Source organism: Rhodococcus sp. 05-2256-B1 (genome assembly GCF_002258465.1).
Lineage (GTDB): Bacteria > Actinomycetota > Actinomycetes > Mycobacteriales > Mycobacteriaceae > Rhodococcoides > Rhodococcoides fascians.
Genome location: NZ_NOZA01000011.1, coordinates 171062 through 227977 on the forward strand (window position 1 = coordinate 171062; position 56916 = coordinate 227977).

Sequence of the window (56916 nt, forward strand, 5' to 3'; positions counted from 1 at the left end):
GGGCGACGACAGTGCGATCAGGACCGCGGTTCCCAGCGGAAGTGGGTGCGGGCGATCAGCAGGCTGCCGAGAATCCAGGCCAGCATCACCGCCGCCGGCATGGCGGCCTCGCCGAAGGTGGCGGCGAACCCGACCGACGCGTCGCCGGGGGTGGTGGTACCGAACCAGCCCAGATTCAACAGGTCCGACACCGCGGCCATGGGAGTCAGCTCGACGACTCGGCTCAGTGAATCCGGGAGAACGTCGCGCAGCATGGCCGAGCCGGCCATGGCGATCAGAATGACCGGCAGGCTGGTGATCTGCGCTGCTTCCGCATTACGGGTGAAGGCAGACGTGATCAACGCCAGTGCGGCGAACAGTGCCGCGCCGCCGAGGAGGGCAACAGCGACGAGCAGGACGTTGGTGGGAATGGGCCCACCGAAGGCCAGCACTACAGCTCCGACGATCAAGCCCAGTACGACGGTGAGGACGAACGAGGGGACCGCCGGCCCCAGCAGAATCTGAATGTCCGAGCTTTCGCCGGTGCGAAGTCGCTTGAGTACCAACTCGTCTCGACGTGTGGCGTAGATCGAGAGCATGTTGTAGTAGACCATGAACACCAGCAGGAACAGCGCGAAGAACTCGAGTGCCGCTCCCACGCCCACGTCGGTCAATCCGTCGTCGCCCCGACTGCTGATGATCAGCATGACCACCGGTAGCACGAGAGGTATGACGGTCGCGTTGAACAGTAGTACTCGGTTGCGTCCGAGCAGTGTGAATTCTGCTCGCGACAGGGCGGTCATCGTGCTCATGCGCTCATCACCTCGGTCTTGTCATCGGCTGGTTCGTCGATTGGGGAATTCTCGAATTCGTCTGCGATGGAGAGGAACACGGTTTCGAGCGATGCCGCGCGGGCGTCCAGTCCGTGCAGGGTCACCCCGTTGTTCCGAGCCCACAGCAGCAGATCGGTCAACGTCTCCTGAACCGAGGACGTCTGGATCGAGACCGTCTCTCCCGAGACGTCCATGGATGTGCCCGGCAGCGACGGCAGTGCCGTTCCAGGGGCCTTCAGTTCGATCTTCGCCGGATGGTCGGCGACCACCTCGTCCACCGTGCCGCTCCGAACGACTCTGCCGCGGTGCATGATCGCGAGTCGATCGCACAGTGACTCGGCCTCGTCGAGGTAGTGCGTCGTCAACATGATCGTGACGCCGGAGTTCTTCAGTTCCTGGATCAACCGCCATGTGTTGCGGCGACTTTCGGGATCGAGACCGGTGGTCGGCTCGTCCAGGAACAAGACGCGCGGACGGCTGATGATCGCGCATGCCAGGTCCAGCCTGCGCTGCTCGCCGCCGGACAGGAATTTGACCCGCGTATCGGCACGGTCGGCCAGGTCCACGCGACCGAGCACCTCCGCCACCGGCAGTGGATGGCTGCAGGTGCCCGCCCACATCCGAAGACTCTCGGCGGTGGTCAGATCCTGAGGCAGTCCGCCCTTCTGCAGCATGATTCCCAGAGCAGGCCGAACCTTGCGGCGATCGGCCACCGGATCCATACCCATGATCCGCACCGTGCCCTTGCTGGGTCGCGAAAGGCCCTGAATCACTTCGAGAGTGGATGTCTTGCCCGCACCGTTGGTGCCCAGTAGGCCGAACAGCTCACCCTCCGCGACATGGAGATCGAGAGCCTGGACGGCCTCGTACGCGTTCTTGCCCGATCCGTAGCGGCGAGTCATCCCGTCGACGTCGATGATGGTCATGATTGCGTCCCCCAATGGCGCAGTCCGATGACGAACCGGACACCCATGAAGGCGACGATGACGCCCAGTGCGACGAACGCCGGAAGGGACGGGCCGACAATCGCGAACAGCACGGCGATGATCGCGATGCTGATGACGATGACGACGATCTCACGCGCCATCGTCGGAGCCGGCCCGAGCTCCATCAGATCGGTGAACAGATTTCCTTCGTCTGGTTGCTTCATGACTACGATCCTGCTGCGCGTCGAGCACCGAAAACAGTGCAGCGCATCATGACCTGAGGTGACACCGTCACGGTCCAGCCATGACAAACGTCATGCGCGCGTGTCTCCACCCGATCTCCACCCGTGGGTCGATGTGCCCCCACCGCGATCTTCGTAGCGTTGCTGCCATGAACATTGCAACGATTGCTCTCGTAGTCCTTCTGGTCGGATACCTGCTGGTGCGGCGCATGACCGGCCAGCTCATGGAAGCTCGGCGCATGCTGGTGCTCCCGGCGATCCTCGCCGTCGCCGGACTGGCGTCACTGAATTCGACGGCGCTCTCGGCCACGGCGATCGGGTTCTTGCTCCTCGGCTGTGTCGTCGGAGCCGTGTTCGGGGTGGTCCGCGGCTACACCGTCCGGATCGCCGAGCGGGACGGAGCGGCATGGATGCGTTACTCGTTGGCGTCGGTCGGCCTATGGGTGGCCGCGATCGCGGTGCGCCTCCTCCTCGTGCCGGTGGAGAATGTCGTGGATCCGGCAGCAGCGTCGGTCGCCGGGCAGGCCACCATGTTGGCCGTGGGGGTCGGATTCCTCGCCGAGTCGGTCGTGGTGCTCTACCGAGCCATGCATTCCGAGGCCACCATCGTGTGGCGAGCCGACAAGTCCGGCAACCACACGTTGTCGCCTACGCTGGCCGACATGCACAGTCGGGTTCGCGAAGGACGGGCGAAGATTCGGTGACGTCGGCACCCACGCCGGACGTACGGTTACCCGCACTCGACAGCTTCCGGCTGTCGAGTCGGCCGTATGTCACGGCCGTCGTCGTCGTGGCGGCGTTCGCGACGTCGGATCTGCACGATCCGCTCGTGCTCACGCTGCTCGTCGTCAACAGTCTCGTACTGGCGGCCTCGACGGTGTCGCGACGGTCGACCGGTCTCCGGCTCTCGCTCGCCGGGGCCGGCATCGCACTGGTCGCCTCCGCCGCGATTCTTCCTCTGGGCGGAACCGGGGTCGCAGCAGCGTTTCCGTTCCTGTTCGCCGGACATGCCGGGTGGCGGTTCAAGCCGTCGATTGCGTTTCCGTATGCGGTGTCGCTCAGCGTGGCGTGCGCGTGCGCGCTGTGGATCGCCGATCACCATGGTGTCGACGGGTGGCCATGGGCCGCCGGTCTTTTCGCCGGGTGGCCGGTACTGATCGGGTATTCACGACGCAGTCGCCTGGACGCACTGCGCAATGCCCGGCGCGCCACCGACGCCGAATTGCGCGAGCATGCCCTGGCCGAGCGGGCCCGTATCGCACGCGACATCCACGACGTTCTCGCGCATTCGCTGTCCGGGGTCAACATGCAGCTCGAAGTCGCCGACGCGTTGCTCGACGCCGGTCGCGCCGACGAGGCCAGAGCCGCGGTGAGCAAGGCGCAGAGCCTTGTTCGCGAGGGCCTCACCGAAACCCGCAGGGCCGTGCAGACTTTGCGTCAGGACGTGCTGCCCCTGGTGCCGACGATGGCCGCTCTGGTGGACGCGGACGGGAACTTCCGGGTCGAGGGCGAGGCTGTCGATCTCGATACGCCGCAGTCGCAGTTCCTTGTTCGGTGCGCGCAGGAGGCGCTGACCAATGCCCGTACTCATGCTCCCGGAGCGGCAGTCGACGTAGTGCTTCGCTTCGCGGCAGAACAGGTGGAGCTCTCCGTGACCAACGGCCCGGCTCCGTCGCCGCCGAAACCGGTCGACAGTACCGGAATGGGTTTGGTCGGCATGCGCGAGCGCGCCGCACTGGTCGGCGGGTCGATCGCGGCGGGTCCGGACGGGCGGGGTTGGACGGTCCGTGCCACAGTTGCTGTGCCGCAACCACACTGAAGACGACACGAAGGTGAGGGTATGAGCATTCGGATAGTGATCGCCGACGATCAGGCGTCGGTGCGCGAGGCGCTGGCGACGATGCTCGATCTGATCGACGACATCACCGTCGTCTCGACCGCGACGGACGGCGATGGCGCGGTCGCCGCAGTGCAGGCCGCGATGAGTACCGAATGCCTCGATGTCGTGCTGATGGACCTGCGGATGCCGGACACCGACGGGATAGAGGCGACCCGAATACTGAAGGGGCTCTTCCCCGATCTACCCGTGGTGGTGTTGACGACCTTCTCCGACGAACGCTCGATACTCGATGCACTCGGTGCGGGCGCACGCGGATATCTCACCAAGGACGCCGGACGGATCGAGATAGCGGCGGCATTGCGGGCAGCGGCTGCCGGGCAGGCGGTGCTGAATCCGGAGGTACAGGCGCGCCTGCTCAGAGCCGTCGAGCACTCCCGTCCGCCCGAGATCCCAGCTGGTTTGACCCCGCGTGAGGTCGAGGTCCTACGCGCGATCGCGGCCGGTTTGTCGAACCGCGAGATCGCTCAGCAGATGTTCGTCAGCGAGGCAACCGTCAAGACACACATCAACCATCTGTTCGCCAAAGCCCGACTGCGAGATCGAGCGCAGGCCGTGCACTTCGCCTTCACGCACGGGCTGGCAGGGTAGTCGCTCAGAAACCCCAACCCATGACGGCGGGACGCGCTGTTCCGAACGTCAGGTCGAGTGCGTGCAGTGATTCCTCGTTGCGGGCGGTGAGGCGATTGGCCGCGGCGAACAATCGGGCTCGGTGGGTACCGAAGTAGATGCTGGCGAGTACGTCGATGTCGAGTTCGATGTCCGGCTCGGATTCCACCCGCGTGCAGGTGGCTCTGCCGTCCGTGACGGTCAGCGAATAGGTACCGCCTGCGTCGAGGAAGGGATCCCGGACGGCGATGATCAGTGATGTGTCGAGGGCATAGGTGCGCGCCTCGAGGGCAGCCTCGACATGCATGATCCGGGCCCACAGAGCGTCGTGGTGAGCGGTGACCTTCGGCAGCCGGTTGTTGGTCAGCAGGAACGGCAGTGCCTCGTCGCGTGCCTGCCGTACCTCGATGGTGTCTACCAGGTCCACGCCGACGAGGATCTGCCACAGCGCGGCGTAGGCGTCGTCGGTCACCGCGATGAATTCCTCCACCACGACCCGGCTCGGGTTGCGTCCGCGTCGGTAAGCGACGTATCCGTCGGGATGTACGACGAAGAACAGTGCGGTCAGTCCGCCGCGTCGGTTCTCGCGATCGGCGAAGAAGCGCTCCCAGCGGATCGGCGGCTTGGGCTGCGCGCCTGCGGTCTGCTGCTGCCAGCGGTGGTAGATGTCGGGAAGCAGTTCGGTGGCCTCGGCCGATTCGATCAGTCGCACCCCGGTAGCCGGGGGAGCGTCCTGACGGAACTGAGCGAACCGACGGTCGATCGAGACGCTGATCTCCTCGGTCACCGGCCCGTACCCGAAGCGTCCGTAGATCGTCGCCTCGCTGGCCGTCAGCAGGGACAACGGTGCACCCGCGTCGTTCAGAGCGCGGTGCTGCTGGGTGAACATCGATCGCAGGATGCCGCGTCGGCGATGTGTCGGCGCGACGGACACCCAGGACACTCCCGATGCCTCGACCTGAGCTCCGCCGGGAACGGTCACCGACATCGGGAAGTGCATGGCCACACCGACCGGGGTCTCGCCGTCCCACGCCAGGTAGACGTGCTCGGACTTCGTCAGGATCTGCGTCTCGGCCAGGTCCTCGGCGTTCTGGTGCTCGCCGAACGCATGGGCGTCGAGCAGCGCGACGGCATCCCAGTCGTCGTCGGTGGCGGTACGGATGGTGATCGATTCGTCGGTAGTCATCGCTCACAACTTTTCCATACCGGGGTGGTGGTTCGCCGAGGGACTGCCAGAAATGCCGGGTGAGAAGATGAGCAGGTGGTGCATGTAATCGACATCGACGATCCCCTCGACCCGCGGCTCGACGACTTCCGCGACCTCAATTCCTCGGACAGGCGCCCCGATCTGCCCGAGGGCAAAGGATTGGTGATCGCGGAGGGCGTGCTCGTCGCGCAGCGCCTGCTGAGCTCGCGTTTTCCGATGATCAGCCTGCTCGGCGTGGATCGACGGCTCGACGCGTTGCGCGAGGACCTCGCCGATTCGGACGTTCCGTTCTATCGGACGTCGGCCGAGGTGATGGCCGAGGTCGTCGGCTTCCACCTCAACCGTGGTGTGTTGGCGGCGGCGAACAGGCCGCCGGCCCTCGATCTGGACGACGTGCTGGCGGGCGCGAGCACGGTGGCGATTCTGGAAGGCGTCAACGATCACGAGAATCTCGGGTCCATGTTCCGCAATGCGGCCGGTCTCGGGGTGGACGCGGTGTTGTTCGGTGCCGCCTGCGCCGATCCCCTGTACCGACGGTCTGTCCGGGTGTCGATGGGGCATGTGCTCCGAGTGCCGTTCGCGAAGGTGCCCGAGTGGCCTCGTGGCCTCGATCGGGTGCGGCGGCACGGTTTTCAGCTGATCTCGCTGACGCCGAACCCGGAGGCGGTGTCTCTGGCGACGGCGATGACGGGGGAGAAGGTCGCGTTGCTGCTCGGTGCCGAGGGGCCCGGCCTGACCGAACATGCCATGCGCGCCACCGACATTCGCGCTCGGATTCCGATGGCTCCCGGTACCGATTCGCTCAATGTCGCGACGGCCGCGGCGATGGGCTTCTACGAACGGGTGCGTCTGACGTGAGGGACCCGGACGTCCGCTGGACCGGTGTCCCGGTTGCCGTGATCTCGGCGATCCTCGTCGCGGTGGCACTGACGGCGTTCGGCGTGGAACTGGCCAGAGTTCATCCGCTGCTCGCGATCGGCCTCAACCTCGTCGTCGTGGCGGGTGCAGCCCCGACGGTAATGCGATGGTTCGGCGTTCCGGTATGGCGTTGGGCCGTGTACGGAGCGAGCGCCGGCGCGCTTCTGAGTTTCGTGGCCCTGGCGGCTCTGGCGTTCTGACCGCCCGGCCCGGGCATGGGTGCGCACTACCGGCGACGATCGGCGGAATCCCGTCCATTGTCGGTCGTTGTGTGCAACGGTGCCCACCCGAGCCACTATTTGCGGGAGAACCAGCGCTTCTTCGGTCGCGGTGCGGGCTGGGCCGATTCCGCTGCGGGTGCATTCTGGACCGGAACGTTCTGGGGCTGCGGCTCTTGGCCCGGTACGTACATGGTGAAACCGCAGACTGGCAGCGCATTGGGGTCGAGCTCGCCGGGCTTCGGGGCACCGGTGTAGCGGAAGCCGAGCCATTCGGCGTTGGCGGCTTCGGCGAATTCCTGGGGGTGGAACGGTAGTGACTGCGGATCCGGCATCACTCCGGGCGGATAGATCAGCGGGTGGTCACCGGCCCAGAACGGACGCTCCCACACCAGAGGTAGCCCCACGTCCTCGTAGATGTAGACGGGGGTGGCGCTGAACGAGCGTCGGAATTCACCGCGCTCCCAGTAGGCGAACGCACCCCAGGCATGCTCGGGGTCCGAGGCGACGAGGTAGGTGTGCTCGGAGGCCAGTGGGCGGGTGACGGATTCGGGAAGGGTCGACGGCGTGGGCACCGACAAGTTGGATCCGCAGACGACAGTGACGCCGGGGTAGCACCCGATGAACACGTGATCGTCGTCCACACCCGCCGAAGTCGAGATGGGTCCCTGCTCGAGGGGGACGGCCGTGAGATGGGGGTAGAGCCGTCCGACGAGCGCACTGGCGGCGTTCCAGTCGGAGGTGGTGGCTTCTCGCAGTACCGATATGGGATCCGGTGCGTCCACGTACCAGATCGTTGATGCTTTGGCCCCCACTACCGGCACCTCTCTCTCCGTGACTTCCATCGAAGCCTACGGTGTGGGTGTCGACACTCCGACATCGCGCGGCACATCGGTCACACGAAGAACTCAGTTGTGACCGCTGCTGCGCACACCGAGCAGGACGTCTTCCCACGATGGCATGGCCGGCTTGCCACGCTTGTCCTTGCCGCTGGTGTGACCGGCGGCAGGCTTGGGTGCGGGCCTGGGCTCCCTCGCCACCGGTTCGCGCGGCTGCTCGGGCTCGGGAGTCGGCGCATCGTCCACCTCGACGTCGATGGTCTCGGCGTCGATCTCGCTGTCGGCGGTGGTGCCGTAGTACTCGTCGAAACTCTGCTGCGAGGTCTCGTCGGAGTCCTCGGCGGAGGCGAGTGCACGTACCGGGGCCAGGCCGCGGAGTTGACGTCCGAAGTCCGGGTCGATCAGTTCGCGTGCGGTGTCGTCGAGTGGTGCGATGGTGCCGCCGTGACCGTCGGGCAAGAACTGCCAGTGCGCTTTGTTCGTGGTGCGCCCTGCCTGCCACTTCAGCTGGGCGACCCACTTGTTGTCCTCGTCGCGCCAGGCGTCCCACGCCGCGTCGTCGAGGTTGTGTCCGCGAGCGCGGAAGGCGAGGGTGACGATGTCGAGCAGGGTCTGCACAGCCGGGCCGTCGTGCCGCAGCGGATGTCCGGCCTGGGCCATCGACGCTGCCTGCGAACGCTCGAGCAGTACAGGGTGCGCGAACACCTCGACTCGGCTGATGGCCATTCCGGAATCGGCGGCGACCTGTTCGATGGTCGCGCCGCTGCGGATACGGGCCTGAATTTCCTTCGGCCGAAGCAAGCTGTCCATTTCGATCTCAATCTGTCCTAGTCGAGCGATGTCTCCGCGTGAGGCTGCGCGGAGTTTGTCGTCGGCTGGAAGCCGGAATCTGTCGCCGGTTTTGGGATCTGCGCACACGACGAACTTTCCGTCGGCCTCGAGACCCACCACACGTAAGTCTCGCACCTTGACCTCCTCATCGCGCCGGCTCGCGATACCGTCGAATTCGAGCCTAGTTCACCTACCGTATTCGGCGGGTGTCCGACACGCCTCGCGGCGGCGGCGTCGGTTTCTTTCTCAGAGAGTAGACAGCTGCGCGCTCGGTTGCACCCGATCGGCCGAAGTCGAATCGATTCGATTGCGCGACAACGGCATTGAATCTCGACGAAGAAAGAACACGCCGAGTCCGAGTCCGATGGTCAGCGCCAGGGCGTGGCCGGCAGCGGTGAACGAGGGATCCGTGATGGCTCCGGCGGCGACAACGGCGATCCACAATGCGCCCCACACTGCGCGCCACGGCATCGTCAGGTATCGAATCAAGGACCCCGCCACTGCAGCTGCGGCATAACTGACCCCGACGTCGACGGCTACGGCCAACGAGTCGGCAACCCAGTCGACGTGGATGCCGACGAACAGCCCGACAGCCACCAGTGCCGTCGCGCCGATGTGCCCGGCGCAGAACGTGATCAGAAACCGGCGCCACCCCGAGACCCACTCGGCGACGGCGAACAGGATGGCGACCGAGGCGAGCCACCACCAATCGGGCCGGCCTTCGGTGAGGAAGGCGCTGGTGACGAGCGTGGCGAGATGACCGTCCGTGAGATTGTGCAGGTTGGTGCTCGCGGCGTGCAGCACATGCCAACGATCGTGCGGCCCGATCTGCCCGAGAGTGACGGTTCCTGCGGCGGTGAGCAGGCAGAACACGAGCGTCACCCGCAGTCGTAGAACAACGGAGAGGAGCCTGGACATACGAATGCTCCCTCCGAGGTCGTTACGCTTGCGTAATTGATAGCAAGTGTAGGCCTCGGAGGGAGCGCTGTAGCTGTGAGTTGGCTGCCGACTAGCTCAGCGTGGACACGACCCAGTCGATGCTCTTCGTCAGTGCGGTGATGTCGTCCGGCTCGATGGCCGGGAACATACCGACACGCAGCTGGTTGCGGCCGAGCTTGCGGTACGGCTCGGTGTCGACGACGCCGTTGGCGCGCAGGATCTTCGCAACCTGGGCTGCGTCGACCTTCTCGTCGAAGTCGATCGTGCCGACGACCTGGCTGCGATGTTCCGGGTTGGTCACGAACGGCGTTGCGAATTCACTGTTCTCGGCCCAGTCGTACAGGCGTGAGGACGAGTCCGCGGTCCGCTTCGTGGCCCAGTCCAGGCCACCCTGCGAATTGAGCCATTCGATCTGGTCTGCGAAGAGCAGAAGCGTCGCCACTGCGGGGGTGTTGTACGTCTGGTTCTTGCTGCTGTTGTCGACGGCGATCGGCAACGACAGGAAGTCCGGAACCCACCGGCCACTGGAGGCGATCTCGTCGACGCGGGCGAGCGCGGCCGGGCTCATCAGCGCGACCCACAGGCCACCGTCGGCGGCGAAGCACTTCTGCGGAGCGAAGTAGTAGACGTCGGAATCGGCGACGTTCACCGGCAGACCGCCGGCACCGGAGGTGGCGTCGATCGCGATGAGGGCGTTCTCCGAGCCGGCCGGACGGCTGACCGGGATGGCCACGCCCGTCGAGGTCTCGTTGTGGGCCCAACCGATGAGGTCCACGGACGGATCCGACGTGGGCTCGGGCGCGCTGCCGGGCTCTGCCTTGACGACGATCGGATCGCCGATGAACGGGTTGTTCTTGGCCACCGAGGCGAACTTCGAGCTGAACTCACCGTTGGTCAGGTGCAGCGACTTCTCCCGGATGAGACCGAACGCAGCGGCATCCCAGAACGCGGTGGTGCCACCGTTGCCGAGCACGACCTCGTAGCCCTCGGGGAGCGAGAACAGATCCTTCAGACCACTGCGCACGCGTCCGACGACGTCCTTGACGGGCTTCTGGCGGTGGCTGGTGCCGAACACGGACGCACCGACGTCGACCAGGGACTGCAGCTGCTCGGGGCGAACCTTGGACGGGCCGCAACCGAAGCGTCCGTCGGAGGGAAGAAGATCGGCGGGAATGATCGGCAAATCGGCCATGGAGTAGCGCGTCCTAGCGTCGATGGAATATGGCCTCCACAGGCTAGTCGGGTGTCCTGACACCGTCGACTACCGGATCAGGTCCCAGCCGTCGACGGAGTCGGGGGTGCGCGGTTCGGGGCCGGTGTAGAGGGCAGCCGGGCGCACCAACTTGCCCAGGCGCTTCTGCTCGAGAATGTGAGCACACCAGCCGGCGGTACGCCCGCAGGTGAACATTGCGGGCATCATGTGTGCCGGGACCTCGGCGAAGTCGAGGATCACGGCGGCCCAGAACTCGACGTTGGTCTCGATGGCTCGATCGGGGCGGCGTTCGCGCAGTTCCGTCAACGCGGCTTGTTCGAGCGCGGCGGCAACCTCGTAGCGCGGAGCGTTCAGGCGCTTGGCGGTGGCGCGCAGCACGCGGGCTCGGGGGTCCTCGGCGCGGTAGACGCGGTGCCCGAAGCCCATGAGCTTTTCCTTGCGGTCGAGGATCCCGGTGATCAGCGCGCGGGCGTCGCCGGTCTTCTCGACTTCTTCGATCATGGGCAGTACGCGGGCCGGCGCGCCGCCGTGCAGCGGGCCGGACATCGCGCCGATGGCTCCGGAGAGACATGCTGCGACGTCGGCTCCGGTGGAGGCGATGACTCGGGCGGTGAACGTCGATGCATTCATGCCGTGTTCGGCGGCGGAGACCCAGTAGGCGTCGATGGCGGCGACGTGGGCGGGGTCGGGCTCGCCCTTCCAGCGGACCATGAAGCGCTCGGTCACGGTGGCCGCCTGATCGATGCGGCTCTGGGGCACAGCGGGCTGGTAGATGCCGCGAGCGGACTGCGCGACGTAGGACAGTGCCATCACCGAGGCGCGGGCCAGGTTGTCGCGGGCGGTGCTGTCGTCGATGTCGAGTACCGGCTGATACCCCCAGATGGGAGCGAGCATCGCCAGGCCTGCTTGGACGTCGACGCGGACGTCGCCGGTGTGGATGGGCAGGGGGAACGGCTCGGCCGGTGGCAGGCCGCGGCCGAATTCCCCGTCGACCAACAGCGCCCACACATCGCCGAAGGTGACGCCCTGTGCAACCAGTTCCTCGATGTCGACTCCGCGGTAACGCAGTGCGCCGCCGTCCTTGTCGGGCTCGGCGATGTCGGAGGTGAAGGCGACCACACCTTCGAGACCGGGAACGAAATCTTCGGGAACGTGTTGAACAGCCATGGTCTGTGGACTCCCTCGTCGCGACTGCGCCCGGCTCTGCGCCGCATCCGGGCGTGCTTGCGGAAACCATAGCGAGCTTTTACGCGGGAGTAGCGTCTGGGTTCGTGTCTGCAGACGAACAGCGCCTGGCCACCATGCGAGTGGACTACGGCGAGCCCAAGGATCTCGACGTCGACGCCCTGAGCGACGGCTGGTTGCCACTGGCCCGGCAGTGGCTCTCGGACGCCGTTGCTGCGAATCTGCCCGAGCCCAACGCGATCGTGCTCGGGACGGTCGACGCTGCCGGTAGGCCCGCGACCCGCACCGTCCTGTGCAAGGACCTCGACGCCGAGGGCGTGGTGTTCTACACCAACTACGACTCGGACAAGGGCCGCGCATTGGCGTCGACGCCGTACGCGTCCATCACCTTTCCGTGGATCGGCATCGCCCGTCAGCTCACGGTGCGTGGGCCGGTCACCAGAGTCGATCGAGACACCACCGAGGCGTACTGGCGGACGCGACCGCGCGACTCCCAGCTGGGCGCATGGGCGTCGGAGCAATCGCGAACCGTCGTGTCTCGCGACGCTCTCGCCGCGCAACTGGCCGAGGTCACCGCGACGTTCGACGAACGCGAGGTGCCGGTACCGCCGAACTGGGGCGGCATCCGCGTCGAACCGGAGATCGTCGAATTCTGGCAGGGTCGAACCAGCCGGATGCACAACAGAATTCGAGTGATGCCGGCGAGCGGTGTGATGGAGCGACTGCAACCGTGAGCGGGCTGCGCGGCATCCTGGCCGACACGACCCCGCTGAAGACTCCCGCATATCGCCGCCTGTGGCTGGCGAACATCGTCACCGTCATCGGCGCGCAGCTCTCGATCGTCGCTGTGCCGCAACAGGTTTACCAGATCACCCTGAGCTCGGCCTACGTCGGCTTGACGGGCGTGTTTGCTCTGGTGCCCCTCATCGTGTTCGGGCTGTGGGGCGGGGCCCTGGCCGACGTGATGGACCGCCGAACCTTGTTGATGATCACCACGTTCGGCCTGATCGGAACGTCGGCACTGTTCTGGTTGCAGGCGTTCCTGCAACTGAACAACGTGTGGATCGTGTTGGTGCTGTTGGCAGTTCAGCAGGCCTTCTTCGCCGTCAATCAGCCGACCCGCAGTGCGGTACTGCCGCGAATCCTGCCCGCGGCGCAGCTGCCCGCCGCGAACTCTCTGAACATGACGGTGATGAACTTCGGTGCCATCGCCGGTCCGCTCAGTGCAGGCATCCTCATCTACTACATCGGACTGGAGACGCTCTACCTGATCGACACCATCGCACTGTTCGCCACGCTGTGGGCGGTGATCAGGCTGCCGGGCATTCCGCCGGCCAAGTCCGGTCAACGCGCCGGATTGCGTTCGGTGTTCGAGGGTTTCGCGTACCTCGCGACCCAGAAGGTGCTGCTGGCGTCGTTCGTCGTCGACATCATCGCCATGGTGTTCGGGATGCCTCGGGCGCTGTTCCCGCAGATCGCCCACGACAGTTTCGGGGACCCGGCCTCGGGTGGGCCGGTGCTGGGCATGCTGTTCGCGGCGATGTCCGCGGGAGCGGTGCTCGGTGGAGTGTTCTCCGGTTGGCTACCGCGCGTGCGGCGTCAAGGCCTTGCGGTGTTGATCTGCATCGTCGTCTGGGGCGTGGCGATGATCGGATTCGGGCTCGCCGTCGGTGCGGCGACCGACGGAGCGACGACGGTTGCCCTGTGGTTCGCACTGGCGTTTCTGGCGCTCGGTGGCGGTGCCGACATGATCTCGGCGGCGTTCCGCAGCACGATGCTGCAGACGGTGGCGACCGACGAGATGCGCGGCCGACTGCAAGGCGTCTTCATCGTCGTCGTCGCGGGAGGGCCCCGGATCGGCGATGTTCTGCACGGCGCGGCAGCGGCCTCGGTGGGGACGGCCGCGGCCGCCGCAGGAGGCGGTGTGCTGGTGGTCATTGGTGTCTCGATCGCAGCCCTCGCGCTACCGGCATTCATTCGCTACCGAGTCGGCGCAATCGTCGGTAGCAAGACGGTGGACGACACCGTCGTGGACAATGGCTCGCATGGCTCCCACAGCTGAGGCGCAGACGTATTCGTTGACGAGCGGCAAGTATCGCGCCGACGTCGCTGCTGTCGGAGCGGGCCTGCGGGTCCTCGAGTACGACGGCTCACCGCTCACCGAAACGTGTGAGGCGGGCACCAAGCCGCCGCTGTCGGCGGGACTGGTGTTGGCCCCGTGGCCCAATCGAACGGCCGACGGAACGTTCACGTTCGAAGGCGTCGAACATCGGTTGGAGATCACCGAACCGGCCCGCAACAACGCGAGCCACGGTTTCGTCCGACGGGTGGAGTGGACTCTCGACGAGCACACCGAGTCTCGCGTCGAGCAGAGCGTGGACATCGGTACGCACGAGGGTTGGCCGTTCTCGTTGCGATTGACGGTGGCACACGAGCTGTCCGACGACGGTCTGACGGTGACCGCGTCGGCGACGAACACGGGCGAATCGGCTGCGCCGTACGGAATGGGATTCCATACCTACGTGCGTGTCGGGGACGTACCCCTCGACGAATGCACGCTCGAACTGTCCGCGGGTACGCGGCTGCCGCTCGATCCGGTACGCAATCTGCCCGTAGGGCTTTCGGTGCCGACGGCCGATACCGAGTACGACTTTCGGCAGCCTCGGAACCTCGAGGGCGTGCAGCTCGACACTCCGTTCAGTGCCTCGGTGCCGGACGTAGACGGACGCGCGAAGCACACACTGCGTGGCCCCGACGGCACCGCGACGGTGCTGTGGACCGACAGCAACTTCGGGTGGGTGCAGGTGTTCACCGCCGATCCCGCCAACGATCAGGCGTACCCGGATCGGGGACGTGCGTTGGCGATCGAACCGATGACCTGCCCGCCCGACGCGTTGAATTCCGAGATCGATCTGATCGTGCTCGACCCGGGGCAGACCTGGTCCGGCAGCTGGGGAATGGAGTACGAGAAGTGACGATTCTGGTGTGCGGCGAAGCATTGGTGGATCTGGTGCCGGTGCACGAGGGGCCGCTGCTCTCACCGAAACTCGGCGGCGGGCCGTTCAACGTCGCCATCTCGATCGGTCGGTTGGGGTCGCCGGTTGCCTATCTCTCCCGCATCTCCCGCGACTCGTTCGGCGAGCAGATCCTGGCGAGTCTGCGCGATGCCGGGGTCGACATCTCGTGGGTGCAGCGCGGTGACGAGCCGACGACGTTGGCGATGACGACCCTCGCCGAGGACGGCAGCGCCGAGTACTCGTTCTACGCCGATGGCACGGCCGATCGACTCGTCGCCGATCCCGGTGATCTGCCCGACGAGATCAGCGTTCTGTCCTTCGGCACGTTGTCGTTGCTGTACGAGCCCGGCGCGTCGGTGTACGCCGAACTGCTGCATCGAGCTCGGGCCGCGGGCAAGCTGACGATGCTCGACCCCAACATTCGCCCGGCCGCCATCGACAGCACCAGCGGCGACATCACCGCCGACGGATTCCGCGATCGCTTTCGCTCGTGGTTGCCGAGCATCGACATTCTCAAGGTGTCCGAGGACGACTCGCACTGGCTGGGACTGGGCACCCAGGGCACCACCGTCGACGACTGGCTCGCCGCCGGGGTGACCGCGGTGGTGATGACCCGCGGCGGAGACGGAATCTCGGTGTTCACCGCGTCCGGGGAGACGACGGCCACGGGAGTGACAGCAGCCGAGGAGGTGTCGGTACCGGGCGTTGCCGTCGACGTCGTCGACACGATCGGCGCTGGTGACACCGTGCACGGCGCACTGTTGAGCTACCTGGAAAAAGAGACCATTATCACATCGAAAGCGGTACAGGAGATGACCGGGGAGGATTGGCGGCAAGCTCTTTCGTTCGCTGCCACGGCAGCCGCGATCACGGTTTCACGACCCGGTGCCGACCCTCCCTGGGCGTCCGAGGCACCGAGAGACTAGTTTCACTAGCGACGTTAGAACTGTCCGTTTTAAGTACGTGTCCGTTACACGAGTTCGAGAGGGACCATTCGTGCCCGCTGAGAATGATGCCAAAGCCACCCTCACCTACCCCGGTGGCGAATATTCCATGTCGATTGCCGAGGCCAGTGAAGGCAACAACGGTATCGAGCTGGGAAAGCTGCTGGCGACCACCGGCTACACGACGCTGGACGGCGGGTTCGTCAACACCGCGTCCACCAAGTCGGCCATCACGTACATCGACGGTGACGCGGGGATCCTGCGCTACCGCGGTTACCCGATCGAACAGCTTGCGGGCAAGTCGTCGTTCATCGAGGTCAGCTACCTGTTGATCTACGGGGAGCTGCCGTCCGAGGACGAGCTCGAGACGTTCACCGACCGCATCCGTCGCCACACGTTGCTGCACGAGGACCTCAAGCGTTTCTTCGACGGCTTTCCGCGCAACGCTCACCCGATGCCGGTGCTGTCGAGCGCGGTCAACGCACTGTCGGCGTACTACCAGGATTCGCTCGAGCCGAACGATCCCGAGCAGGTCGAGCTCTCCACCATCCGTCTGCTGGCCAAGCTGCCGACCATCGCGGCGTACGCCTACAAGAAGTCGGTCGGTCAGCCGTTCCTGTACCCGGACAACTCGAAGAGCCTGGTCGAGAACTTCCTGCGCATGACGTTCGGCTTCCCCGCCGAGCCGTACGAGGTCGATCCCGAGATCGTCAAGGCACTCGACATGCTGCTCATCCTGCACGCCGACCACGAGCAGAACTGCTCCACGTCGACGGTCCGCCTCGTCGGATCCTCGCAGGCCAACCTCTTCACCTCGATCTCCGGCGGCATCAACGCGCTGTGGGGCCCGCTGCACGGCGGTGCCAACCAGGCCGTGCTCGAGATGCTCGACAAGATCAAGGCCGAGGGCGGCGACGCCACCGACTTCCTGCGTCGAGTGAAGAACAAGGAAGACGGCGTCAAGCTCATGGGCTTCGGACACCGGGTGTACAAGAACTTCGATCCGCGCGCGACGCTGGTCAAGGAAACCGCACACACGATCCTGGGCAAGCTGGGCAACGGCGACGAACTGCTCGAGATCGCCCTCAAGCTCGAAGAGACCGCACTCACCGACGACTACTTCGTCGAGCGCAAGCTGTACCCCAACGTGGACTTCTACACCGGCCTGATCTACCGCGCGATGGGCTTCCCGCCGCGCATGTTCACGGTGCTGTTCGCGATGGGCCGTCTCCCGGGCTGGATCGCGCACTGGCGTGAGCAGAACGAGGACACCACCGGCAAGATCGGCCGTCCGCGCCAGATCTACACCGGCTACACCGAGCGCGACTACCAGGACGTCAGCTCCCGCTAGTTCTTGCTGCACAACGACGCCGCCGACTCCCTCGGGAGCCGGCGGCGTTGTCGTTGTCGGCCTGCGTATCCCGCCGAGTTCGCAGTTACGCAGGCGATATGGGCTGTTTCGTCGACATAACTGCGATCTCGCTGTGTGACGGGCGCGTTCGCGCGCCGAGTTCGCAGTTACGCAGGTGATATGGCCACTTTCGGCTGCACAACTGCGATCTCGCTGCGTGACGGGCGCGTTCGCGCGCCGAGTTCGAAGTTATGGACGAGATTCGGCCGGAATTCGTCCATAACTTCGAGTTCGCGGCGCACTCAGGCGTCGAAGTGCTTGCGGTTCTTCAGCACTGGCAGGTTCTTGCGCACGGCGTCGACCAACTCGGTATGAATGTCGATCGTCAGCATTCCGGGTGTCGCGTCGAGTTGGCCGAGGATCTCGCCGGTGGGGGAGCAGACAATGCTGTGGCCGACGCCCAGCGGAGCATTGCCTTCGGCGGCAGCAGGTTCGGCTTGATCGCAGGCCGCGATGAATGTGGTCGAGTCCAGGGCGCGTGCGCGGGCGAGCAGGGTCCACTGCTCCACTTTGCCGTCGCCCGATCCCCACGACGCCGGAACCACGACGAGTTCGGCACCGAGGTCCCCGAGTTTCTGGAACAGGGCAGGGAAGCGAATGTCGTAGCAGGTCGCGAAGCCGACGCGGACTCCCGCGATGTCGAGCACGAGCGGGTCGGAACCCGGTGCGACGGTATCGGATTCGGCGAATCCGAACGCGTCGAACAGATGAATCTTGTCGTAGCTCGCCTCGACGCCCGGGCCGGTGACGAGCAGTGTGTTGGTCACTCTGTCGTCGGGCGCGGGAGTGAACATTCCGGCGACGACGGTGATGCCGGCGTCGGACGCGATCCGACGAACGGTCTGTGCCCATTCGCCGTCCAGTGGCTGTGCGAACTTTCGGATGGGTCCGCCGAAGCAGCGCATCATCGCCTCCGGGAACACGACGAGGTCCGAGCCTGCGTGCGCCGCGGCGCGGGTGTGGGTCTCGACGAGTTCGAGGTTCTCGGTGGGATTTTCGCCACTGGTGATCTGGGCCAGGCTGATGCGGATAGTCGAGCTCACGGTGTGACTCCTGGTTTCGTCGGGGGAAGACAGGTATACATATCGTATGCAACCACTGTCGGGGAGGGACAAGGCGTACCAGTTCGTCCGTGATCAGGTGTTGTCGTCACCGGCCGCCACCGGCACTTTTCTGAACGAACAGGAACTTGCGACTCGAATCGGCGTATCGCGCACGCCGGTCCGTGAGGCGTTGCTGATGCTGCAGTCCGAGGGTCTGGTCGAGATGGTGCCCAAGCGCGGTGCTCATGTGCCGGCGATGTCCGGACGGCAGATCGCCGAATTGATGGATCTGCGAGGCGTTCTGGAACGGCACGCGGCGTCGCGGGCGCTGCGTGCCGGTGACGCTCCGATCGCGGCGATGCAGCATGCGTTGCATCAGCAGGAGCTGCTGATGAATTCCGACAGCACCGACGCTCCCAAGGAATTCATCGACTGGGACGGGACGTTCCATCAGAGTTTGATCGATTCGGCGGGCAGTGATCTGCTCTCGCGCACGTATGCCGGTTTGCGGGCGCGTCAGCTCCGAGTGGGCTTGAGTGCGTTGTTCACCGCCGCCAACCGGCAACACCGAGTGTGCGCCGAGCACCAGGCCATCATCGACGCACTGAGTGCCGGCGACGAGGGCCTGGTGCACGAGAAGATCGACGCTCACCTCGAGGTCACGCTTCAGACTCTGTTGCGCGCGTAGCATTTTCGTGCTGCTGGCCCAGCAGCACGTAGTGCTCGTCCTCGGTGGGGTCCGGGTTGCGTCCGAGGGCGAGGCCGACGAGTGTCACGGCGCCGACAACGACGATGTACCCGGCGATCGGCACCCAGCTGTCCGTCTTGTCCAACAGGTAGACGAAGATCAGCGGAGCCATCGCACCACCGAAGACACCGGCGATCGTGTACGCCAACGAGCTGCCGGTCGAGCGCAATCGAACGCTGAACTGCTCGGTGACGAATGCTGCCTGTGGCCCGTACATGAACGAGTGGAACGCCAGGCCCACCACCACACCCAGGATCAGCAGCGGTAGCGATCCTCCGCCGATGACGAGGAAGAAGATCGCACTCCACGCGACACCGCCCACGGCTGCGACGCCGTAGACGAGGCGTCGGTTGATGCGGTCGGACACTGCTCCGGCGAGCGGGATCAGGCCGAGTTGGCATGCCGACCCGATCAGAATGGCGGTCAGTACCTCACTGCGCTCGAAGCCCAACTTCTGTGTGCCGTAGGTGATCGAGAAGACGGTGAACAGTGCGTAGATGACGTCCGGCGCGACACGAGACATGATGCCTGCCACCAGGGGTCGCAGTTCGGTCTTGAACACTTCGCTGATCGGTGCCTCGGAACGTTCGCCGCTTTCCTGCAGCGCCTTGAACACCGGGGTGTCCTCGAGCTTCAACCGGATCCACAGACCGAATCCGACGAGTACCGCGGAGAACAGGAACGCCACGCGCCATCCCCAGGACTCGAACTGCTGGTCGGTCAATGTCAGCGTCAGAACGGCAAGTGCACCGTTGGCGAGCAGGTTGCCCGCGGGTGGTCCGATCTGTGCTGCGGAAGACCAGAATCCGCGTTTGCGGGGATCGCCGTATTCGCTCGACAGGAGAACGGCTCCGCCCCATTCGCCGCCGACGGCAACGCCCTGACAGAAGCGCATCGTGACGAGAATGATCGGTGCCGCGATGCCGATGGAGTCGTATCCGGGGATCAGACCGATGGCGAAGGTCGTGACGCCGATCAACATCAGGGTGATGACGAGGAGCTGTTTTCGTCCGATGACGTCGCCGAGCCGGCCGAAGACGAACCCTCCGACCGGACGGGCGACGTACCCGACCGCGTATGTCGAGAAAGCCAGCAGAGTCCCGGTCAGTGGGTCGCTGTCCGGGAAGAAGACCAGCGGAAACACCAGAGCTGCGGCGGCCGAGTAGACCGCGAAGTCGTACCACTCCAATGCCGTTCCGGTGAGGCTGGCCGCAAAGGCCTTGGCCAGGCCTTTTCTATCTACCGAAACAGGTTCGGTCATGACGACTCCTTCGTGTGCCTGGGATCACTCTATCCGTTGTACGTGCTCCATACTTGCTGTATACAAGACGTATGCGCAAGCCTTTGTGCGCATCGGAAACAGAAAATTTACGAGGAGAGGGTCCTTACTGATGCTCACATTCACGCTGCCCGACGGCACCTCCGAATCGGTCGAGGTGAACGCGTTGCTCAACGCCGGGTACGCCGGACGCAACCAGGAGGAGGTGGCGTCGCACATCGCGGAGCTGGCCGAACTGGGCGTTCCGGCTCCGACGGTGACCCCGGCGCTGTATCCCATTTCGCCGTACCTGGCGCAGCAGACGGACGCCGTTGCCGTCCAGCACGGCCGTACGTCGGGCGAGGCCGAGTGGGCGCTGGTGATCCTGGGCGACACGATCGACGACGTGCTGCTGACGGTCGCCTGCGATCACACCGACCGTGACCTGGAGGTGCACAGTGTCGCGTGGAGCAAGAACGCGGCTCCCGATGTGCTCGGCACCGGCGCGTGGCGTCTGTCGGAGGTCGCCGATCGGCTGGACGAGATCACCTTGACCGCGTGGGCGGACGGCGTCGCAATTCAGACCGGAACACTCGGTGATCTTCTCGCTCCGCACTACTGGCTCGACGTGCTCGCCGACCGTGGACTGTTCGCCCGTGGAACCGTGTTGATCTCCGGCACCATCTCGATGCACCCCGGTGTGAACCAGTTCGCCGACACCTGGAAGGTCGAGATGTCCGACCCCGCAACCGGCAATACGCTGACCTGCGAATACAAGACGATGTTGATGCCAGCTCCGATCGGCTGACCGTGACGACGTAAAATCGGTGCCGACCATGCCCAGAACACCGCAGTCGGCGTCGGCGGGCCGGCACAACCGCAGGAGACTTCAGTGACGAAGCCAGTGATCGAATTTCAAGCCGGACCGGCACCGTTGGATCTGGTGACGGTCGACCTCGTCGAAGGTGACGGCGCAGAGGCAGTGCCGGGCGGAAACGTAGAGGTGCACTACGTCGGCGTCGAGTTCGACACCGGCGAGGAGTTCGACTCGTCCTGGAACCGCGGCGAGTCCATCCAGTTCCCGCTCCGTGGTCTCATTCAGGGCTGGCAGGACGGCATCCCCGGGATGAAGGTCGGCGGACGCCGCCAGCTCACCATCCCGCCGGAGCTCGCGTACGGCCCCGCCGGCGCAGGTCACCGTCTGTCCGGCAAGACGCTCGTCTTCGTCATCGATCTGCTCGACGTCAAGTAGCAGATCTCTCGTCAGCGGTCCTGTAGCTCGAGCACCAATCGGGCACCCCCGAGGGGGCTGTCTGCCAGATATGCGCGGCCACCGTGCAATTCGGCCTGCTGGGCCACCAGCGCGAGACCGAGGCCGGAGCCGCCCTTCGCGGCTCCGGCTCCACGCTCGAAGCGTCCGAACACCGATTCGCGTTCGTCCACCGGAACGCCGGATCCGTTGTCGTCGATCAGGATTCGGACCAGCGCGTCCGCGCGCTCGACGCGAATGACGACGGTGCTCGCCCCGCCGTGCCGGACGGCGTTGCCGATCGCGTTGTCCACCGCGAGTCGAACTCCGGTGGGTAGTGCGCGAATCGTGATCTCGCACTCCGGTTCCGACTCCACCCGAACGTCCAGACCCGGGTGCTGACGCTGCGCATCCTGCGCGGCGACGTCGCAGATGTCGATGATGTCGGTCTCGACCCGGTCGCCCTCGCTGGACAATTCACCCGATGCCAATCGTTCGAGCGCGGTCAGCGTCGTCTCGACTCGGCCTTGGGTGCGCTCGAGGTCGGTCAGAATTTCCTGTTGCTGCGCGCGCTCGAGGTCGAGGGTGCGCAACACTTCGATGTCGGTACGCATCGCAGTCAACGGGGTGCGCAGCTCGTGGGCCGACACGGCCGCGAAATCGCGCGCCGTGTCCAGGGCGGCATTGGTGCGTTCCTGTGCCTCGTTCAGTCGGGTGAGCATGCCCCCGATCGCGACCGCGAGCTCGTCGGCCTCGGTGACTCCGGTTCGGGTCTGCGGCGCCGACGGAGGCTGAGCGCTGACCTGCCGCGTCAGCGTCACCAGCGGTCTGACGGCACGTCCTCCGAACAGCCAACCCAGGCCCGTCGACACGGCGACCGCCGCCAGCCCCAGCAGGATCACCTGTCTCTGTTGCTCGTCGGTCACCTGCTGCGCCTCGATGGCCGGGACACCGATGGAGATGGACACGGACGAGACCACGGTCGAGGTCGCGGTGTAGACCCGAAACCGCTGACCGTCCACATCCACTGTCTGAGAACCGGTGTCGAGGGCCGGCAACCGCGTCGGCGTCGAGGCGACGACGATGTCTCCGCTGCGAATGGTGACAGCGAACGCGCCGGACAGCTGATCGATGAAGGCTTCCAGCGTCGACGAGTTCGGGACCAGCACCTGCGATGCCGTCGTCAGACGCTCGTCGAGCTGGTTGACGTTGTTACGGGAAATGGCCACCGACGTCACCACGGCCAGGGCCGCCACGACGAGGGTGGCACCGAGGGCAGTCGCCGCCGCGACCCTGGCGCGAAGTGAGAAACTCATACCGACTCCCGCACGACGAAGCCCACACCGCGGACGGTGTGCAGGATGCGCGGCGAGCCGTCGCTCTCGAGTTTGCGGCGTAGATAGCCGACGAACACGTCGACGACGTTGGTGTCGGCAACGAAGTCGTATCCCCAGACCAATTCGAGGAGTCGCTCGCGCGTCAGTACGACGCCCTTGTTGCGCGCAAGAATGGCCAGCAACTCGAACTCGCGCTTCGTGAGATCGATGTCGACGCCGCCGCGGTGCACTCGGTACCCGGCGATGTCGACGACCAAAGTGCCAACGGCGACAGCCGAATTGGGGATGCCAGGATCGGCTGCGGGAATGACCGGACTGGTGCCGCGCCGTCGGAGCATGGCCCGGATGCGGGCAACCAGCTCGGCGAGCACGAACGGTTTGGTGAGGTAGTCGTCGGCACCGGATTCGAGACCGGCGATGCGATCGTCCACGGAGCTGCGGGCACTGAGAACACAGATCGGAATGTCGTTCCCCATGGCGCGCAATGCAGTCACGACGCTTGCGCCGTCGAGCACCGGCATGTTGATGTCCAGCACGATCGCGTCGGGCGAGGTGCGCGACACCACGCCGAGCGCCTCGGCCCCGTCCGACGCCGTGATGACCGTGAAGCCGGACAGGCGTAGGCCGCGCTGCAACGACGACAACACATCGGTGTCATCGTCGACGACGAGGACGGTGGCGGGGGTGCTCGGCGATTCGGTCACCTCCCAATGCTAGGCAACCCAGCTGTCGACGGTGGTACGCCGCTCCTCGGGCGTCTTGGCAAAGAATTCTTCCAGGGCCGTGCGGCGATCGACGTCGGCGTCGAGGGTCCAGGCGAGGGCGGGTGCCTTGGCATAGAGCTGCTCGTAGTACTTCTCGAACGTGCAGGTGCTCTCGACGAGGGAGAGGGCACCGGGGAAGGGGCGGATGTTCGTCATGATGTTCTCTCCTCTGCTCGCGGCTGATCGGCGTATTTCCCAAGGTAGGGGCCGATGTTGCGGCGGCGGTGAGCATGGATTGGCGATTCTCTGAGAATCCCCGAAACAGCGATGGGGGTTGCTCGTAGCCGGGTTGGGTAAGACTGTCGGCATGTCGCTCGTTTGGTTTCGCCGTGATCTCCGACTGGGGGATCTGCCCACCCTCACCGCCGCTGCCGAGTCCGGGGATCCGGTACTGGGGCTCTTCGTACTGGACGACCGTTTGCTGAAGCCCTCCGGCGGTCCGCGCAAGGACTTCCTGTTCCGGTCGCTCGAGGCACTGAACGAGCAGCTCGACGGCAGACTGATGGTGGTACACGGTGACCCCGAGACGGTGGTGCCGAAGGTGGCGAAGGCGATCGACGCCGACGAGGTCCACATCAGCGCCGATTACGGTCCGTACGGCCGGGAGCGGGACCAGCGCGTCGGCGAGAAGGTGACGCTGGTCGAGACCGGTTCGCCGTATGCCGTTGCGCCCGGACGAATCACCAAGGACGACGGTGAGCCGTACAAGGTGTTCACGCCGTACTCACGGCAGTGGATGGAACACGGTTGGCGCGGACCGGCCGATACGTCCGCGAAAACCGTGACGTGGATCGACCCCGACGACGTGAAAGGCGTGAAGAGAGCGAAAGTTCCGAGCGAGAAGGAGACCTCCGACGCCGATGCAGGCGAGAAAGCCGCACTGGCGCAGTGGAAGGACTTTCTCGAGGACGTGTCGAAGTACGACGACGAACGCAACCGCCCCGATCTCGATTCGACGAGCCGGATGTCGGTGCATCTGAAGTACGGCACCATTCACCCGCGAACCATGTTGGCGGACCTGGGCAAGCTCCGCAACGAGGGTGCCGCTGCGTATCGGAGGCAGATCTGCTGGCGAGACTTCTACGCCGACATCCTGTTTCAGCGCCCCGACAGTGCGCGGGAGAACTACGTCAAGAAGTTCGACAAGATCGAACTGGACTCGGGCAAGCACGCCGACGAGCTGTTCGAGGCCTGGTGCAAGGGCGAGACCGGCTTTCCGATCGTCGATGCCGGTATGCGGCAATTGAACTCGGAGAAGTGGATGCACAACCGGGTCCGTATGATCGTCGCGTCGTTCCTCGTCAAAGACCTGCACCTGCCGTGGTGGCGAGGTGCCCGCTATTTCATGCAGCATCTCGTCGACGGCGATCTGGCCAACAACCAGCACGGCTGGCAGTGGACCGCGGGCACCGGTACCGACGCCTCGCCGTACTTTCGAGTGTTCAACCCGATCACCCAAGGTGAGAAATTCGATCCGACAGGCGATTACGTGCGGCGCTGGGTGCCGGAGCTACGCGGTGAGGAGGGAAAAGCCGTGCACACGTTGAAGTTCGGCCGACCCAAGGAGTACGTGGATCCGATCGTCGACCACAAGCACGAGCGTGAGGTTGCTATCGCTCGGTTCAAGGCGCTGTAACGGCTGCTATTTCCTGCGGGACAACCCGACCCCGACGAGGCAGATGACACCGCCGACGACGGCGAGAATGTGCGGTATCTCGCCGAGCAACAACCAGGCCAGAGTGATGGTGATCGGCGGCACCGCATACGTGGTGATGCCGAGCTTGCCTGCGTTCATTCTCGTCAACGCATAAGCCCAGGTGCTGAACGCCAGCGCAGTGGGAACCAGGCCGAGATAGACCAATCCGCCGGTGGCTCCGGCCGAGGCGGTCGACAGGTCGTCGAGCAGAGCCGGCGCGAACGGAAGCGTGCAGACCGCGCCGATGGTGCAGGCCATCCAGGTGACCTGCAGGCCGGGGACCGTGCGCAGTACCGGCTTCTGGCTGAGTACTCCGATCGCATAGGTCACTGCGGATACGAGACACAGTGCGATGCCGAGGAAGTCGGCGTCCGTCCTGGTGGTCGAGGTGGTGGTGACGGCGGTGACGACGCCGACCATGACGGCACCGGCGAACGCGATACCGGCACCGATCACCAACCACTTCGGAAAGCCCTCGCCCAGAAGCAGACCGGCGAACAGCGCCACCAGGATGGGGCCGATCTGAATGATCATCGACGTCGTTCCGGCGTCGACACGTTGCTCGGCGGCGTTGAGGGCGACGTTGTAGACGCCGAACCAGAACACGCCGACGCTGGCGATCTGTAACCACTGAGTGCGGTTCGGCTTGACCCACTGTCTCCTGACCAGCACGATCGCGCCGAGGGCGCACGATCCGATGAGGAGCCTGCCCAGAGCGAGTGGGCCGGCACCGAACGATTCACCGACGCCGCGGATGGCGACGAAGGCCGAGGCCCACGAGATCACCGTGACGGTGACCGCACCGAGTGCGAGCCAGTCGACGGCGGGGCGGGTGTCGAGATCTGTCATGCCGAGGACGCTATCGTGCGGGAGTGCCCCATGGCGCGCGGGTTTCGGCCATGGTTGCTTCTGTTTCCGCCTATCTGCCGAGGAGCTTCTCCAGCGCATCGAGGACCGCGGGATCCTCGATGGTCGACGGAACCCCGTACTGCTCACCGGCGACGATCTGTCGCATCGTCTTTCGGAGTATCTTGCCCGAGCGGGTTTTCGGCAGAGCTCCGACGATCGTCACATCGCGGAAGGTGGCCAGTGCACCGATTTGATCGCGGACCATGGCCACCAGTTCGGTACGCAATTGCTCCTCGGAGATGTTCTCCCCGGCTTTGAGTACTACGTATCCGCTGGGGCGCTGGCCTTTGAGGTCGTCGTGGATACCGATGACGGCGCATTCGGCGACGGCGGGATGGCCCGCGAGCACCGCCTCCATCGACCCGGTGGACAGGCGGTGGCCGGCGACATTGATGACGTCGTCGCTGCGACCGAGTACGTAGACGTAACCGTCGGCGTCGATGTAACCGGAGTCGCCGGTGAGGTAGTAACCGGGGAACGTATCGAGATACGAACGCTGGAAACGTGATTCGTCGTTCCACAGTCCAACCAGTGCACCGGGCGGCAGTGGCAGCTGCACGACGATGTTGCCCTCCGAGCCTGCGTCCACAGGATTACCGGACGCGTCGAGGATACCGACCTGAAATCCCGGTACCGGCACGGTCGGCGATCCAGGTTTGATCGGAAGTGGTTCCAGCCCGCGAAGGTTGGCGCAGATGGCCCACCCGGTCTCGGTCTGCCACCAATGGTCGACGACGGGTCGATCGAGGGTGCGTGAAATCCACTCGTACGTATCGGGATCGAGGCGTTCACCGGCGACGAACAGTGTCTCGAGCGAGGACGTGTCGTACTTCTCGAGCTCGGCGGCGTGCGGATCGACCTTGCGGATAGCGCGTAGCGCGGTCGGTGCGGTGAACAGGGCCCGCACACGGTGGTCCTGAATCACCCGCCAGAACGCGCCTGCATCGGGAGTCCCGACAGGCTTGCCCTCGTAGAGAACCGTTGTGGCACCGGCAAACAGCGGGCCGTAGACGATGTACGAGTGTCCCACCACCCACCCGACGTCGGAGGCCGTCCACATCACCTGGCCGGCATCCACGTCGTAGATGTTGCGCATCGACCACGTCAACGCGACGGCATGACCGCCGTTGTCGCGCACCACGCCCTTGGGCTTCCCCGTCGTACCCGACGTGTAGAGGATGTACAGCGGATCCGTCGCCGCCATCGAAACCGGTTGTGCGGCCGAGGCGTCGGCGATGAGGGTGTCCCAATCCAGCCACTCGTGTTCGCCGGGAATGCCCTCTCGTGCTTTCACGATCACGGCCGGTGTGTTCGCGGTCGTGAGCGTCAGGGCACGCTGCACCAACGGCAGATACTCGATGACGCGCCCCGGTTCGAACCCACCGCTCGCGGTGATCAGCAGTACCGGCTCGGCGTCGTCGATGCGCGCGGCGAGTTCTTTGGCGGCGAATCCGCCGAACACCACCGAGTGCACCGCACCGAGTCGCGCACACGCGAGCATCGCGATGACGGCCTCGGGAATCATCGGCAGATAGATGACCACGCGGTCGCCCGGTCCGACGCCCTGCGCGCGCAGCACCCCGGCGAAGCGGGCGGTCTCGTCGAGAAGTTCGGCGTAGGTGTAGCTCCGGGTGAGCCCGAGCATCGCCGAGTCGTAGATCAGCGCGGTGCGATCGCCGTGGCCGGCGTCGACGTGCCGATCGAGTGCGTTGACGCATGTGTTGAGACGGGCTCCGGGAAACCACTGCGAACCGTCGAACGCCGTGGTGGGAGGGGTGTCCCAGTCGACTCCCGACGCGGCCGCCAGCCAGAAATCCTCGCGGTTGTCGATGCTGCTGTCGAACGCCTGCCGATACTCGCCACTCATGTCTGCGAGCGTAGTTCGAGGTGGGGTGGTCCGGGCCGGGTTGCGCACTACCGGCGACGACCGGCGGAATCCCGTCGACCGGCGGTCGTACAGTGCACTCCTGCCCACACGCCGTCAATATTCACCGCCGGGGCGTCAAGATTGCGTCAACACCCCTGTTCGACGCCACCGCCCGGCGCAAGACTTCTTCTCATGACTCTTGTGGACATTCTTCCGTCTCTCGGTGCCGCCTACGTCTCGCGGTGCGATCCAGCGCTCTGGCCGGCGGACACTCACTGTGTGTGCGGCCGCATCACCGTCGACGGCGTCGCGCTCGAGGATGTGGCCGATGCCGAGGGCACTCCGGTGCAGTGGGGTCGGATTCTGATCACTCGCGTGCGGTCGGTCATCGCAGGCGAGGTGGGCGTCGATGCGGAGTTCGGTGATCTTCAGCAGGCCGTAGTGGTCAACCGGCACTCGGTGGGTCCGGTGGTCAAGGTCGACGTGCACGGTCCGGGGCGCTGCTGCGTCAGTCCGGTCGAGTTGCCAGCAGACCTCCGGGCGGGCGATGTGCTGGCGCTCGTAACCTCGCACGTGCGTGAAAGTTCGTAGCAGGGGTCGAGTTTCTACTCACAAGGCGACTCCGAGAGTGCGGTAGCGGCCGAGTCGCGCACTCGTCCGAGCTGCCGCTTCGAGGATCGACAGCTCGCGTAGTTCGCGGACAATGGCATCGGCGATGCGACCGGAGAACGCGGCCGGTTCGTCGGCCGCATCGGGGAGTTCGGGAACGATGGCGTCGACGATGCCGTCGCGCAGTAGGTCGACCGACCGAATGCCCTGAGCCTCGGCCATGTCCGGTGCATGGGCGGTATCACGGTGCACGATTGCGCTGGCTCCCTCGGGTGGAAGTGGTGCGAGCCAGGCACTCTGGGCACACAGGACGCGGTCCGCGGGCAGCAGTGCGAGTGCTCCGCCGCCGGTGCCCTGGCCCAGTAGTACCGACACCGTCGGGGTGTTCACGGTGACCAGGTCGGAGATCGACCGCGCGATCTCGGGAGCGAGACCACCCTCCTCGGCTTCCTTGGACAGCGCTGCGCCGAATGTGTCGATGACGAGTACCAGAGGTAGCCGGAGTTCCTCGGCCAGGCGCATGCCGCGGCGAGCTTCTCGTAGTGCTGCCGGACCCATCGTTGCCGTGGCGGTGCTACTGCTTCGGTCGTTACCGAACAGCACGCAGGAGACACCGCGAATGCGGCACAGGGACAACAGGATCGAGGTGTCGGCCTCGCCCTGGCCGGTGCCGCTGAGCGGAACATGTTCGGCCGCAGCATGTTCGATGATCTGCCGAATCCCTGGACGATCGGCGCGGCGCGACGACTGCACCGAGTGCCAGGCCGATTGCTGGGGAATGTTCGTACGTTCGACTTCGGGAACGTCCGTCCACACGGATGCGTCGACGATCACTCGCAGCGTGCGGATCAGCAAGTGACGCAATTGCTCGACCGGCACCACACCGTCGATGACACCGTGCTGGTACAAATTCTCGGCGGTCTGGACGCCATCGGGAAATGGCTTGTCGTACAGGGCCTGATACACCCGCGGGCCGAGGAACCCGATGAGGGCCTCGGGTTCGGCGACGGTGACGTGGGCCAGTGAACCCCAGGATGCGAAAACGCCTCCCGTCGTCGGATTGCGGAGATACACCACATACGGCAGGTGCGCCGCTTTGTGTGCGGTGACGGCGGAGGCGATCTTGACCATCTGCACGAAGGCCAACGTTCCCTCCTGCATGCGCGTGCCGCCGGAGGTGGGGGAGGCAATGAGTGGCAGGCCCTCTGCAGTGGCGCGCTCGATTGCGGAGGTGATGCGCTCGGCCGCCGCGACGCCGATCGATCCGGCGAGAAACGCGAACTCGCAGGCAACGATTGCGACGCGTCGGCCGTCGATGGTGCCCTCGCCGGTCAACACCGATTCGTCGACGCCACTCTTCTCGCGAGCCTTGGCCAGATCCTTCAGATAGGACTCCCCAGGATGGACGTCCACGGGCGTGGAGTCCCACGACACGAACGATCCGCCGTCGAGAACGGAATCGAGAATCTCGGCGGCGGATGTCCGTGGGCTCATGGCGCGAACTCTATCGAGCGAATGCTTCCTTCCACGAGACGGTCTTGCCGATCCGAAGAATGGAGCGCTGATAGATCTTCGCTGCGCCCATCGCCAGGATCGCGGTGGTGATCACCATCAGGACTGCCGAACCGACGATCTGCACCGGCGAGGTCACGCCCGCGGCGATGCGCAGCGGCATCATGATCGCCGAGAACGGCGGGATCCAGCTCAATGTGTTGGCGAGAGTGCTCTCCGGATCGCTGACGGAATAGAAGGCCGCGAAGAACATGGCCATGATCAGGATCAGCAGTGGCATGGTTGTCGAGTTCACGTCCTCCTGCCGCGAGACCATGGATCCGCCCGCTGCATAGAGCACTGCGAAGAACGCGAAGCCGAGAATGAACCACGCGAGTGTGGCCGCGAAGACACTGACCGCGGCACCGGTGACGGTGAGTACGCCTGTGCCCAATCCTGCTCCCACACCGGCAATCCCGTACAGAGCGAGCTGCAGGATGCCGACCGCACCGATGCCGAGAATCTTGCCCCAGAGCAACTGCAGGGGGCGAACGGTGGAGAGCAGCAGTTCGACCACGCGCGAGGACTTTTCTTCGACGACGCCCATCGCGACGTACATGCCGAAGCCGATGATCTGTGCGTACAACAGGAACACGGCCGACAGGGCCAGGGCGGTCCGCTGACCGGCTTCCGGGTCGGGCGGATCGATCGCGTCGACGGTGACCGTCGCGGCACTCGTCGCTGCCCCGAGCTCGTTCTGGTCGACACCCTGTTGCGCCAGTGCAGCATTCGTGGCCTGCGTCGCGACACTGCCTTCGACGACGGCGCGCAACGTGCCGGTCAGTTCGGACTCGGTGACGGCCGTGTATGCGCCTGCGTTGCCGTCCGGAACCAACGCCACGTCGAGATCCCCGGATTCGACGCCACTGCGCGCGGCCGCCGCGTCGGCAACGTCACGGACTTCGACGGGGCTACCGACGGCGTCGCCGGTCGCCTCCAATACCGTTGCAATGGACTGGTCCCCGGCGACGCCGATGACGTCGCGCTCTTCGTCACCGCTGCCGGAGAAGATCGAGAATGCGATGATGCCGCCGACGATGACGGCCAGGATGATCACGTTGCTGATGACGAAGCTCTTCTTCATCACCTGAACGGTGAACTCGCGCTTGGCTATCAAGGACACTGCGCTGAAGGAGTTCAGTTGGGAGCTCATGCCACTACCGCCTCTCGGAACAGGTCGCTCAGGGAAGGTTTCTGGATGGAGAATTCGTGTACCGGTCCGGTCGCGAGTGCGGCCCGCAGGACTTCTTGATCGTCGGCTCCCGGTGCCAGCCCGAGAACGGTGACGCCGTCGCTGTGCCCGAGTGTGCTCACTCCGGCGATGCCCGACGCCCATCCGGGGGCAGCGTTCGGTGCGTGGACGTGCAGGTGCGAATCTCCCGATCCGCGGAGTTCGTCGACGGTTCCTACGGCTTTCATCGAGCCGGCGGCGATGATGCCGACGCGGTCGCACAGCCGCTGAACCAGATCCAGTTGGTGGCTCGAGAACACCACCGGCACTCCGGCAGCGGCCTTTTCGCGCAGTACCTCGCTCATGACATCGACGGCGATCGGGTCGAGGCCGGAGAACGGCTCGTCCAAGACCAGAACCGCGGGATCGTGCACCAGCGCTGCTGCCAACTGCACGCGCTGCTGGTTGCCCAGGCTCAGTGCGTCGACGGTGTCGTTGACGCGCTCGTCGATGCCGAGGCGTTCGGTCCAGCGGATCACCGCGGCTTTGGCATCCTTCGACGAGAGGCCGTGCAGCTCGGCCATGTACGCCAATTGCGGGCCGACCTTCATCTTGGGGTACAGCCCGCGTTCCTCCGGCATGTAACCGATGGTGCGGCGGACATCGAGGTCGACGGGCTTGCCGCCCAACAGAACCTGGCCGGAATCTGCCGACAGCACTCCGAGCGCGATGCGCATCGTGGTGGTCTTGCCCGCGCCGTTGCTGCCGACGAAGCCGAACAGTTCGCCCGGCCGGACGTCGAAACTCAGGTTGTCCAGGGCGATCTTGTCGCCGTATCTCTTGGAGACGGAGTCGATCGTGAGGGTGCTCATGGTGCCCTTTCGGTCGTTACTGCTGGTCGAACTCTTCGGTGTCTTCTGGTTCGGGGTCGGGGGTTATCCACGCAAGAATGATTGCCGGGGTCGATATTCCGATCATCAAGGCTGCGAGAGTCCATCCGCCGCCGGCGTAGGCGAGACGGGGGAGGTCTGGAAAGGTCGTGGACAGGACGATCAGCGCGAAGGCCGCAGCCATGACCAACCCCTGCGTGACGGTGAGGCCGATGGATCGAGCTTCGTTGCGCTGCTGTACTTCCCATTCGTCCAGTGCTCCGACGGGTGCATCGCTGTGGCGGCCGGAGACCGTTTGTAGAGCGGTCCAGATCGGTATGAAGATGAGTGCGGCGGGAATCCAGGCGATTGCGGCCCACGAGAAGAACAGCGTCGAGATGCTTATGACGAGGAACGTCAGGTCGGCAGCCATCACTGCGATGGCGAGAATGCGGCGTCGATGTTGCGTGCGCCATTTCGGAAGCCAGTGTCTCGTGTTGGCGTCGTTCTCGAGGAATCGCCGGGTGCGATAGGCCTGATAGCGGGTGAGGATGTCGGAGCCGGGCGTGGTCATCGATCCTTTTCCTTTCGGAAGAGTTCGGCCGAGAGTGGTCCGAGTTCGGTGCGTGAGAACACCGCTTCGATCGGCAGATCGAAGACGTCGCAGATGCGCATCGCGAGGTCCAAGCTCGGGTAGTGGTCGCCTCGTTCCAGGGCTCCCACCGTCTGGGGATTCACTTCGACGAGTTCGGCCAGTTGCGCGCGGCTCATCTTTCGTTCTGCCCGCAGAACACCCACCCTGTTGTAGATCGGGAGCGCGGTACCGCGCTTGACGGGGCTCATGACAATCAAGTGTTGTATAAACCCAACGATGTGTCAACCGTTAATAACAAAACTACTGATTTGTCTACGGGGTCTGCTGCTCCCGAGTGGAGGCGACGATGGCGCGCATCGTGGTCAGAAACTCAACGATCGTTGCCCGCTGCTCTGGCGTGAAGCGGGCGAGCTCGTCGACGGCCTGGCCGATGACGGGGCCGAAGAATGTTGTCCCGAGTTCCGACGCGTGCGCAGTCACGCGCAGCAGTACTCGCCTGCGGTCGGACGGGTCGGGCTCGCGTAACACCAAGTCACGCTTGGTCATTCGATCGATCAGGGCCGTGACCGACGCGGATTCCAGGCCCAGCTGGGTTCCTAGCCAACCGGGCGTAGCGCGCGTTCCGGCTCGGTCCGCGTCGAGGAGACAGATCAGCGCCCGGATATCCGTCGGGTGGAGCGCATGTCTCTGCGCGAATTCTGCGCCCAGAAGATCGAGGTCGACCGTCAGTGCGCGTAGCTGATGGACGGTGGAGGCGGGCTCGGTCATGTGCTGATCCCTCGGGAGATGCTGGACGAGATGTCTCTCCATTGTCTACTATCTCGATCATCGAGAGAATGGAGGGTTGCAGTGACGCTGGACGAATTCTTCTCCGCCTACGACCGGGTGCTGCAGAAGTGGCCGGCGGATACCCAAGCCATCGACGTGAACACGGTGCACGGTGCCACACGAATCAACGCTTGCGGGCCCGTCGACGGTCCAGCGCTGGTGTTGCTGCCGGGCGCGGGTGCGACGTCGACCGTCTGGTTCGCCAATGTCAACGCGGTCTGAAGGCACTATCGGGTGTACGCAGTGGACCTGATGGGCGACGTCGGACGGAGCGTGCCCGGTGAACGCGCCATCGACTCTGTCGAGGAGCTACTGGATTGGCTGTCGGCCGTCCTCGACGAGTTGAACCTGCCGACCGTGGCACTGTGCGGCCATTCCTACGGCGCGATGATCGCACTGGCCTATGCGCTACGTCACGAGAACCGCGTGGATGCGTTGACCCTACTCGATCCCAACGCATGCTTCGGCTCCATGAGTCCGCGCTACCTGCTGCACGCCCTACCGATACTGCTGTCTCGCAACGAGAAACGGCAGCGTGCTTTCGTCCGATGGGAAACCGATGGCGCGCAGTTAAATCCGGATTGGCTCGACGTACTTGCTCTGGGAGCCGCGCATGCTCCGACCGCTAAAACCATTGTTCCGAAGCGGCCGAAACCTGCTGCGTTCGCGAACTTCGGTGTAGCGACAACCGTGGTGCTGGCAGGGAATGGCAAGGTGCACAATGCCGCTCGGATCGAATCGGCGGTCCGAACCGTCCTGCCTGCAGCGCGGACCGTGATACTCGACGGAGCCACGCATCACACGTTGCCGATGCGTCCCGCCGCCGAGGTGAACGAAATCCTGCTGAGCTGACGTGATTCAGCGCGACCTACTTCTCGCTCAGCTGCCCATCGTTCATCGTCCAGTGACGAGTGCTGCGAACGGTGTCGAGCATGCGGCGATCGTGCGTCACCAGCAGCAGGGTGCCCTCGAAGTTCTCCATCGCGCGTTCGAGTTGTTCGATGGCGGGCAGGTCGAGGTGGTTGGTGGGCTCGTCCAACACCAGCAGGTTCACGCCGCGGGCCTGTAGCAATGCGAGTGCCGCACGGGTTCGTTCACCCGGCGACAGGGACGACGCCGGCCGCAGTGCGTCGTCGCCGCGCAGCCCGAACTTGGCCAACAGTGTGCGGACCTCGGCGTCGGGCCATTCGGGAACTGCTGCACTCAACGCGTCGGACACCGTGCCGTCACCGACGAAATATGCTCGCGCCTGATCGATTTCACCGATTGCCACACCCGAACCCAATGATGCCGAGCCCTCGTCCGGTTCCAGCCGGCGCAGCAGTACCGAGAGCAACGTCGTCTTGCCGGAGCCGTTGGGTCCGGTAATGAGGATGCGATCGCCCCAGTCGATCTGCGTCGTCACCGGACCGAAGGTGAACTCCGATCGGCGAACGACGGCTCCGCCCAACACCGCGACAACGGTCCCGCTGCGAGGAGCCGCCGCGATCTCCATCCGCAGTTCCCATTCCTTACGGGGTTCCTCGACCACTTCGAGTCGCTCGATGCGGCGCTGTGTCTGACGGGCTTTCGCGGCCTGCTTTTCGGTCGACTCGGCGCGGGTCTTGCGGGCGATCTTGTCGTTGTCGGTCGCCTTTCGTCGCGCGTTGCGGACGCCCGATTCCATCCAGTTTCGCTGCATCTGCGCGCGAGACTCCAACGCCGACTTGGTGTCTGCGAACTCGTCGTACTTCTCCCGTGCATGCTGGCGCGCAATTTCTCGTTCCGCGAGATAGGACTGGTAGCTGCCGTCGTACACATCGATGCGACGCTGCGCTCGATCGAGCTCGACGACACCGGTCACCGTCCGCGCCAGAAACTCGCGATCGTGACTGACGACGACGATGGCCGCCCGCGTCGCGACGACGAATTGTTCGAGTTGCTCGAGGCCTGCGAGGTCCAGGTCGTTGGTGGGCTCGTCGAGCAGAAGAATGTCGTAGCGTGCGAGCAGAATCGCGGCCAGTCCGGCGCGGGCGGCCTGCCCACCCGATAGGTCCGTCATGAATGCGCTGCCGTCGACATCGAGGCCCAGATCCGCGAGCACCTTCGTCGTGCGTTCCGCCAGATCTGCGCCGCCGAGCGCCAGCCACTTCTCGAGCGCAGGGGTGTAGAGGTCCTCGTCGGCAGGAGCGGAGCCTGCGGAGTGACCGGAGTCGCTGCCACCCAACGCCTCGGCGGCTGCGTTCATGGACGCTTCGGCCGAAGTGACCCCGGTCCGCCGGCCGAGGAAATCCAACACCGTCTCCCCGGCGATGCGCTCGGGCTCCTGCGCCAGATAACCGACGGTCGCGTCGGGCGGGCTGGTGTAGATCTCACCCTCGTGATCGGCCGTTCCCACGCCCGCCAGCAGCGTCAACAGCGTCGATTTACCGGCACCGTTCGCACCGACCAACCCGATCACATCACCCTCGGCCACCGTCAGATCGAGTCCGGAGAACAGGGTTCGATCGCCGTGAAAGGCGGCCAGATCGTCGATGCGGAGCGTGGCAGTCACCGGACCAGTATCCCCGGGACCGGGAACAGATTCACAACGCCGTCCGTTGGCATTCGTATGACGTATTCAGCCGAGACCAGTACTGTCCCGACCATCGTGCTCAACGACGGCACGTCGATTCCCCAGCTCGGGTTCGGTGTGTGGCAGGTTCCCGACGACGGTGCCCAGGCCGCCGTGTCCGAGGCGCTGAAGGTCGGATACCGCAGCATCGATACCGCCAAGGTGTACGAGAACGAGGCCGGCACCGGCAAAGCCATCGCGGAGTCCGGCATCGCGCGCGACGAACTGTTCGTCACCACCAAGCTGTGGAACGACGATCAGGGCTACGACTCCACCTTGAAAGCCTTCGACGCCAGCATGGACCGTCTGGGCCTCGAGTACCTCGACTTGTACCTGATTCACTGGCAGCAGCTCGATCGCGACAAGTACATCGACACGTTCAAGGCGTTCCAGAAGCTGAAGTCGGACGGCCGCATCGGTTCGATCGGCGTCTCCAACTTCACCATCCCCACGCTCGAGAAGCTGATGGACGCCGTCGGTGAGGTCCCGTCGGTCAACCAGATCGAGCTGCATCCGCGCTTCATCCAGGAAGAACTGCGCGCTTTCCATACCTCGAAGGGCATCGCCACGGAGGCGTGGAGCCCGCTCGGCTCCGGCACCGTTTTGGACGATCCGGCCTTTGCGCCCATCGCCGAGGCACACGGCGTCACCCCGGCCCAGGTCATTCTGCGCTGGCACATCCAGCTCGGCAACGTCGTGATCCCCAAGTCGGTCACCCCGGAGCGGATCGCGAGCAACTTCGACGTGTTCGGCTTCGAGCTGAGCAACGACGAGATTCAGCAGATCAACGCTCTGGACACCGCCGACGGCCGCACCGGCCCGGACCCGGACAAGTTCAGCAGCTGACCCGCCATGTGAGTGGAACTTCGTAGTGGACTACGAAGTTCGGAGTGGAGCCTGCGGAACGACCGCGGGCACAGTGCGCACATGGGGGCCTAGTCTGTACCCATGTCGGAACCGCTCGCAGGCAAGACCGTTGCCCTCACCGCCGAGCGGCGTGCAGACGAATTGGCCACCATGCTCGAACGCCGCGGCGCGAACATCGTTCACGCCGCGGCGATTCACGTTCTGCCCCTGATCGACGACTCGGAGCTGAAGTCGGCTACCGAAGGCATTGTCGATCGTCCCCCGAAGATCGTGGTGATCAGCACCGGTATCGGCTTCCGTGGCTGGCTCGACGCGGCGGCCGAATGGGGTGTGCGCGACGACCTCCTGGCAGCGCTCGGGCACACGCGAATCATTGCGCGTGGCCCCAAAGCGCGTGGTGCGATCCGGGGTGCCGGGCTGCGTGATGAATGGTCGCCCGCCACCGAAGCATCGCAGGAAGTCGCCGATCATCTTGCTGCCCAGGGTATTTCCGGTGCCGACATCGCCGTGCAACTGCACGGCGTCATCACCGAATGGGAACCGACGATTCACCTGAGCGATGCTCTGAGCGAACTCGGTGCGCATGTACGCCCGATCCCCGTGTACCGCTGGATCCGCCCCGTCGATCAGGCCCCGCTCATGGACTTGTTGGCACAGATCATCGAGCATCGAGTGGACGCAGTGACGTTCACGAGCGCTCCCGCCGTCGCCTCCCTGCTGTCGACGGCCAAGGACAACGGCATGCTCGACGCCTTCCTCGCCGCACTTCGAGGCCCCGTCGCCGCGATCTGCGTGGGGCCGGTGACGTCGGCCCCGTTGGATGCGTTGGGCGTTCCGACGTCGATGCCGGGCCGTGCGCGTCTCGGTTCCCTGGCCAAGTTCGTCGTCGAGCAGCTGGGTTAACCCAGAGTCTCGAGCAACTCCGTCACCGCTGCTCGCCCGGCCCGGTTCGCCCCGATCGTGCTCGCGGACGGGCCGTACCCCAGCAGGTGGACGCGATGGTTCGCGGCGACCCGGGTGGTCAGCCTGCCGTCCATGACGATTCCGCCGCCGTGCCCGCGCAGTCGCAGTGGGGCAAGGTGATCGAGGGCGCTGCGAAATCCGGTGGCCCACAGGATCACGTCGGCGTGCTGGGTCGAACCGTCCTCCCAGACAACGGAATCGGCGGTGATCGAGGAGAACATCGGCTTGCGTTCGAGAGCGCCACGTTCGCGTGCGGCAGCCAGCGACGGGGTGAGCAACAGGCCGGTCACCGAGACGACCGAGCCCGGCGGCAGGCCCGCACGCACCCGCTCCTCGACCATGGCGACGGCTTTGCGTCCGGCGTCGTGGTCGAACTGGCTGTCCCGGAACACCGGTGGTCGACGCGTCACCCATGTTGTTGTGGTGACCTGCGAGATCTCGTCGAGTAGCTGCACGGCCGAGATTCCGCCGCCGACCACGACGACGTGTTTGCCGACGAACTCGTCCGCGGTTCGGTAGTCCTTGGTGTGCAGTTGTCTACCGGTGAAGGTCTCGGCTCCGTCGTAGTGCGGAACGAACGGCTTCTCCCACGTTCCGGTCGCATTGATGAGGCCCTCGGCTATGACGACCGTGTCGCCGGCCTCGACCCGAAAGAGTGGTTCGCGGTCGCACACGACCGTCACCGTGACGGGGCGTCGGACATTCAGTTCGAACCGTTCCTCGTACGCGCGGTAGTAGCGGGGAACCGCGTCGGCTGCCGCGATGGATTCGGGTGGCTCGTCTCCCAGCGTGTCGGCGAACGGCATCCCGGGCAGATCGTGCACTCCGTTGACGGTGCTGAGCGTCAGCGACGGCCACCGGAACTGCCAGGCACCGCCAGGTCCGGGGGAGCGGTCGAGCATGACGAAGCCCGCACCTGCGGCAAGTCCGGCCCGCCTGAGGTGGTAGCCGGCCGAGAGCCCGGCCTGGCCGGCACCGATGACAGCAACCCGAGTGTCGATCACGAGTATCAGTAGATCAGGCCCCGCCCTGTGACCGCCGCTACCAGCCGGTAACCTGCTCGGCGTGATCGGACACACTCGTGACGGCGATGTCGTCATCCTGGAATTGCAGCGACCGGACAAGCGCAATGCGCTGAGCACGGATCTCTGTGTCGCGCTACGACGCGAAGTCGAGCAGGCGGATGCCGACGGCGCGCGGGTCGTGGTGATCACCGGGCAGGGCAGTAGCTTCTGCGCCGGTGCCGACCTGACCGGAGATGCGTTTCCCGACGCGTTCGGCGAGACGCTGGAAGGCATGCTCACCGCCATCGAGCGAGTGTCCGTTCCCGTCGTGGCGGCGATCAACGGGCCTGCCGTCGGAGCGGGGACGCAACTTGCCATTGCCTGCGACCTGCGGGTGGTCGCACCCGAGGCATTCTTCGAGATTCCCTCCACGCGTCTCGGAATCGCAGTGAGCAACTGGACGATCAAGCGGCTGGCGGCATTGGCCGGCGGCGGCGTGGCGCGCACGATCCTGCTCGGCGGCGAACGGGTGCACGCCGATCAGGCGTATACATGCGGTCTGGCCAACAAGCTCGGCGATCGCGATGTTGCCGCGCAGTGGGCGCACTCGATCACTGCCCTTGCACCCTTGGCGCTGCGACACCTCAAGCTGGTGTTCAACGACGACGGCGCGCACGACGATCCGACGCCCGCACAGCGCGCGGCATTCGAGGCCGCGTGGAGCAGTGCGGACATGAAGGAAGCGCGCCGCGCGAGAGCCGAGAAGCGCGCACCGAGATTCGTGGGCAAGTGATCAATGGAGCGCCCGACGCGGGCGACACGGCCTGGTTGCTGGCGAGCACCGCGCTGGTTTTGCTGATGACGCCGGGCTTGGCCTTCTTCTACGGCGGCATGGTGCGCTCGAAGAGCGTGCTGAACATGATGATGATGAGCCTGTCGGCCATCGCCGTCGTATGGCTGCTGTGGTTGGCGTTCGGGTTCTCGATGGTGTTCGGCGACAACGTGATCGGCGGTTGGATCGGAAACCCGTTGCAGTACGCCGGTTTCGAGGGTTTGCTCGGCGGCGTGTACACCTCGGCGGCGGGCACGGTGTCGATTCCGTTGGTGGGAACCGTTCCGGCGTTGGTGTTCGCGGCATTCCAAGCGGGATTCGCCATGGTGACGGTCGCGCTGATCTCCGGTGCCGTCGCAGACCGGATGCGGTTCGTGCCGTGGGTGCTGTTCGCGGCCCTGTGGTCCACGCTGGTGTATTTCCCTGTGGCGCACTGGGTTTTCTCGCTCGACGGGCTCACCAGTGAGTTCGGCGGGTGGATCACCAACAGGCTCGGCGCGATCGACTTCGCCGGTGGCACGGCCGTGGAGATCAACGCGGGTGTGGCCGGGCTGGTGCTGGCCCTCGTGGTCGGCAAGCGGAGCGGGTGGCCGCGAGATCCCATGCGTCCGCACAATCTTCCGGCCGTCATGCTCGGAGCCGGACTGCTCTGGTTCGGCTGGTTCGGTTTCAACGCGGGCTCGTCGTTGGCGGCCGACGGCGTCGCCGCAGTGGCGCTGGTGAACACGATGGGCGCGGGCGCGCTGTCGATGGCGGCGTGGCTCGTCGTCGAGAAATGGCGGGACGGGCACGCGACGTCGTTCGGCGCGGCGTCCGGAGTGGTGGCCGGACTCGTCGCGATCACGCCGTCGTGTACTGCCGTCACACCGATCGGTGCAGCCGCGATCGGCATCGTCTCGGGTGCGTTGTGCGCGTTGGCGATCGGTCTCAAATATCGCTTCGGCTACGACGATTCACTCGACGTCGTCGGTGTGCATCTCGTCGGCGGTGTCGTCGGAACGCTGATGATCGGACTCGTCGCCAGTGCGCAGATGCCGGCGGGCAAGGACGGTTTGTTGTACGGCGGCGGTCTGCATCAACTCTGGGTGCAAGCCATCGCCGTCGTGGCGGTGTTCGCGTACACGGCAGTCGTCACCACCGCTATCGCGTTCGCAATCAAGGCCGTCATGGGCGTGCGCGCCGACGCGCAGCACGAGGCCGACGGCCTGGACGAGCACGAGCACGCCGAGTCCGCCTACGACTTCGGAGTGGGCCACGGAGGCAGCAACAAGCCTGGTCTTTTCGGTAAGTAGGGGCAAACCCTGCGCGTCCTTTACGAACCGATCGGTCGCTGAAAGTCGTTCTGTCCCTTTCGCGTTGATGCGATCGATCGTTGTTCGGTTCGACCCCTCTCGTTCATCTTCGGTTCGCTCTTCACGCTCGTTGTGCCCATAGCTTTTCGCTGCTCGGTATCGAGAGATGGACACGACGAAAGACTGAGGAACATGAAGCTGACTCGATTCGCGGCAACGTCCGCATTGGTCATTGCAGCGATGACGACCGCCATGGGCACCGCCTATGCGGATCCGGCCCCGGCTCCCGCCGCTGCCGTCGGGTGGAACGTCACCCAGGCCGGCAACCAGGTCCTCGTCGACACGACGGCCGGCACCCTGAGCAACGAAGACAACCACCTGGTCGTCCGTGACGCCAACGGCGCACTCGTCGACTCCGTACCGCTCGCCATCGCCGCCGACGGATTCTCGCACCCCGTCGCTGCCGACATCGACGGCAACCACGCCACTCTGACCGCAGATGTCTCGCCTGCCGCGGCAACCCCGGTCTCCACCTCCCTCCCCGGTCTGCAGCAAGTCGACCTGCCCGCCGCAGTCGCAGGTGTCAAGGACAACCTCAGCCTCACCGCCTCCGTCGGTGGATTCCTCGGTGCTGCAACCGGAATCGTCGGCGGGTGCATCCTCGGAATCATCACCGGAGTCGTCGTGACCGCACCGGTTGCAACTCTTCTCGGAGCGGGCCCCATCGGCGGCTGCGTCATCGGCGCAATCGCCCTCGGTGCCATCGGATCGCTCGCCGGCACCTCCGCCGGTGGCCTCGGCGCAGTCATCGGTAACGCCGGACAGTTCATCCAGCTGCTCAACGCTCCTCCCGCAGTGAAGAAGTAACACCGCCTCGACAACAGAACTGTGGCCCGCATCGGATATCCGGTGCGGGCCACAGTCGTCGAAAGGTCTAGCGAGCCAGGGCGAGATCTCCCACGTGAGCTCGCCGAGCTGCCGTCACGAGTTCGACGATGGCGTCCGCCACCTCGTGTGCTCGTTCGAGAATCACCATGTGTCCGGCCTGCGCGATACGTACCAACCGTGCGTCGGGCAGGTGGGATGCAAGGGTTTCCGAGTGTCGCATCGGCGTCATCAGGTCGTCCGAACCGCACAGCACCAGCGTGGGAATCGAGGCCAGCGCGGCCAGACCGGCCACCTCGTCGAGTCCGCGGAACGCGCCGAGGAAGCCGGCCATCGTCACGATGGACGTGTCGCCGAGCATCGCCGTCGCCAGAGTGACCACCCGCGGGCTGACTTTGTGGGAGCCGCATCCCGCCGTCCTGACGATGGGCGCGCACACCCCGCGACTGAGCCTCTTGGCACCCGACATCAATCGAGGGGCCCGTCGAACAGCTGCCTGAAACGCCGACACGGCCGGATGCGCGAGGCAGCGACCGAGCCCGTCGTCGGTGATCCCGCCTGCGGACGTCGCGATCAACCCGACCCCGACGAGGCGCGAGCCGACGGCATCCGGGTACTGACGCGCGTAGGAGAGCGCCGTCATGCCGCCCATCGAGTGTCCGATCAGAACGAACGGCCCGACCGGTACGACAGCGCGGATCACGTCGGCCAGGTCCTCGCCGAGCTGATCGATGGTGCAGCTGTCGGGCGTTGCGGCACCGGATTCGCCGTGGCCGCGGTGGTCGTACAGAACGATTCGCGTGTTCTCGCCCCAGACATCCTCGACGTGGGTGCGCAGCTCGGTCCACGACTGCATCCGCAGGCAGTGTCCATGGACGAACACCACGGTCAGAGCCGCATCGGGCCGTCCGAACTCGCGCACTGCGAGCGTGGTTCCGTCCCCTGCGGCGACGGTGCTCCGGCGACCGACCAGGTGGTTCTGCTCACTCGTACTCATGTGCGCTCCGCGGTGTCAGGGTCACGTGACGCGACGTGGATGTTGTCCGGTACGTCGCTCGTACGACACGCCGTGTTACCTGAGTCACATTCTTCTCGATTGTGGTAACCGATCCGACCAAGCCGAACGGTCGGCTGCCTCGAAGTACTGGTGAGCGTTCAGGTGAGGGCGCGCGTTGCCAAGAAGGAGATCGGCCATGAGCACTTCCATGGACACGCTCGAAGACGTCGTACCGCGGGCCGTCGCGGGTGACCGCGCCGCACTCGAACGCGTACTGGTGTTGATCCAGCCTCCGATTCGCCGCTACTGCGCCTCTCGGATCGGCAATCTCGATGTCGCGGCCGACGACGTGGTGCAGGACGTCTGCCTCGCTCTGGTCACCGCGATACCCAAGTACCGCGACATGGGCAAACCGTTCATGGCATTCGTCTACGGAATCGCTGCTCACAAACTGGCCGATGCCGGTCGCCGATCGGCTCTGCGGCAGACGTTCTCGACGGCCGAGCTGCCCGAGGAGGTGTCGGGTGAGGACGGTCCCGAGCAGGTCGCGCTGGGCGACGAACTCCGCTCCCATGCGCAGGCCCTGATGAACACCCTGCCCCCGAAGTACAGCAAGATCATCCTGATGCGAGTGGTGTGGGGCCTGACGGCACCGCAGACCGGCGAAGCTCTGGGAATGACGGCCGGTGCAGTGCGGGTGGCCCAGCACCGGGCGATGAACATGCTGCGCGCCGAACTGTCGAACTTCTCGCTACTGGCGGCCCGCACAGCTGCCTGACACCGCCCGGTGGATGGGTGTCCGAGACGTATGTCCGATAAGCCGGTTCGATTAACACCAGCTACATCGGCTCAAGACACGTCGGCAACGTGGCGGTTCTACGTTGTTGATCCATGACCGCCGTACAGCCAGCGCCGACAGACACCGCGCTCAAAGAGACGCTCGAGGACTATACGCTGCGCTTCGCGCCGCGTAGCTACCGTAAGTGGGGAACCGGTGTTGTCGCGACATCCGCGCTCGGTGGCATCGCGTATCTCGCGGATTTTGCCATCGGTGCCAATATCGGAATCTCGTACGGAACCGGCAATGCACTGTGGGGCATTCTGGTGTTCGCCGTCGTCATCTTCCTGACCGGCCTTCCGCTTGCCTACTATGCGGCCCGTTACAACATCGACCTCGATTTGATCACGCGTGGAAGCGGTTTCGGCTACTACGGATCGGTCGTCACCAACGTCATCTTCGCGACGTTCACGTTCATCTTCTTCGCGCTCGAAGGTTCGATCATGGCGCAGGGACTCGAATTGGGGCTGAGCATCCCGTTGCCCATCGGGTACGCGGTCTCGACGATCATGGTGATCCCGCTGGTCATCTACGGCATGAAAGCCCTTGCCAAACTTTAGGTCTGGACCACCCCGCTGTGGCTCGTCCTGATGGTGCTGCCGTTCGTCTACCTGGTGATCAGCAATCCCGACTCGGTGGGTGAGTTCTTCGCCTACGGCGGTCAGGACGGGGCCGAAGGCAAGGGCGTCAACGTCGGGTCGGTGATGCTCGCCGCAGGCGTGTGTCTTTCGCTCATCGCGCAGATCGCCGAGCAGATCGACTACCTGCGATTCATGCCGCCCAAGACTCCCGAGAATTCCCGACGCTGGTGGACGGCAGTGCTTCTCGCCGGCCCCGGCTGGGTCATCTTCGGTGCCCTCAAGCAGGTCGTCGGCCTCTTCCTCGCCGTGTACCTGATCGCCAACGTCGTCGACGGATCCAGCATCGCCAACGAGCCGGTGCACCAGTTCCTGGAGATCTACGAGAACTTCATGCCCGGCTGGCTCGCCATGACCCTCGCGGTGATCCTGGTCGTCATCAGCCAGATCAAGATCAACGTGACCAACGCGTATTCGGGGTCGCTGGCGTGGACCAACTCCTACACCCGCCTCACCAAGACGTATCCGGGCCGCATGGTGTTCGTGCTGTTCAACCTGGCCATCGCGCTGATCCTGATGGAAGCCAACATGTTCGACTTCCTCAACAGCATCCTCGGCTTCTACGCCAACTGCGGTATCGCGTGGATCGCGGTGGTGGCCTCGGACATCGTGTTCAACAAGTACATCCTGAAGCTCTCGCCCAAGGTGCCCGAGTTCCGACGCGGCATGCTCTACAACATCAACCCGGTGGGCTTCGGATCGATGGCGGTGTCGGCGATCTCGTCGATTCTGGTGTTCTTCGGGGCATTCGGGTCTGCGATCAAACCGTATTCGCCCATTGTGGCTCTCGTTCTCGCACTGATACTTCCGCCCATCCTGGCGGTGGCGACCAAGGGCAAGTACTACCTGCGACGCACCGATGACGGCATCGATCTGCCGATGTTCGACGAGCACGGCAACCCGTCCGACGAGCTCGTGATGTGCCACGTCAGCGGCATGGAATTCGAGCGACCCGACATGATCGCGTCCAACGTGCCGGGGCCCAACGGAGAAAAGCAGTACATCAGTTCGCTGTCACTGAGCACCGACAAGACGGGGGAGCACATTCTCCCGCCTCAGTGACCCAGCATGTGAGTGGAACCTCGTAGCAGGCTACGAAGTTCCACTCACATGGGGCGAAGCCGCTCAGATGGTGCGCGTCAACCGATCGGCGAGCAACTTGGAGAATTTCGCCGGATCCTTCAGCTCGGTTCCCTCGGCGAGAAGTGCCGTCGCATAGAGCAATTCGGCGGTCTCGGCGAGGTGCGGATCGTCGCTGCGATCCTCGCGGGCCTTCTTCAGTCCCGTCACCAGGTCGTGGTTCGGGTTGAGTTCGAGGATGCGCTTGGAGGTCGGCACGAACTGGCCCGAGGCCTTGTACATCTTCTCGAGCTGCGGGGAGAAGCTGAACTCGTCGCCGACGACGCAGGCCGGTGACGTCGTCAGGCGCGTCGACAGACGCACCTCCTTGACGTCCTCGCCGAGGGTGTCGGTCAGCCAGGTGAGCAGGTCGGCGAATTCCTTGTCCTGCTCCTCGCGCTTGGCCTCGGACTCCTTCTTCTCCTCTTCGGTGTCGAGATCCACCTCGCCCCTGGCGATGGACTGGAACGACTTTCCGTCGAAGTCGGTGACGTTGCCGACCCACACCTCGTCGACCGAATCGGTGAGCAGCAGCACCTCGAGACCGCGAGCCTTGAAGGCCTCCATGTGCGGCGAGCTCTCGATCTGCTGACGCGATTCACCGGTCATGTAGTAGATCTGCTGCTGGCCGTCCTTCATCCGGTCCACGTACTCGGCGAGGGTCGTCAGACCCTCTTCGGAGTGGGTGGACGCGAACGACGAGATGCCCAACAGGGTTTCGCGGTTGTCGGAGTCGGAGATCAAGCCCTCCTTGAGGACCGTGCCGAACTGCGACCACAGCGTCTTGTACTTGTCGGGCTGCTCGCTCTGCAGCTCCTTGACGGTCGAGAGCACCTTCTTGGTCAGGCGACGACGGATCGCGCGGATCTGCCGGTCCTGCTGTAGGATCTCGCGAGAAACGTTGAGCGAGAGGTCCGCTGCATCCACGACACCCTTGACGAAGCGCAGGTACTCGGGCAGCAGTTCCTGCGAGTCGTCCATGATGAACACGCGCTTGACGTACAGATGTACGCCGGCCTTGCTCTCGCGCATGAACAGGTCGAACGGTGCCTGCGACGGAATGAACAGCAGCGCTTGGTATTCGAATGTGCCCTCGGCCTTGAACGGAATGACCTCGAGCGGTTCGTCCCAGGCATGGCTGACGTGCTTGTAGAACTCCTTGTACTCGTCCTCGGACACCTCGTCCTTGGAGCGGGTCCACAGCGCCTTCTGCGAGTTGATCGTCTCGGTCTCGATCGTGACGGTGTCCTCGCCGCCTTCTTCTTCGCTCTTGACGCGCTTCTCCACGTCGATGCGAATGGGCCACGCGATGAAGTCGGAGTACTTCTTGACCAGTTCCTTGATCTTGCGCTCGGACGCGTAATCGTGGAGGTGGTCTTCCTCGTCGGCGGGCTTGAGCGCCAACGTCACCGAGGAACCCTGGGGGGCGTCGTCGACGTCGGTGATCTCGTAGGTGCCCTCGCCGGTGGATTCCCACTTGGTGGCGGTGCTCTCGCCGGCCTTGCGGGTGAGCAGCGTGACCTTCTCGGCCACCATGAACGTGGAGTAGAAGCCGATGCCGAACTGGCCGATCAGCTCCTCGGAAGCCGCTGCGTCCTTGGCTTCCTTGAGCTTCTTGCGGACCTCGGCGGTGCCGGACTTGGCGAGCGTGCCGATGAGGTCGATGACCTCCGAGCTCGACATGCCGATGCCGTTGTCCCGGATGGTGAGGGTACGAGCGGAGGAGTCGATGTCGATCTCGATGTGCAGATCCGAGACGTCGACGTCCAGATCTTTGTTGCGGTACGACTCCAGGCGCAGCTTGTCCAGCGCGTCCGAGGAGTTCGAGATCAGTTCACGGAGAAAGCTGTCCTTGTTGGAGTAGATGGAGTGCACCATCAGATCCAGGAGCTGGCGCGTCTCCGCCTGGAATTCGAGCTGTTCGGTACTCAATGTCTCCCCTTCTAGCAGCAAAACCGACGCGAATATTCTACGGCAAGGCTACGGGTGAGCTGCGAAGACGTCGGCGCCGCCTACTGTGGTGGCCGTGACGAAGACGAAGTTGGTAGCAGGAGCGACCGCAGCGTTGGGCGGGGCATGGTTGGCGCGTGCGCTGTGGGGTCTTCCGTCGGCCATCGGTGCCAGGAGAGTGCACATCACTCCGTACGCGGCCGGGTCCCCGCGCTACCGCGACCGCCGGTTCCACAACTCCGACCCCAGTTCCAGTTACGTCCCGGGCCGCGGCGAGAAGGGGCAGAAGAACATGCTCGTCTCGCTGTTCACCGAGCGAGGTAAGGGCAGGCCGCAGCGGCCGATCCCACTGGCACCGCCGATCGCGCCGGTGGACGCGGGCGAGCTGGCGGTCACCTGGTACGGACATTCGAGTGTGCTCGTCGAGGTCGACGGGTATCGCATTCTGGCCGATCCGGTGTGGAGCAATCGCGTGTCCCCGTCCTCGGTGGTGGGCCCGGCACGGCTGCATCCGACGCCGGTCGACCTGACGGACCTACCTCGGGTCGACGCCATCGTGATCTCCCACGATCATTACGACCATCTCGACAAGGCGACCGTGCAGAAGCTGGCGAGCACACAGTCGGCCCCGTTCGTGGTGCCGCTGGGTATCGGCGCGCACCTGCGCAAGTGGCGAGTGCCCGAGGAACGCATCATCGAACTCGATTGGGACGAGCAGACGGCGATCGGTGGCCTCACCGTCACGTGTACCGAGGCTCGTCACTTCTCCGGCCGCGGCCTGACTCGCGATTCCACGCAGTGGGCGTCCTGGGCGTTCGCCGGTCCGGTGCGGCGTGTCTTCTTCGGCGGCGACACCGGTTACACACCGAAGTTCGCCGAGATCGGCAGCAACTACGGACCGTTCGATCTGACGCTTCTTCCCGTCGGTGCCTACGACGTTCGGTGGCCGGACATTCACATGAATCCCGAGGAAGCTGTCACGGCGCACGTCGATCTGACGCCGTCGGGGATCTTCGTGCCGATCCACTGGGCGACGTTCAACCTGGCGTTCCATCCGTGGTCCGAACCGATCGTGCGGCTGCACGCCGCCGCCCAGGACGTGGGTGTGCAGGTTGCGGTACCGATGCCGGGTCAACGCATCGACGGTACGAGGGCCGTGCACGACGATCGCTGGTGGACCCGTCTGGGCTGAGGCAGCACTAGGCTGCACCCATGTCTATCGACGCCGATGCACAGCGGGACACCGGGCTGACCGAGGCGGAGGTCGCCGCACTGCGGGCCGAGGGGAAATCGAACGACGTTCCCGCTCGTGCTTCACGTTCGGTTCGCGACATCGTCCGGGGCAATGTGTTCACCCGAATCAACGCGATTCTCGGTGTGCTGCTGATCATCGTGCTCTCGACCGGTTCGGTGATCGACGGCATGTTCGGGCTGTTGATCGTCGCGAACAGTGGCATCGGAATCATTCAGGAGATCCGCGCGAAGCGCACGCTGGATCGGCTGGCCATCGTCGGCCAGAACAAGCCGCAGGTGCGACGCGACGGTGTCTCGCAACAGATTCCGCCCGACGAGGTCGTCCTCGGTGACATCGTCGAACTCGGACCGGGCGATCAGATCGTCGTCGACGGCGAGGTGATCGAGACGGCAAGCCTGGAGATCGACGAGTCGCTGCTCACCGGCGAGGCCGATACGGTGCACAAACTCGAAGCAGCGCAGGTACTTTCGGGTAGCTTCGTCGTCTCGGGCAGTGGGGCCTACCGGGCGACGAAGGTCGGACGCGACGCCTATGCGGCCAAGCTCGCCGAAGAGGCCAGCAAGTTCACCCTGGTCAAGTCCGAGCTCCGCAGCGGTATCGACAAGATCCTGAAATTCATCACCTACCTGATGATTCCGGCCGGGGCGCTGATCATCTACAACCAGTTGTTCTCCAGCGGGCAGGCTTTGAAGCCGGCCTTGAACGGCATGGTCGCGGCCCTGGTCCCGATGGTCCCCGAGGGTCTCGTACTGATGACGTCGATCGCTTTTGCCGTGGGCGTCATCAGGCTCGGTCAGCGGCAATGTCTGGTGCAGGAGCTGCCTGCGATCGAAGGGCTCGCCCGAGTCGACGTGGTGTGCGCCGACAAGACTGGCACCCTCACCGAGAACGGCATGCGGCTCTCGGAATTGGTGTTGATCGACGAGCGCGACTCCGACTCGGTGACAAAGGTATTGGCGTCTCTGGCGTACGACGACCCGCGGCCCAATGCCAGTGTGCAGGCCGTAGCCGAGGCGTACCCCGACGCGCCGGGGTGGACGCAGAGCGCGGTGGCCCCGTTCTCCTCGGCCAAGAAGTGGAGCGGTCTGTCGTACGGCGAGCACGGTAACTGGCTGCTCGGTGCCCCGGACGTGTTGCTCGACCCGAGCTCGGAGACCGCGCGACAGGCCGAAGATGCCGGCTCCAAGGGTCTGCGGGTACTGCTGCTCGCCAGCAGTGACCTCGCCGTCGACGACACCGCGGCGCCGGGAGTCGTCACCCCGCGGGCTCTGGTGATTCTCGAGCAGAAGGTGCGCGAGGACGCCCGAGACACGTTGGACTACTTCGCAAGTCAGCACGTTCAGGTCAAGGTCATTTCCGGGGACAACGCCGTGTCGGTCGGCGCGGTCGCCGGCTCGCTCGGACTTCCTGGTGGCGACGCCCCGATCGACGCACGTGACCTGCCCGAGGATTCCGAGCTACTGGCCGACACCGTGCAGAACTCGACGACGTTCGGCCGCGTTCGGCCGGACCAGAAGCGTGCGATGGTGGGCGCGTTGCAGTCTCGAGGTCATACCGTTGCGATGACCGGTGACGGCGTCAACGATGTGCTCGCACTGAAAGACGCCGATATCGGTGTCTCGATGGGCTCGGGTAGTGCGGCCACGCGTGCCGTCGCACAGATCGTGCTGTTGGACAACAAGTTCGCGACGTTGCCCTATGTGGTGGGGGAGGGGCGACGCGTCATCGGCAACATCGAGCGCGTGTCCAACCTGTTCCTGACCAAGACCGTGTACTCGGTGTTGCTGGCGTTTCTCATCGGGCTCTCGGGAGTGCTGTCGCAGGTCTTCCATTTCGAGCCGATTCCGTATCCCTTCCTGCCGAGGCACGTGACCATCGCCGCGTGGTTCACCATCGGCATTCCGGCGTTCGTGCTCTCGCTGGCCCCGAACAACGAACGGGCACGCAGCGGGTTCGTCTCGCGGGTGATGCGGTTGGCCGTTCCGTCCGGGTTGATCGTCGGCTCGTGCACGTTCGTGTCGTATCTGCTGGCCTACGCGGGTCCGAACGCCACCGAGACTCAGGTGACCCAGGCGAGCACCACCGCACTGATCACGTTGATCATGATCGCGCTGTGGGTACTGGCCGTCGTCGCGCGGCCGTACACCTGGTGGAAGGTGGTGCTGCTCGCGGGATCCGTCGGCGGATACCTGCTGTTGTTCGCAATCCCGTTCTGCCGCACCTTCTTCAAGCTCGATCCCTCGAACGTCGGTGCCACCACGAGCGCGTTGATCATCGGCGCTGTCGGTATCGCACTCGTCGAGATTGCCCACCGATTCGGATCGGTACTGCGTAATCGAACGACTCTGCGCAACGGACAGAACGAAACGTAGACTGGGGGCGTTCCGTTTCACCCGACTGGCAGGAGAGTTTCATGGGCTTCGCAGACAATTTGAAGGGCATGGTCGACAAGGGCAAGAACCTTGCGGCAGAGAACGCGGACAAGATCGACGACGTCGTGGAGAAGGCCGGGGACTTCATCGACAACAAGACCGGCGGCAAGTACGCGGACAAGATCGACAAGGCGCAGGAAGCCGCCAAGAAGGCAATTCCGGACAAGTAGGTCGATTCGGACCGTCCACCCGGTGTTCGGGTCGTCGGTGGTGCCGTAGGGCGCTGCGGGCGGCAGAATCGGGCGGGTGGACGGACCGGTACTTCTTCTCGTAGTCATCTTCGCGATCGCGGTCGCGGGATTCGCCAAGCGTCTGGACCTGCAGGTCCCGCTCGTTCTGGTGACCGTCGGATCCATCGCATCGTTCGTGCCCGGCGTACCGCACATCAGTCTCTCGCCCCAGCTCATCCTCGGTGTCGTGCTGCCGCCGTTGCTGTACTCCGCGGCGCTGAACTACTCCTTCGTCAGTTTTCGCCGCAACATCGGACAGATCCTGCGCCTCGGTCTGGTGATGGTGATCGTGACGACCGTGGCCGTCGGGTACTTCGCCAACCTGCTCGTTCCCGAGCTGACTCTGGGTGCGGCCCTCGTGCTCGGTGCCGTCGTGGCCCCACCCGACGCGGTCTCTGCGATCGCCGTCGGCCGCAAGCTCGGCCTGCCCGCGAGAATGATGGCCATCCTCACCGGGGAGAGCCTGGTGAACGACGCGGCCGCGTTGACCTTGTTCACCTTGACAGTTGCGTCGGTGACGGGCAGTCGTATCGAACTCGGCTCACCGGTCCTGTTCTTTCTGTACGAGATCGTCGGCGGCGTGCTGGTCGGATTCGTCCTCTCGCGCATCGTTCGTTTCGTGCGAAACCGGATCGCCGACTCGGCGCTCGAGACGGTGCTCGGACTCGTCCTGCCGTTCGCGGCGTATCTGGCAGCGGAAGAGATCCACGCGTCCGGCGTGTTGGCCGTCGTCACCGCAGGTTTCGTACTGGGCCGTGTCACGGCCGACGTGTCGGTCTCGACCCGGGTGCAGGAGCGCCAGGTGTGGCCCACGGTGGACCTGCTGCTGGAAGCATTCGTGTTCGCGTACATGGGTTTACAGCTGAAGTTCGTCATCTCCGAGGTGCAGCGCGAGGGTCTTCCGGTACACCATATTTTCGGGTACGCGCTGCTGGTGCTGCTCGTGGTCATCGTCGTTCGTCCGGCCTGGATCTTCTTCAACTCCGGGAGAAACCTGCTCTTTCGCACGGTGTTTCGCCGCGAGGGGGTGGCCGACGGCCTGACGTGGCAGCAGAACCTGGTGCTGTCGTGGGCCGGGATGCGCGGGGTGGTGACTCTCGCCGCAGCCGCGGGTGTTCCGTTCACCACCGTGCTCGGCGACGAATTTCCCGGGCGGGCGGTGATTCAAGCGGTCGCGTTCGTCGTCGCAGTCGGAACGTTGCTGCTGCAGGGCCTGACGCTTCCGCTCCTTATTCGGCGGTTGGACGTCGCCGATCCACTCGAGCAGCAACGCAACGACAACCAACGATTGCTCTCGCAGGCCATCGCCCGCACGGCTGCCGAGACCTACCTCGAGCGGGCCGCGAAGGACGGCATCTCCGGCGTCGACAGTGACCGGGTAGCCGAGGTGATCGCGCGCGTGCGGCGGTCGGTGCGAGCCCGGATGGACGCGGACGAGACCGAGGACCGCGAGAAGCGAATCGCGGCGGCCGGCGCGCTGTTCGACACCCTGCGGCACAATGTCCTGGTCGCGCAGCGGGCCGCACTGATCGCCGCCCGCGACTCGGGGGAGTTGGACGACGAAGCCCTACGCGCAGTGTTGAATGGTCTGGACGTGGAAGAGATCGCGGCCGAGGCACGCATCGAACGACGCACGACGTAGACGACGAACACAGTGGGAGCGCTGAGACAGTGAGGTCGACCGGACTGGTGGCCGCCGCGGCACTCGTGTTCGCCCTCGCCGCGTGCAGTTCGCCTGCCGTGCCTCCCGTGGCTCCGGCACCCACGTCGAATCCGGCACCCACGTCGAATCCGGCACCCGAGGGCTCCGACCGCGGGTCGATCGTCTCGTCGATGCCGCTCGGCCAGGTCGACATCGGTGTTGCCTTCCTGGGTGGATCCGCCACGAAGATCGTCTACCGCACCACCGACGGCGTCACCGGTGGCGGAACCGAGGCATCGGCAACGGTGTTCGTGCCCAAGGGTTCTGCGCCTGCCGGTGGCTGGCCGATCGTCTCGGTCGGGCACGGCACCACCGGTGTCACCGACGAGTGTGCGCCCTCGCTGTATCCGAACCTGTTGGGCACCATCGGCCTGGTGACGCCGTTCCTCGAGCGCGGCACCGTCGTGGTGGTGACGGATTACCAGGGTCTGGGGACTCCGGGGGATCCGGCGTATCTGAACATCGATGCTGCGGCCTACGACGTCATCGATGCCGTGCGCGCCGCGCGTACCGTGGTGCCCGACGTCGGAACCCGATGGGGTGCCATCGGCACTTCTCAAGGGGGACAAGCGGTCTGGGCCGCTGCGGAGCGTAATGCGGAGTACCGCGACGGTTTGGAACTGGTCGGAGTCGCCGCGCTGTCGCCTGCAGCCGATCTGACGCGGTACTTCGCAGCCGACACCGAACAGACCCTGTCCCGTCAGTTGCTGGTGCCGTTTCTCTACGAGGGTCTGCACGTCACGGATCCGAGCGTCGAGCGCTCCGACTACATCCGCGGCACCTTCGCCGACAACGTGACCGCGCTGACGGCGTGCAGCGATCTGCTCGGTTTCTCCAAGGCCGACGCGGGTGCCGTCATCGATCCGGCCGATGCCGTCCCGGCCGATGACCGGGCCGCGAATCGTATGACGGACTGGCTCCGATCGGTGGCGCTGCCGACGTCCCGCACCGATGTTCCGCTGTTCGTTCTGGTCGGCGAGCGCGACGACCTGATCGATCCGCAGTGGACCCGCGACGCCGTGGCGAAAGCCTGCGGACTCGGCGACGACGTGGAACTGCGTGCGGAACCCGAGCAGGGGCACGCGGATCTGGCCGCCAACGGTATCGGCGTCGACTGGCTCGTCGAGCGCTTCTTGAAAGTTCCGACCACCGGGACCTGCGCACGATGACCGCGGCACTGGCGTGGATGGCGGTGATCGTGGCGGCGATCGTCACCGCCATCGCGCTGATCAGCTTGCGTGGGCGACGCGATCTGACCACCCCGGAGGAGCGTGCGGTTCACGCCACCCTGCATACCGCGTCGTTGGCGGCGAAGCCGCTGCGGAACGGTCTCGATGCCCGCTCGGCTGCTGCCGCTGCTCCCCATCTCAGGGTCCTGACCGGGGCGGATGCATTGGGGATCTGTGATCCGAGTGCGTCGCTGCTGGCCTGGGACGGGCCGTGGCAGGAGTTGACGCCGGCGTTCGTGGAGGCGGCCAGACGCGCCGTCGACGGGCAGCGGCGCGTGCTCGTGCGGCTTCCGCTCGGCTCGATTCACGAGGTCAAAGCGCTGGTGGTGCAGCCGTTGATCGACGAGGATTCGCCGGTGGTGGGGGTGCTCGGTGCCGCGGTGGTGGCCGAACCAGGGCCCGGCATGCTCGGGGCCATCGCGGAGGTCGCGCGCTACGCGTTCGGTCAGATCGAACTCGCCGAACTCGACGCATCGCGGGCGCGGTTGGACCGAGCGGAGGTGCGTGCGCTCCGGGCCCAGATCAGCCCGCACTTCATCTACAACGCGCTGGGCACCATCGCGTCGTTCGTCCGTACCGACCCGGATCGGGCACGGGAACTGGTGCTCGAATTCGCCGATTTCACCCGGTACTCCTTCCGCAACGCCGGGGAATTCACCGTGCTCGCCGACGAGCTGCGCAACATCGATCGGTACCTGACGCTCGAACGGGCCCGGTTCGGCGATTCGCTGCAGGTCACCCTGCAGGTGGCTCCCGAGGTGCTCGGGGTGGCGCTGCCGTTTCTGGCGCTGCAGCCACTGGTGGAGAATGCCGTCCGGCACGGGTTGTCGGGCAAGGCCGACGGCGGTCGCGTCACGATCATTGCCGCCGACGAGGGCACCGACGCCGTGATCAGCATCGAGGACGACGGAGTGGGAATGGACCCCGAGGTACTGCGATCGGGCAGCCTGCACACCGAGGATGCGGCCCACGTCGGACTGGCGAACGTGGACGATCGGCTGCGGGCGGCCTTCGGAAACGACTACGGTCTCGTCGTGGACACCGCACCGGGAGCAGGAACGAAAGTGAGCATGCGGGTGCCCAAGTTCAGGCCGGGGGTGCGGGCATGACGCATCCAGCGAACTCCGGTTCGGCGCGCGGGCTGGTCGTGCTGGCGGTCGACGACGAGCGGCCTGCCCTGGACGAGCTGGCTTTCCTGCTGCGCGAGCAGGAGGCCGTGGCCGAGGTGTACACCGCGCAGGACGCGACCACCGCCCTGCGCCAACTCAAGCAGACCTCCGGCCAATCCGTGGTCGATGCAGTGTTCCTCGACATCAACATGCCCGGCCTCGACGGCCTCGAGCTCGCCGGAATCCTGTCGGCGTTCGCTCGGCCACCTGCGGTCGTGTTCGTCACCGCGCACGACGATCGAGCACTGGCTGCCTTCGATCTGGGCGCGGTGGACTACCTCCTCAAACCGTTGCGCGACGACCGCTTGGCCGAGGCCGTCCGACGGGTTCTGCTCGCCCGTCGTCGGCCCGCCGAGTCGGCCGAATCGGCTGCCGACGAGGTCATCCCGGTCGAGCTCGGTGGAACCACCACGCTGGTACATCGGTCGTCGGTGGCGTGGGTGGAGGCCGACGGTGACTACGCGCGGCTGCACACCGCCACCGGTTCGCACCTGGTGCGCATTCCCATCTCGGCTCTCGAAAGTCGTTGGGCCGATGCCGGTTTCCTGCGAGTGCATCGTTCGTATCTGGTGTCGCTTCCGTTGGTCACCGGAATCAGAAGCGTCGGTTCGGGCTTGGTGGTGTGTCTGCGCGCCACCGGCGCGCTGCCGGCCTGCGAGCTACCGGTGAGCCGGCGGCACACCAGAGAACTCAAGGACCGGCTCGTGCGCGGTCCGCTGCAGTCGTGGTCGTCGCGGTGACGAGAGGTGCGCGGTGAGTCAGCCGCACCGGGAGCGGGTGGTGCTCTCGCAGCGCCGCGGCGCGCGCCTGGTGCGCACCCGCGTCGAGGTGCAGGAGCAAACCGAGGTGGGCGACGCGCTGGTGCGAAGCCTGGTGCGTGCGCAACTCCTGCTGTCGCTGCGCCTGGCAGTGATGACGTTGTCGATCCTGTTCGCGATTCCCCTGCTGGGCATGCTGCTCACCCGTTTCACCGATGTCGCGCCGTTCGGTATCGGGTTGCCGTGGTTGCTGCTGGGGGTGGCCATCTATCCGTTGCTGTTCGGCGTCGGCCGCGCGTACGTGCGCCGCGCCGAGCGTAACGAGGCCGAGTTCGTCGGCCTGGTCGAGGACTAGGCGCCGGTGAACGGATCGATACCCGTCGCGACATTGATTGCGTTGATCGTGGCCGCGCTGGCCACCGTCGGCATCGGTGTCTACGGAGTTCGGTTGGCGCGCACCA

The 56916-nt window shown here is 65.1% G+C and carries 58 protein-coding genes and 1 pseudogene (1 of these 59 running past the window's edge); 33 read left to right on the forward strand and 26 right to left on the reverse strand.

Translation table 11 applies throughout. The features are described from left to right. Positions 1 to 17 precede the first annotated feature (17 nt). The 3 genes from CH285_RS02740 to CH285_RS02750 are packed head-to-tail and all read right to left on the reverse strand — an operon-like array spanning position 18 to position 1962. On the reverse strand, positions 18 to 791 hold the full coding sequence (locus CH285_RS02740) for an ABC transporter permease (RefSeq protein ID WP_032399891.1): 774 nt from the start codon (positions 789 to 791) through the stop codon (positions 18 to 20). Beyond that, complete coding sequence (locus CH285_RS02745; protein WP_094644453.1) at positions 788 to 1738, reverse strand: ABC transporter ATP-binding protein; 951 nt, start codon at positions 1736 to 1738, stop codon at positions 788 to 790. The genes CH285_RS02740 and CH285_RS02745 overlap by 4 nt, the downstream gene beginning before the upstream one ends. Continuing rightward, a complete protein-coding gene (locus tag CH285_RS02750) occupies positions 1735 to 1962 on the reverse strand; it encodes a hypothetical protein (RefSeq protein ID WP_176457023.1) in 228 nt (75 codons plus the stop codon). Before CH285_RS02750 ends, CH285_RS02745 begins: the two co-directional genes overlap by 4 nt. 167 nt (positions 1963 to 2129) lie before the next feature. On the opposite strand from CH285_RS02750, the gene CH285_RS02755 reads away from it, so the two are divergent. Genes CH285_RS02755 through CH285_RS02765 form a run of 3 tightly spaced genes read left to right on the forward strand, consistent with a single transcriptional unit; the run spans position 2130 to position 4468 of the window. Further along, positions 2130 to 2684, forward strand: a complete 555-nt coding sequence (locus CH285_RS02755) for a CcdC protein domain-containing protein (RefSeq protein ID WP_027495911.1) — start codon at positions 2130 to 2132, stop codon at positions 2682 to 2684. Then, the gene (locus tag CH285_RS02760; protein ID WP_080733190.1) at positions 2681 to 3799 is read left to right on the forward strand and encodes a sensor histidine kinase; all 1119 of its coding nucleotides are present in this window, start codon (positions 2681 to 2683) and stop codon (positions 3797 to 3799) included. The genes CH285_RS02755 and CH285_RS02760 overlap by 4 nt, the downstream gene beginning before the upstream one ends. A 21-nt stretch (positions 3800 to 3820) precedes the next feature. Continuing rightward, the gene (locus tag CH285_RS02765; RefSeq protein ID WP_032407635.1) at positions 3821 to 4468 is read left to right on the forward strand and encodes a response regulator transcription factor; all 648 of its coding nucleotides are present in this window, start codon (positions 3821 to 3823) and stop codon (positions 4466 to 4468) included. Between the two features lie 4 nt (positions 4469 to 4472). On the opposite strand, the gene CH285_RS02770 is transcribed toward CH285_RS02765, so the two are convergent. Then, positions 4473 to 5672, reverse strand: a complete 1200-nt coding sequence (locus tag CH285_RS02770; protein WP_032407634.1) for a GNAT family N-acetyltransferase — start codon at positions 5670 to 5672, stop codon at positions 4473 to 4475. A 75-nt stretch (positions 5673 to 5747) separates the two neighbouring features. Here CH285_RS02770 and CH285_RS02775 point away from each other — a divergent pair, with 75 nt between their 5' ends. Both CH285_RS02775 and CH285_RS02780 read left to right on the forward strand, forming a co-directional pair. After that, positions 5748 to 6551, forward strand: coding sequence for a TrmH family RNA methyltransferase (locus tag CH285_RS02775; protein WP_027495915.1), 804 nt, complete (start codon positions 5748 to 5750; stop codon positions 6549 to 6551). Then, a complete protein-coding gene (locus CH285_RS02780) occupies positions 6548 to 6811 on the forward strand; it encodes a DUF2537 domain-containing protein (RefSeq protein ID WP_094644454.1) in 264 nt (87 codons plus the stop codon). Before CH285_RS02775 ends, CH285_RS02780 begins: the two co-directional genes overlap by 4 nt. A 95-nt stretch (positions 6812 to 6906) precedes the next feature. Here CH285_RS02780 and CH285_RS02785 read toward each other — a convergent pair whose 3' ends face one another. From CH285_RS02785 to CH285_RS02805, 5 genes are all read right to left on the reverse strand, one after another. Next, on the reverse strand, positions 6907 to 7674 hold the full coding sequence (locus CH285_RS02785; RefSeq protein WP_094644455.1) for a DUF6928 family protein: 768 nt from the start codon (positions 7672 to 7674) through the stop codon (positions 6907 to 6909). 63 nt (positions 7675 to 7737) lie between these two features. After that, entirely contained in the window at positions 7738 to 8634 is an 897-nt protein-coding gene (gene sepH, locus CH285_RS02790) for a septation protein SepH (protein ID WP_094644456.1), read from the reverse strand. Positions 8635 to 8745: 111 nt separating this feature from the next. Continuing rightward, a complete protein-coding gene (locus CH285_RS02795) occupies positions 8746 to 9417 on the reverse strand; it encodes a rhomboid-like protein (protein ID WP_094644457.1) in 672 nt (223 codons plus the stop codon). Positions 9418 to 9508: 91 nt separating this feature from the next. Further along, positions 9509 to 10630 (reverse strand): phosphoserine transaminase, encoded by a 1122-nt coding sequence (gene serC, locus CH285_RS02800; protein WP_094644458.1) that lies wholly within the window; start codon positions 10628 to 10630, stop codon positions 9509 to 9511. A 69-nt stretch (positions 10631 to 10699) separates the two neighbouring features. Further along, positions 10700 to 11818, reverse strand: coding sequence for a citrate synthase 2 (locus CH285_RS02805; protein ID WP_027495921.1), 1119 nt, complete (start codon positions 11816 to 11818; stop codon positions 10700 to 10702). Positions 11819 to 11952: 134 nt separating this feature from the next. Here CH285_RS02805 and pdxH point away from each other — a divergent pair, with 134 nt between their 5' ends. The 5 genes from pdxH (at position 11953) to CH285_RS02830 (ending at position 17148) form a co-directional block, all read left to right on the forward strand. After that, positions 11953 to 12570, forward strand: coding sequence for a pyridoxamine 5'-phosphate oxidase (gene pdxH / locus CH285_RS02810; RefSeq protein WP_141214914.1), 618 nt, complete (start codon positions 11953 to 11955; stop codon positions 12568 to 12570). A gap of 5 nt (positions 12571 to 12575) precedes the next feature. Further along, positions 12576 to 13898 (forward strand): MFS transporter, encoded by a 1323-nt coding sequence (locus tag CH285_RS02815; protein ID WP_176458423.1) that lies wholly within the window; start codon positions 12576 to 12578, stop codon positions 13896 to 13898. Further along, positions 13882 to 14811 (forward strand): aldose 1-epimerase family protein, encoded by a 930-nt coding sequence (locus tag CH285_RS02820; RefSeq protein ID WP_094644602.1) that lies wholly within the window; start codon positions 13882 to 13884, stop codon positions 14809 to 14811. The genes CH285_RS02815 and CH285_RS02820 overlap by 17 nt, the downstream gene beginning before the upstream one ends. Beyond that, entirely contained in the window at positions 14808 to 15779 is a 972-nt protein-coding gene (locus tag CH285_RS02825; protein ID WP_027495924.1) for a carbohydrate kinase family protein, read from the forward strand. The genes CH285_RS02820 and CH285_RS02825 overlap by 4 nt, the downstream gene beginning before the upstream one ends. Positions 15780 to 15849: 70 nt before the next feature. Beyond that, on the forward strand, positions 15850 to 17148 hold the full coding sequence (locus tag CH285_RS02830; protein ID WP_027495925.1) for a citrate synthase: 1299 nt from the start codon (positions 15850 to 15852) through the stop codon (positions 17146 to 17148). 302 nt (positions 17149 to 17450) lie between these two features. Here CH285_RS02830 and CH285_RS02835 read toward each other — a convergent pair whose 3' ends face one another. Then, positions 17451 to 18251, reverse strand: a complete 801-nt coding sequence (locus CH285_RS02835; RefSeq protein WP_032399881.1) for a carbon-nitrogen hydrolase family protein — start codon at positions 18249 to 18251, stop codon at positions 17451 to 17453. A 46-nt stretch (positions 18252 to 18297) separates the two neighbouring features. Here CH285_RS02835 and CH285_RS02840 point away from each other — a divergent pair, with 46 nt between their 5' ends. Then, on the forward strand, positions 18298 to 18939 hold the full coding sequence (locus CH285_RS02840; RefSeq protein ID WP_032365894.1) for a GntR family transcriptional regulator: 642 nt from the start codon (positions 18298 to 18300) through the stop codon (positions 18937 to 18939). Here CH285_RS02840 and CH285_RS02845 read toward each other — a convergent pair. Continuing rightward, positions 18911 to 20260: an MFS transporter gene (locus CH285_RS02845; protein ID WP_027495930.1), complete on the reverse strand. Its 1350-nt coding sequence runs from the start codon at positions 20258 to 20260 to the stop codon at positions 18911 to 18913. The genes CH285_RS02840 and CH285_RS02845 overlap by 29 nt on opposite strands. A gap of 130 nt (positions 20261 to 20390) precedes the next feature. Here CH285_RS02845 and CH285_RS02850 point away from each other — a divergent pair, with 130 nt between their 5' ends. After that, positions 20391 to 21065 (forward strand): DUF2848 domain-containing protein, encoded by a 675-nt coding sequence (locus CH285_RS02850; protein WP_094644461.1) that lies wholly within the window; start codon positions 20391 to 20393, stop codon positions 21063 to 21065. 84 nt (positions 21066 to 21149) lie between these two features. Further along, positions 21150 to 21509 (forward strand): FKBP-type peptidyl-prolyl cis-trans isomerase, encoded by a 360-nt coding sequence (locus tag CH285_RS02855; RefSeq protein WP_027495932.1) that lies wholly within the window; start codon positions 21150 to 21152, stop codon positions 21507 to 21509. An 11-nt stretch (positions 21510 to 21520) separates the two neighbouring features. On the opposite strand, the gene CH285_RS02860 is transcribed toward CH285_RS02855, so the two are convergent. Genes CH285_RS02860 through CH285_RS02870 form a run of 3 tightly spaced genes read right to left on the reverse strand, consistent with a single transcriptional unit; the run spans position 21521 to position 23763 of the window. Continuing rightward, positions 21521 to 22822: a sensor histidine kinase gene (locus tag CH285_RS02860; RefSeq protein ID WP_027495933.1), complete on the reverse strand. Its 1302-nt coding sequence runs from the start codon at positions 22820 to 22822 to the stop codon at positions 21521 to 21523. Then, positions 22819 to 23547, reverse strand: a complete 729-nt coding sequence (locus tag CH285_RS02865; protein ID WP_094644462.1) for a response regulator transcription factor — start codon at positions 23545 to 23547, stop codon at positions 22819 to 22821. Before CH285_RS02865 ends, CH285_RS02860 begins: the two co-directional genes overlap by 4 nt. Positions 23548 to 23556: 9 nt before the next feature. Continuing rightward, the gene (locus tag CH285_RS02870) at positions 23557 to 23763 is read right to left on the reverse strand and encodes a hypothetical protein (RefSeq protein WP_032365896.1); all 207 of its coding nucleotides are present in this window, start codon (positions 23761 to 23763) and stop codon (positions 23557 to 23559) included. A gap of 151 nt (positions 23764 to 23914) precedes the next feature. Here CH285_RS02870 and CH285_RS02875 point away from each other — a divergent pair, with 151 nt between their 5' ends. Next, on the forward strand, positions 23915 to 25243 hold the full coding sequence (locus CH285_RS02875; RefSeq protein WP_032388604.1) for a cryptochrome/photolyase family protein: 1329 nt from the start codon (positions 23915 to 23917) through the stop codon (positions 25241 to 25243). A gap of 6 nt (positions 25244 to 25249) precedes the next feature. Here the strand turns inward: CH285_RS02875 and CH285_RS02880 are convergent, their stop codons facing one another. Together CH285_RS02880 and CH285_RS02885 are read right to left on the reverse strand one after the other, a co-directional pair. Next, positions 25250 to 26152, reverse strand: coding sequence for a DMT family transporter (locus CH285_RS02880; protein WP_032385729.1), 903 nt, complete (start codon positions 26150 to 26152; stop codon positions 25250 to 25252). A gap of 70 nt (positions 26153 to 26222) precedes the next feature. Then, positions 26223 to 28079 carry a propionyl-CoA synthetase gene (locus CH285_RS02885; RefSeq protein ID WP_094644463.1) on the reverse strand — a complete coding sequence of 619 codons (1857 nt, stop codon included), beginning with the start codon at positions 28077 to 28079 and terminating at the stop codon, positions 26223 to 26225. Between the two features lie 192 nt (positions 28080 to 28271). Between CH285_RS02885 and CH285_RS28600 the strand changes: the two genes are divergently transcribed. Then, a complete protein-coding gene (locus CH285_RS28600) occupies positions 28272 to 28670 on the forward strand; it encodes a hypothetical protein (RefSeq protein WP_094644464.1) in 399 nt (132 codons plus the stop codon). Positions 28671 to 28688: 18 nt separating this feature from the next. Here CH285_RS28600 and CH285_RS02895 read toward each other — a convergent pair whose 3' ends face one another. The 6 genes from CH285_RS02895 to CH285_RS02920 all read right to left on the reverse strand — a co-directional run bounded on the left by CH285_RS02895 (position 28689) and on the right by CH285_RS02920 (position 33642). Then, positions 28689 to 30182 carry a carboxyl transferase domain-containing protein gene (locus CH285_RS02895; RefSeq protein ID WP_094644465.1) on the reverse strand — a complete coding sequence of 498 codons (1494 nt, stop codon included), beginning with the start codon at positions 30180 to 30182 and terminating at the stop codon, positions 28689 to 28691. A 10-nt stretch (positions 30183 to 30192) separates the two neighbouring features. After that, positions 30193 to 31392 carry an ABC transporter permease gene (locus tag CH285_RS02900; protein ID WP_094644466.1) on the reverse strand — a complete coding sequence of 400 codons (1200 nt, stop codon included), beginning with the start codon at positions 31390 to 31392 and terminating at the stop codon, positions 30193 to 30195. Beyond that, complete coding sequence (locus tag CH285_RS02905; protein ID WP_032381681.1) at positions 31389 to 32282, reverse strand: ABC transporter ATP-binding protein; 894 nt, start codon at positions 32280 to 32282, stop codon at positions 31389 to 31391. The genes CH285_RS02900 and CH285_RS02905 overlap by 4 nt, the downstream gene beginning before the upstream one ends. A gap of 16 nt (positions 32283 to 32298) precedes the next feature. Continuing rightward, positions 32299 to 32853: a hypothetical protein gene (locus CH285_RS02910; protein WP_094644467.1), complete on the reverse strand. Its 555-nt coding sequence runs from the start codon at positions 32851 to 32853 to the stop codon at positions 32299 to 32301. Then, positions 32850 to 33122, reverse strand: coding sequence for a helix-turn-helix transcriptional regulator (locus CH285_RS02915; RefSeq protein WP_032365905.1), 273 nt, complete (start codon positions 33120 to 33122; stop codon positions 32850 to 32852). Before CH285_RS02915 ends, CH285_RS02910 begins: the two co-directional genes overlap by 4 nt. Before the next feature lie 64 nt (positions 33123 to 33186). Beyond that, the gene (locus tag CH285_RS02920; RefSeq protein ID WP_094644468.1) at positions 33187 to 33642 is read right to left on the reverse strand and encodes a MarR family winged helix-turn-helix transcriptional regulator; all 456 of its coding nucleotides are present in this window, start codon (positions 33640 to 33642) and stop codon (positions 33187 to 33189) included. 81 nt (positions 33643 to 33723) lie between these two features. Here CH285_RS02920 and CH285_RS28565 point away from each other — a divergent pair, with 81 nt between their 5' ends. Together CH285_RS28565 and CH285_RS02925 are read left to right on the forward strand one after the other, a co-directional pair. After that, positions 33724 to 33924: a hypothetical protein gene (locus CH285_RS28565; RefSeq protein WP_306436718.1), complete on the forward strand. Its 201-nt coding sequence runs from the start codon at positions 33724 to 33726 to the stop codon at positions 33922 to 33924. 12 nt (positions 33925 to 33936) lie between these two features. Beyond that, a complete protein-coding gene (locus CH285_RS02925) occupies positions 33937 to 34554 on the forward strand; it encodes an alpha/beta fold hydrolase (RefSeq protein ID WP_306436719.1) in 618 nt (205 codons plus the stop codon). Between the two features lie 16 nt (positions 34555 to 34570). Here CH285_RS02925 and CH285_RS02930 read toward each other — a convergent pair whose 3' ends face one another. Next, positions 34571 to 36235, reverse strand: coding sequence for an ABC-F family ATP-binding cassette domain-containing protein (locus tag CH285_RS02930; RefSeq protein WP_094644469.1), 1665 nt, complete (start codon positions 36233 to 36235; stop codon positions 34571 to 34573). Between the two features lie 57 nt (positions 36236 to 36292). On the opposite strand from CH285_RS02930, the gene CH285_RS02935 reads away from it, so the two are divergent. Further along, positions 36293 to 37141, forward strand: a complete 849-nt coding sequence (locus CH285_RS02935; RefSeq protein ID WP_063216894.1) for an aldo/keto reductase — start codon at positions 36293 to 36295, stop codon at positions 37139 to 37141. A gap of 102 nt (positions 37142 to 37243) precedes the next feature. Further along, entirely contained in the window at positions 37244 to 38065 is an 822-nt protein-coding gene (locus CH285_RS02940; RefSeq protein ID WP_094644470.1) for a uroporphyrinogen-III synthase, read from the forward strand. Here the strand turns inward: CH285_RS02940 and CH285_RS02945 are convergent. After that, complete coding sequence (locus tag CH285_RS02945; protein ID WP_032399906.1) at positions 38062 to 39135, reverse strand: NAD(P)-binding domain-containing protein; 1074 nt, start codon at positions 39133 to 39135, stop codon at positions 38062 to 38064. The genes CH285_RS02940 and CH285_RS02945 overlap by 4 nt on opposite strands. 55 nt (positions 39136 to 39190) lie before the next feature. Between CH285_RS02945 and CH285_RS02950 the strand changes: the two genes are divergently transcribed. The 3 genes from CH285_RS02950 (at position 39191) to CH285_RS02960 (ending at position 42120) form a co-directional block, all read left to right on the forward strand. Continuing rightward, on the forward strand, positions 39191 to 39922 hold the full coding sequence (locus CH285_RS02950) for an enoyl-CoA hydratase (protein WP_094644471.1): 732 nt from the start codon (positions 39191 to 39193) through the stop codon (positions 39920 to 39922). Beyond that, the gene (locus tag CH285_RS02955) at positions 39919 to 41253 is read left to right on the forward strand and encodes an ammonium transporter (protein ID WP_032381687.1); all 1335 of its coding nucleotides are present in this window, start codon (positions 39919 to 39921) and stop codon (positions 41251 to 41253) included. Before CH285_RS02950 ends, CH285_RS02955 begins: the two co-directional genes overlap by 4 nt. Positions 41254 to 41445: 192 nt before the next feature. After that, on the forward strand, positions 41446 to 42120 hold the full coding sequence (locus CH285_RS02960; RefSeq protein ID WP_027495954.1) for a hypothetical protein: 675 nt from the start codon (positions 41446 to 41448) through the stop codon (positions 42118 to 42120). 67 nt (positions 42121 to 42187) lie between these two features. On the opposite strand, the gene CH285_RS02965 is transcribed toward CH285_RS02960, so the two are convergent. Further along, on the reverse strand, positions 42188 to 43135 hold the full coding sequence (locus CH285_RS02965) for an alpha/beta fold hydrolase (RefSeq protein ID WP_027495955.1): 948 nt from the start codon (positions 43133 to 43135) through the stop codon (positions 42188 to 42190). 196 nt (positions 43136 to 43331) lie between these two features. Between CH285_RS02965 and shbA the strand changes: the two genes are divergently transcribed. Further along, positions 43332 to 43913 carry an RNA polymerase sigma factor ShbA gene (gene shbA / locus CH285_RS02970; protein ID WP_027495956.1) on the forward strand — a complete coding sequence of 194 codons (582 nt, stop codon included), beginning with the start codon at positions 43332 to 43334 and terminating at the stop codon, positions 43911 to 43913. A 113-nt stretch (positions 43914 to 44026) separates the two neighbouring features. Continuing rightward, positions 44027 to 45673: pseudogene (locus CH285_RS02975) on the forward strand (purine-cytosine permease family protein). A gap of 63 nt (positions 45674 to 45736) precedes the next feature. On the opposite strand, the gene htpG reads toward CH285_RS02975, so the two are convergent. Beyond that, positions 45737 to 47662 carry a molecular chaperone HtpG gene (htpG, locus tag CH285_RS02980; protein ID WP_094644472.1) on the reverse strand — a complete coding sequence of 642 codons (1926 nt, stop codon included), beginning with the start codon at positions 47660 to 47662 and terminating at the stop codon, positions 45737 to 45739. Between the two features lie 94 nt (positions 47663 to 47756). Between htpG and CH285_RS02985 the strand changes: the two genes are divergently transcribed. The 9 genes from CH285_RS02985 to CH285_RS03025 all read left to right on the forward strand — a co-directional run. Next, positions 47757 to 48872, forward strand: coding sequence for an MBL fold metallo-hydrolase (locus CH285_RS02985; RefSeq protein ID WP_094644603.1), 1116 nt, complete (start codon positions 47757 to 47759; stop codon positions 48870 to 48872). 20 nt (positions 48873 to 48892) lie between these two features. Further along, complete coding sequence (locus CH285_RS02990; protein ID WP_094644473.1) at positions 48893 to 51307, forward strand: cation-translocating P-type ATPase; 2415 nt, start codon at positions 48893 to 48895, stop codon at positions 51305 to 51307. A 41-nt stretch (positions 51308 to 51348) separates the two neighbouring features. Next, positions 51349 to 51537 (forward strand): antitoxin, encoded by a 189-nt coding sequence (locus CH285_RS02995; RefSeq protein WP_032371276.1) that lies wholly within the window; start codon positions 51349 to 51351, stop codon positions 51535 to 51537. A gap of 76 nt (positions 51538 to 51613) precedes the next feature. Next, positions 51614 to 53239, forward strand: a complete 1626-nt coding sequence (locus CH285_RS03000) for a Na+/H+ antiporter (RefSeq protein WP_032373083.1) — start codon at positions 51614 to 51616, stop codon at positions 53237 to 53239. Between the two features lie 29 nt (positions 53240 to 53268). Further along, positions 53269 to 54468, forward strand: coding sequence for an alpha/beta hydrolase family protein (locus tag CH285_RS03005; protein ID WP_176458418.1), 1200 nt, complete (start codon positions 53269 to 53271; stop codon positions 54466 to 54468). Next, positions 54465 to 55637, forward strand: coding sequence for a sensor histidine kinase (locus CH285_RS03010; protein ID WP_032388618.1), 1173 nt, complete (start codon positions 54465 to 54467; stop codon positions 55635 to 55637). Before CH285_RS03005 ends, CH285_RS03010 begins: the two co-directional genes overlap by 4 nt. Beyond that, a complete protein-coding gene (locus CH285_RS03015; protein WP_032381697.1) occupies positions 55634 to 56437 on the forward strand; it encodes a LytR/AlgR family response regulator transcription factor in 804 nt (267 codons plus the stop codon). Before CH285_RS03010 ends, CH285_RS03015 begins: the two co-directional genes overlap by 4 nt. 13 nt (positions 56438 to 56450) lie before the next feature. Beyond that, positions 56451 to 56810 (forward strand): hypothetical protein, encoded by a 360-nt coding sequence (locus CH285_RS03020; RefSeq protein WP_027495968.1) that lies wholly within the window; start codon positions 56451 to 56453, stop codon positions 56808 to 56810. Positions 56811 to 56816: 6 nt separating this feature from the next. Next, positions 56817 to 56916, forward strand: partial view of a sodium/solute symporter gene (locus CH285_RS03025; RefSeq protein ID WP_032388619.1) — the 5' portion only. 1643 nt of this gene lie beyond the right edge of the window; only the first 100 of its 1743 coding nucleotides appear in the window; the start codon lies at positions 56817 to 56819; the stop codon falls past the right edge of the window.

Coding starts and splice junctions, on each gene's coding strand:
- CH285_RS02910 (WP_094644467.1), bottom strand. CDS start 32,853: ATGACCACGCCCGGCTCCGACATCCTCACCCGCTATCAGGCCTATCGC.
- CH285_RS02880 (WP_032385729.1), bottom strand. CDS start 26,152: ATGACAGATCTCGACACCCGCCCCGCCGTCGACTGGCTCGCACTCGGT.
- CH285_RS02745 (WP_094644453.1), bottom strand. CDS start 1,738: ATGACCATCATCGACGTCGACGGGATGACTCGCCGCTACGGATCGGGC.
- CH285_RS02840 (WP_032365894.1), top strand. CDS start 18,298: ATGCAACCACTGTCGGGGAGGGACAAGGCGTACCAGTTCGTCCGTGAT.
- pdxH (WP_141214914.1), top strand. CDS start 11,953: ATGCGAGTGGACTACGGCGAGCCCAAGGATCTCGACGTCGACGCCCTG.
- CH285_RS02905 (WP_032381681.1), bottom strand. CDS start 32,282: ATGAGCACCCTCACGATCGACTCCGTCTCCAAGAGATACGGCGACAAG.
- CH285_RS02845 (WP_027495930.1), bottom strand. CDS start 20,260: ATGACCGAACCTGTTTCGGTAGATAGAAAAGGCCTGGCCAAGGCCTTT.
- CH285_RS02795 (WP_094644457.1), bottom strand. CDS start 9,417: ATGTCCAGGCTCCTCTCCGTTGTTCTACGACTGCGGGTGACGCTCGTG.
- CH285_RS02870 (WP_032365896.1), bottom strand. CDS start 23,763: ATGACGAACATCCGCCCCTTCCCCGGTGCCCTCTCCCTCGTCGAGAGC.
- CH285_RS02965 (WP_027495955.1), bottom strand. CDS start 43,135: ATGAGTACGAGTGAGCAGAACCACCTGGTCGGTCGCCGGAGCACCGTC.
- CH285_RS02785 (WP_094644455.1), bottom strand. CDS start 7,674: ATGGAAGTCACGGAGAGAGAGGTGCCGGTAGTGGGGGCCAAAGCATCA.
- CH285_RS02770 (WP_032407634.1), bottom strand. CDS start 5,672: ATGACTACCGACGAATCGATCACCATCCGTACCGCCACCGACGACGAC.
- CH285_RS02750 (WP_176457023.1), bottom strand. CDS start 1,962: ATGAAGCAACCAGACGAAGGAAATCTGTTCACCGATCTGATGGAGCTC.
- CH285_RS02765 (WP_032407635.1), top strand. CDS start 3,821: ATGAGCATTCGGATAGTGATCGCCGACGATCAGGCGTCGGTGCGCGAG.
- shbA (WP_027495956.1), top strand. CDS start 43,332: ATGAGCACTTCCATGGACACGCTCGAAGACGTCGTACCGCGGGCCGTC.
- CH285_RS02990 (WP_094644473.1), top strand. CDS start 48,893: ATGTCTATCGACGCCGATGCACAGCGGGACACCGGGCTGACCGAGGCG.
- CH285_RS02920 (WP_094644468.1), bottom strand. CDS start 33,642: ATGACCGAGCCCGCCTCCACCGTCCATCAGCTACGCGCACTGACGGTC.
- CH285_RS02860 (WP_027495933.1), bottom strand. CDS start 22,822: ATGAGTTTCTCACTTCGCGCCAGGGTCGCGGCGGCGACTGCCCTCGGT.
- CH285_RS02915 (WP_032365905.1), bottom strand. CDS start 33,122: ATGAGCCCCGTCAAGCGCGGTACCGCGCTCCCGATCTACAACAGGGTG.
- CH285_RS02960 (WP_027495954.1), top strand. CDS start 41,446: ATGAAGCTGACTCGATTCGCGGCAACGTCCGCATTGGTCATTGCAGCG.
- CH285_RS02755 (WP_027495911.1), top strand. CDS start 2,130: ATGAACATTGCAACGATTGCTCTCGTAGTCCTTCTGGTCGGATACCTG.
- CH285_RS02820 (WP_094644602.1), top strand. CDS start 13,882: ATGGCTCCCACAGCTGAGGCGCAGACGTATTCGTTGACGAGCGGCAAG.
- CH285_RS28600 (WP_094644464.1), top strand. CDS start 28,272: ATGACTCTTGTGGACATTCTTCCGTCTCTCGGTGCCGCCTACGTCTCG.
- CH285_RS02850 (WP_094644461.1), top strand. CDS start 20,391: ATGCTCACATTCACGCTGCCCGACGGCACCTCCGAATCGGTCGAGGTG.
- CH285_RS03010 (WP_032388618.1), top strand. CDS start 54,465: ATGACCGCGGCACTGGCGTGGATGGCGGTGATCGTGGCGGCGATCGTC.
- CH285_RS02885 (WP_094644463.1), bottom strand. CDS start 28,079: ATGAGTGGCGAGTATCGGCAGGCGTTCGACAGCAGCATCGACAACCGC.
- CH285_RS02805 (WP_027495921.1), bottom strand. CDS start 11,818: ATGGCTGTTCAACACGTTCCCGAAGATTTCGTTCCCGGTCTCGAAGGT.
- CH285_RS03015 (WP_032381697.1), top strand. CDS start 55,634: ATGACGCATCCAGCGAACTCCGGTTCGGCGCGCGGGCTGGTCGTGCTG.
- CH285_RS02875 (WP_032388604.1), top strand. CDS start 23,915: ATGTCGCTCGTTTGGTTTCGCCGTGATCTCCGACTGGGGGATCTGCCC.
- CH285_RS02740 (WP_032399891.1), bottom strand. CDS start 791: ATGAGCACGATGACCGCCCTGTCGCGAGCAGAATTCACACTGCTCGGA.
- serC (WP_094644458.1), bottom strand. CDS start 10,630: ATGGCCGATTTGCCGATCATTCCCGCCGATCTTCTTCCCTCCGACGGA.
- CH285_RS02995 (WP_032371276.1), top strand. CDS start 51,349: ATGGGCTTCGCAGACAATTTGAAGGGCATGGTCGACAAGGGCAAGAAC.
- CH285_RS02935 (WP_063216894.1), top strand. CDS start 36,293: ATGACGTATTCAGCCGAGACCAGTACTGTCCCGACCATCGTGCTCAAC.
- CH285_RS02900 (WP_094644466.1), bottom strand. CDS start 31,392: ATGAGCTCCCAACTGAACTCCTTCAGCGCAGTGTCCTTGATAGCCAAG.
- CH285_RS02895 (WP_094644465.1), bottom strand. CDS start 30,182: ATGAGCCCACGGACATCCGCCGCCGAGATTCTCGATTCCGTTCTCGAC.
- CH285_RS02940 (WP_094644470.1), top strand. CDS start 37,244: ATGTCGGAACCGCTCGCAGGCAAGACCGTTGCCCTCACCGCCGAGCGG.